Origin of the sequence: Pseudobutyrivibrio sp. ACV-2 (assembly GCF_900107545.1) — a bacterium.
Lineage (GTDB): Bacteria > Bacillota > Clostridia > Lachnospirales > Lachnospiraceae > Pseudobutyrivibrio.
Genome location: NZ_FNQZ01000008.1, coordinates 1 through 57,671 on the forward strand (window position 1 = coordinate 1; position 57,671 = coordinate 57,671).

Below are 57,671 nucleotides of genomic sequence, written 5' to 3' on the forward strand. Positions count from 1 at the left end.
CTGGTCTGTTGGGATAGAGAAAATTCGTTGAATTATAAGTGCCCAAAGTAAGGCTTGTAAAGGGTATTTACGGGTTCGCCCCGTTGATGCATAGAAATGATTTCTAAATGAAATCGGAATAATTTCATCAATGTCGATATAGGTCTCTAATAGAGAAAGAAAAGCAGGTTTGTCATTTTCAAATTTATCTTGGCAATCTTGAAAAATATCAGCCAAAGAAAGCTGTTTGTATGGTATCATAGATGTCAGAATAACTCCTTTCTTGGGTGTGTATGATAGTTTCTTTGAACAACTCTATTATACCATATCCAATGAGGGGTTATTCTTTTTTAGTTAAGTGAAAATGCCGTATATATGCGGCTTCTGGCGTTTCGCAAACGCCTATTCGATAAAGTATTTTGGGAGGATAAAATGGAAATAATGGATATTCAGCAACAAAAAAGCGAATGGAAAAGAAAAAGATGGTCTATTCCCGAATTAAGGGGGAGCAAGCAGGAGTGGTATGAAATTGTTCGTGAACTAGTTGAAAGAATAGCAAATAATGCTGTGGATATGAATACTACACCAGATTTGAAAGTAACAAGTAGTGTATATCCTTGGAGAAATTATGCTCCATTTTTAAAGGGGATTGGAGTGGCAGCAAATAAAGCTGGTCTTTTAACCATAACTGATGCTGGGGTAAAATTTATTGAGTCTCCTAACAAAAGGTATATTGCAGATTTACTACATGACAAGTATCGCATCTTTGGTGAAATATTATATTTGCTTCAAAGTGAACCTAAAACGATTGAAGATATAGATGAGCTTCTGTGCAGAGAATATAGTCTAGATTGGGCAAATTTAAGCAATACTAGAAGACGAACTGATTGGCTGGAAGTACTAGGAATGATTGAGGCTGTTGGAAACCGTAAATGGGGGCTGACAGATGAAGGGAAAAAGGCTATTCAAGATTGGCCCCTTGTATCATCGGATGTCGTAGATCATACCGAGGAAAATAATCAGGATATACAGATTACACCTGCACCAACTGAAATTGAAGAGTTACTAAAAAAACTGGTAGATAATCCAGCGCTTCATAAGAAAAGAAATACTTACAATATTTGGATTCCTAGCCCTAATCGCATAGAGAATTTGAGAACGATTGTTCAGTATGCATCAGAAAAAGTAACAAGAAGTGATCTCTTTGAATTTATTGAAAATGAGTTTCAGTTAAAAACGAGTAGCGTTGAGTCGATGATGCCGTTTTTGAAGGCAGATGGCTTGATAGAAGAGGTTGGCAAAAGTATTTACGTCTCGACTTCAGCTGCAAAGGCGTGGTGTGAAACAGGAAATGATTTGGATTTGTTACGTATCATGCATGCAAATAAACGTTTTGTTGGTGAAATGATTCTAGCAGCAAAAGATGATACTACAAGAAATGAAGTCTATGCTGAGGGATCAAAGTATGGGATGAACACAGAGAAGTCTAGATGGGTAATGGGATTACTGATTGAGGCTGGCATTTTGGAGGAAACTCAGTACCTTCACGTAAAGGCAACAGGATTAGGAAAAGCTTTTGCCGCTTCATTGCCGATGATGTCAGCGGATAATGTGTTACCTGAAAACCCTACTACAGAAATTGAAAACAATGTAGATAATACGCCTAGTAAAAATGATGAAAAGATTCAATTGTTTGATGCATTAAGTAATTCTGCAAGGGATCCGATGGCCGAAGGGAAGGCATCGGGTGTGGCCTTTGAAGAAAATATTGCGGCGATGTTTAGACTAATGGGATTTGACGCTATACGTATTGGCGGTGCTGGAAATACAGATGTTGTAGTTAAGTGGAAAGATAATACGGGGAAGACTGTCACTGCAGTAGTCGATGGAAAATCAAAATCTGGTGGAACGGTTACACATACTGACATTAGTGATGTCGCGATTGAAACGCATAAAGAGAAAAATGGAGCTGATTATGTAGCTATAGTTGGGCCAGGTTTTGGTGGTGATACAATAAAAAATTTTGCGAGGAAAAAGGGCTTTTCGCTTGTTACTGATAAGGAATTGATTGATATTGCATTAAGTGCTAAAGAATTGGGTTTATCTTTAGATGAGATAGCGTTGTTATTCAAGGTTCCAAACGGAATTCCAGCCCTTGAAGAATTGATAAACGCTCAAAAGCGTCAATTAGAAATTATATCGCTTGTAGTTAAGACGTTTAAGCAAGAACAAGAGGCGATGGACAGTTTATCGGCAAGAGATTTGTATTTTTTATTAAGAGGAACAGAAATATCCCCTTCTCTTGAGGAGTTGATTAATGCTTTTGAGTTGTTAGCAACTGATGAAATAGGGGTATTAAACTTAATAAAGAAAGCTTCGCCTACAGAGAATACAACTTATGCAATGCAAAATGAAGTTCAGCGTGTAAATAAATTGAGAGCGATAGCCTCCGCAATTGAATGTGGGATAGAGTAAAATAAAGCATTTATATCTATATGCATATAATAAAATTTACTCACACAAGTGGCTATTATTTTATGTGGTATTTTTTAGAGGAAATAATGAGTGGGTAAGAAACACAGGAATAGAATTCAAAAAAATAAGATTAGGCAAAACTATTTGTCGTCACCAGTTCAAGTATTCTCCACGAATGAAAATGAAGATGAAATCAAGGAAGTTCAATTTGAATATATCCTTGATCTTGCCCAAGAGAAATATGATTATGAAAATCAACGTGAGTAATATGTTATAAACAAGTTAGAGGTGGATAAAATAAACTATTATTTTTCCATATCATACTATGGACCCTGCTCAGGCAATTGAAAGAATATTAGAAGCAAAAAATATGATTGTTGATGAAGAGGAGGAATTGAAACGTCAGTATGAAATATTTAAGCGAATACGTAAAGAATCATAAATTGTAAATACAGCATTTATAAGGAATTTAAGACTATGATAAAAATTTTATTCGTCTGCCACGGCAGGGTACTAACAAAGTAGTCGAGAACCTTGATTTTACAGCATTTCTCTAATAGATAGTGTTGGATTTACAACTCATTTACAACTTTTGCAGAGGCGGTTTTTGAGGCCTCAAAGAAAGTGAGAAAGGATTTCAAAATAACATGATAAAAGTACTGTTTGTCTGCTGGGGCATGGTACTAACCGTTATATTGAAATGCTTGATTTTTAAGGATTTTTGGATGAAATAATAGTGAATTTACAACTTATTTACAACTTTTGAAAAAGTCACGATGCAAGAACAACAGTACGAAGAATAATTGAGATATTTCCACTGAGATGATATAATATTTTTGCGTGGGAAACCACGTGGAAGAGTACCCATGAAACGGTAGTATTGATGTCAAGGGATAAGGAATGATGGCTGAAAAGTGCCTGTTTCAGGTTTTTTTCGCATATCTGCTGACATTCAAATCGCTCACTCGGAGTGCTGACAGCGTGCGAGAGAACATATCTTTGCATGAAAAATCCGGCTGGAAAAATTGAGTTAGTGATTTAGATGTTTTTGTAAAAAGCAGTTCAGCGCACCCAACCGTTGAGAGTATGGTGGTGTGCGGTTTAGATGTCAGGGAAAAATCCGGTAATGAAGAACGAATTAGGGATTAATAGTGAGATAGGATGGAACACAAAGGGACGAAAACAATAGAAACCGATCGATTAATATTGAGAAAATTCTGTGCTGAAGATATAAATGCCGCCTATGCGAATTGGACATCGGATGAAAAGGTAACGGAATTTTTGAGATGGCGCACACATACTTCCGTGGAAATAACAGAAACGGTTATCCGGGATTGGATCAAGGAAAGTGAGAAACCGGATTTCTATCAATGGGCAATTGTTCTGAAAAGTATAAATGAACCGATAGGAACCATCAGTGTTGTTGATAAAAACGATGATCTGAATATTCTGCATATTGGTTATTGCATTGGCAGTAAATGGTGGCACAAAGGAATTACATCAGAGGCATTTTCTGCAATTATTCCCTATCTGTTTAATGAAGTAGGCGCAAACCGAATTGAGTCACAGCATGACCCGCACAATCCACATTCTGGAAATGTAATGAAGAAATGTGGTTTAATTTATGAGGGGACATTACGACAGGCAGATTTCAGCAACAAAGGGATCGTGGATGCCTGTATGTATAGCCTCTTAAAATCGGAATGGACTATGGCCGGGAATGTATAAATCCCATATTGCATTGTGGGCTGAAAACGGAGAGAAAACATATGTTTGAGAGAATGCTTGATAAATCAATAAACCCGCAGTATTCCGATCTCGTCGGATTCTGCGGAACGCAGGGAGAAATGTTTGATCGTTTTAATGATTGGGTGAGAGAGTACTGATGATTTCTCGCTGTAAACAGGCTTGTCGCGGATATACCGCTTCAGGTCTGTTTTTTTGTATTTATCTAAGTTCCTACACGGTGTCTATGTTTTATGAGCTTTCACATTTCGAACATGATTTCCGATAGGAACTTTTAGTTTTCCTATTTTTTCCCGCGCCCTTTCTTAGGAAGCATGCTTCTGTAAACGGAAGAGTACTTTTCTACCAAAGTAGTAAAGAACTGAACTTCAGCCGGATCCATTTTATTGAAGTTCATTCCAAGCTGTTTGCTCAATGTTGTCAGAGTAGCTTTCATGGGAGAAGTGGCATTAGAATACTCCTGTACTATATCGATAACTTCATTAAGAGGATTAATCGTATCACCGGTTTCCTTGTCTTTGCTATGCTTATCTTTTATATCTTTTGCAATATTAGTAATGTCAAATCCTATTAAGCGGCTGAAATAGTCGTTTTCATTAACTTCAGAAGCTTTGAGAGTTTGGATGTAATGATCCGAGTCGGGAATCTCATTTTTTAACTGTATCTTTGTACGCATAATGGCAACAAAGGAGTTGAGGTTATCAATCTGCATTGATGCCATGCTGTCTATATAAATCTCCATATCGCTCATGAATTTCCAAAAGTCAGGATGCTTTATTATCTCACACAGAAGTCGGTTGTTAATGCTTCCGCTTTTTAAAATATCTATGGTAGCATCATCAAGATGAAGTTCAGAAAGAACAGCATCGGAATTCGTAACATTATCGGAAAGCCCAAGCAAATAATCGGTTGATATGTTGTAATACTGTGCCAACTTAATGATGTTCGGGTGTGGTATTTCTTTATAATCATTAGATTCATAGCTGCCAAGAGCTGATTTGGAAATACCCGTTTCCTGTTCCAATTGTTCAAGGTTAAGCCCTTTGGCATTTCGTAAATCTTTCAGTTTTTCAGCAATAGTCAATTTACATTTCATTACAAAATCACTCCTTAAATGTATTCAAATCATATCTTATCACATCATTCTTTCTTTCAATATAAGGATTTCCAAGAAGTTGGAAATTCTTTCTTTTTGTAAAAAAATCCTACCTTTCGGATATACGGGATGAGCCCCTTAAAAATGGAAGAATTGTTCTTGTCGGAAGACAAAGGAACAATTGAATGACCGTACAAGAGGTAACCATTTCGGGGAAGTCGGGCAATGATATGAGCCGGCCAAGATATGAGAAAACGACACAGCGCTTAAAAGAGTTGCCTGTCGGATCTTCTTGATAAAGCGGCGAATATCACACCGAACACAAACAATACTTTGCTCCCTTTGATAGCGAAGTATTTGTTGTGTTTGGTGCAGTGTCCAGAGGCACAGCCTTTGGTCAGGAATCGAAAGGGTGAAACCCTTCGGCAGGTTAAGGGCGGCAGTCCTTATCGGGTCACGGATGAAATGCCGTGTCTGGTCAAGGACGAAGTGCCTTGTCAGGTCCAGGGCAGATGCCCGGCCCAGTTAAGTGTAGCTTGCGACACTTAGTACTGGGTACTATCTGTAACAGAATTCCTTAAGCGGAGCCTTTGGCGGGCCGGAAAAGAAGAAACTCTTTTACAGATAAAAGAAAAAATCATTTAGAAGAAAGGAAGAATTAGAGCATGAAATTAACAAAACATAATGGTCGTTCAGGGAAAAACGGGGCATATAATCCCAAACATAACGACCGAGAATTTGACCTTGATAATAGTGAACATATAGATAATGAAAGAGCGCTGAATAATATTTATTGGGATCGATTTCAAGGTTACAGAGTCGGAAGCGGGGAACAACTTGAATCCCGACTGGAAGGAACGGAAGTAAAAAGTTTTGAAGAAATAGAGAAGATATTTTATCAATATTTCTACGGGCCATATCTTGAAGCACAGAATGAAAGACATGAAAAGGCAAGACATTATGACAGGATTCGTACGATGGATGATATCCTTACTAATCCTAAAACATGCCCTGAAGAAACAATTCTTCAGATTGGAAAATTGGAAGAAACAGTGTCGCCTGAGGTTTTGTTTACGATTGCAACGGAATATTTTGAAGAGTTTGAGAAACGATACGGAAGTCATGTTCATATCATAGACTGGGCACTTCATGTTGATGAAGGAACACCTCATATTCATGAGAGGCATGTGTTTGATGCACCGGATGAATACGGGCTTCTGTGTCCGAGACAGGAGAAAGCTTTAGAGGAATTGGGTTTTCAATTGCCGGAACCGGACAAGAAAAGGAGCAAAGTAAATAACCGTAAAGCTGTGTTTGACAAGGAATGTCGTGAACTTCTTTTTGCAATAACGGATAAACATAAATTGGAACTTGATAAAGATCCGGTTTATGGGGGAAGGAAATATCTTGAAAAGCAGGATTATATTATCCAAAAGCAGAATGAAATGATTGCAAGCGGCGAGGACACACTTTCTGACATCTTAAGCAAGATTGGTGATGCGCAAACTTCCCTTGATGAAAAGACAGAAAAGCTTGAAGAAATGAATCTGAAGATTTCGGATGTTGACTCATTAATTGAAGAAGTTACTGATATAGCATATGAGAAAGCTGCGGAAATCATAACTGAAGAGGTGATAGCAGATACGAGGAAGAAGGATCTTAAGTTTATAGATGAGATGCGTAATGATTATGCTAAATCTTCTAAAATTTCGGAGAGCACCAAGTCATTTGCAAAGAAACTTCTTGATTCGCTTGAGACAAGGATGAAGAAAGCCTTCGGAATGGTTGTTGATTCTGTTAAGAAGGTAATTACAGCACCGGAAACGAAGCAACGCGTAAAGCAAGCGGTTAAGGAGGAAACGCGTACCAGCATTATGGCTCGAATGGCCGAAGCCCAGAGGCGTGTTCAGGCAGATGATGAAAAACGAAGAGGCAACAGAATAATAAACAGAGGAGTCGAAAGATAAGGAGGAATTGAATATTGGTAGATTTTAGAGCAATTAAGGAAGCTGTCACCACTAAGGAGGCGGCTTCTTTTTATGGAATTAAGGTGGGCAGAAACGGAATGTGTCGATGCCCGTTTCATGATGATCATACACCAAGCATGAAGGTGGATAAGCGTTTTATTTGCTTTGGATGTCAGGAAAAAGGTGACGTTATTGATTTTGTGGCAAAATTATTTGGCTTGGATGCAAAAGAAGCAGCTGAAAAGATAGCAGTGGATTTTGGCATAGCGGCGGATATTTCCGATATGGAGAAATACCGACAATCGCAGTATGCAATGCAACAAAAGAAATCCGAACAGCAGATTTTTTATGAGAGAAAACGTGAACTGATAAAGGTAATCGGAAATCTAATGAATGATATCCGGGAGATCAAATCGGAGTATGCACCGGAAACACCGATGTTGGATATGTGTGATCAATTGTTTGTCATGGCTTGTCATGATTTTGAATATGTCTGTTATCTGTACGATTACATCGTGTTTGATGTAACGGATGATGTACTTAAGACAGAAATTGAATTTTTGGAGAAGGAGGTTAATAAGATAAATGCAAGATACAGAAGTGAAAGAAATCAGAAAAACAATAAAAGAGTCTCTTAGTAAAAATGAGAGAAACTTACCGTGCACTACCATTAATAATGCTCTTATTATTCTTAAAAATGATCCTCTGTTTGCTGATAATATTCGAGAAAATACTTTTAGAAATCGAATAGAACTTTTGGGTGAAATGCCATGGAGCAGAAAAAGTATAGATATCACTGACAAGGACGACATTCATATCATTTATCATTTTGAAAAGAATTATGCTTACAGAAGTGATAAGGCATTGAAACAGGCTATGGTAATTGTAGCCGCAGAGAGCGAATATCATCCGGTTCGTGAATATCTTGATTCACTCGTATGGGATAAAGTTCCGAGGATAAGAGGTGCCCTTCATCATTTTCTTGGAGCCGATGAGAGTGATTACACATATGAGTGCTTAAAGTTGTTTATGCTCGGAGCAATCAGCAGAATATTTGACCCGGGATGTAAGTTTGAGTATATGCTTTGCCTCGTGGGTGGTCAGGGAGCCGGTAAATCAACGTTTGTAAGATTTATGGCTACATTTGATCAATGGTTTACGGATGATATAAAGAAGCTTGATGATGATAAGGTTTATGAGCACCTTGAAGGCCATTGGATATGTGAAATAGCAGAAATGTATGCCGTTATAAATACGCGTTATAACGAAGCAACAAAGGCGTTTTTGAGCAAACAGTATGATAACTATAGAATACCGTATGCCTTAAGAGCCGAAGATATACCAAGGCAGTGCGTGTTTGTCGGAACTTCCAATACAACGAATTTCTTGCCGCTTGATAGGTCAGGCAATAGAAGATTTCTTCCTGTTATGTGTCATGCAGATGAGGCACAAACCCATATTTTGGAAGATGAGGATGCATCTCGTGCGTATATTGAGCAGATGTGGGCTGAAGCTATGGAGATTTATAAAGCCGGAAATATTAAGCTTAAGCTTCCGAAGGAAATAGAAAAGAATCTTGTGGAATATCAAAGTCCGTTTATGCAGGAAGATACATGGATGGGACTTATTACGGAATGGCTTGAAAACTATACCGGCAATCTTGTATGTTCCAGAATGCTTTATAACGAAGCACTTGAGATGCTTGGAAATCCGAAGAACTCGGAATCGCGTCAGATTGGTGAAATCATGAATATGCTACCGGGCTGGAGAGCATTTCAGAATCCCAGACGAATATCGGCTGCTTATGGAAAACAGCGTGGTTGGGAACGTCTGGAAACAAACTCCGGCAACAAAGGGACAGAAAGTGATTTTGTGGAAGCGGTTCAAGAGGAGATACCTCCGGAATGGCTTAAATAAGGGATTCTATAAGGAGAATAGTAATTATGAATGATGAAATAAAAGTTTTAAGACGTTTGTTGCCATACTTTGTTGCCGGCAAACGAAAAACTGGAAGGAAGGAAGTGAAGCGGGTGGTAAACGAAAAGAAATATAAGATTCCGTTATGGAAGAAGTACTCGCTTAGTGTATATGAAGCTGCAGAGTATTTTGGCATTGGTGAAAGAAAACTCAGACAAATAGCCGAGGACAATGCCGGAGCAGAATTTCTTCTTGAGATAGGAAGTCATATACGCTTCAAAAGAGAACTGTTTTCGAGATATCTTGATGAGGTATCCGTAATATAACAAATTGACCTAAAACTTATGGTAGAAAAGGCCGCGATTATGATATTATTTGAATATCGTATCGTGGCTTTTTTCATAAGTTGATTATGAAAGGAGACATTTTAAGATGAGTGAGAAACGTAGAGATAATAAGAATCGTATTCTTCACAATGGAGAAAGCCAGCGAAAAGATGGACGATATATGTTCAAATATGTTGATGAGAACGGAAAAGCAAAGTATTTTTACAGCTGGAGATTGGATAAAAATGATGTAATGCCAAGAGGTAAAAAAAGTGAACCGTCATTAAGGGAAAAGGAAAAAGAATTGGAACAGAATCTATTTAACGGATTGGTTTCCGATGGAGCAAATATGACGGTGCTTGAACTTGTAGAAAAGTATCTTTCCTTGAAAACCGGAGTAAGGCATAATACTGAAGCTAATTACAAATTTGTTGTCAACATTATAAAAAAAGAAGCATTTGGCAAAAAGAGAATTGATAAGGTTAAGGAATCGGATGCAAAGGGATGGCTTATTAAGCTTCAGGACGATGGAAGAGGATATAGCACCATCCATACGGTGAGAGGTGTTGTAAGACCTGCATTTCAAATGGCAGTTAAAGATGATTTGATTCGCAAAAATCCTTTTGAGTTTCAACTTGCAACTGTCGTAGTTAATGATTCTGTTACCAGAGAAGCTGTATCAAGAGCAGATGAGCGCAGATTCCTCAATTTTGTTAAGGAAGATCCGCACTATTGCAGATATTATGAAGGAATGTTCATTCTGTTTAATACAGGGCTTCGTATTTCTGAATTTGTTGGACTTACTATGTCAGATATAGATTTCGAAAACATGAAAATCAATGTTACGCATCAGTTACAGAGAAAGCGTGATATGGAATATATCATTGAAGATACAAAGACTGCATGCGGAACCAGACAGGTACCTATGACAGAGGAAGTTGCAGAATGCTTTAGAAGAATAATTGCTAATCGTCCACATTATAAAGTTGAGCCTATTATAGACGGATATGCAGGTTTCTTATACCTGGATAAAGATAATAATCCTATGGTAGCTCTTCATTGGGAAAAGTATTTTCAGCATGCTTTAGAGAAGTTTAACAGTATATATAAGGATGAACTTCCTAAAATAACGCCCCATGTATGCAGGCATACATTTTGTTCTAATATGGCAAAAGCCGGAATGAATCCGAAGACTTTGCAGTATATTATGGGTCATGCTGATATAGGTGTTACGCTTAACACTTATACACATCTTTCCTTTGATGATGCCAAGGAAGAAATGGATAGGCTTGTCGTAAATGAGTAAATAAAAATAGTGAGTTGTACGGGATTCAAATTTACAACTTTTTTTACAACTTTTGCTGATACTTTTATGCAAGATTATGACAGAATACGCCATTTTATGTATTTATTCATCTGTTGTAAAGGAGTTGTAAATTCCCGAAAAACAAGGAAATAGAGGATGTTTTTACGATGATTCGAGTGCTTTTCATCTGCCACGGCAGCATATGTCGCTCGCCTATGGCTAAATATGTTTTACAGGATATGGTGGAAAAAAGAGGAATAGCACAGGAGTTTTACATTGACTGTGCAGCCATGACCTACGAGGAAATAGGCAATCCTGTGTATCCACCAGTGCGTCAGTTGTTAAATGAAAAAGGCATTGATTGCAGTGGCTATGGTGCTCGTCATGTCAGAAGAGATGAGTATAGAGATTTTGATTATATCATTGGCATGGATGCAGAAAATATGCATGACTTATCCCATGAATTTGGGCCAGACCCTGATAATAAAATCTTTAGACTTTTAGATTTTACAGACAGACCTCGTGATATAGATGATCCTTGGTATACTCGTAAGTTTGATATTTGCTATAATGATGTCCTAAGGGGCTGCGAAGGATTATTGAAGCACTTAGGATACTAAAAGATTTAAAGAGAAGGAGAGAACCACTATGAAATTGGGAATGGTTGGAAATGGTATGATAGTTCAGGAAATTCTGGGCTTTATTGATGAAGTAGGCTTTGAAGAAATTCGTATATGCGGTAGAAAATCAAGCGAAGAAAAACTTAATAGCTTGGCAGAAAAATATCATTTAAGTAACGTATATACGGATTATGATGAGTTGCTGAAATCGGATGTAGATGTGGTTTACATCGGCATTCTAAATGATTTGCATTTTGAATATGCCAAGGCTGCCATTGAGGCTAAAAAGCATGTTATCTGCGAAAAGCCTATTACTATTAATATCACACAGCTTGAAGACTTAAATGAACTTGCTTCAAAGAATAATGTGTTCTTATTTGAAGCCATGAGCATCTACCACATGCCAGCATATAAGCAGCTTCAAAAGGATGTAAAGTTGGTAGGCGATATCAAAATCTGCAATTTCAACTATAGCCAGATGTCCAGCCGTTACAAAAACTTCAAGGAAGGAAAAACACTTCCGGGAGTTTTTGATCCAAAGCACTACGGTGGCGCTCTTAGAGACTTGAATATCTACAACATCTCAGCCATGGTTGGCCTGTTTGGAATGCCGAAAAAGGTTAGCTACAATGCTAATATGGAAAAAGATATTGATACCAGCGGTATTTTAATTGCTGATTACGGTAGCTTTAAATGTATCTGCACAGGAGCCAAGGATTGCTCTACACCAGGTCCTAGCACCATTCAGGGTGTGGATGGTACAGTGTGCATCTATCCACATGTCAATGGCATGACAGAATACGACGTGTTGTTTAATGACAAGGAAACTGACACTAAAGAGGTAGATTTGTCAGATGGAAGCCATCGACTTTACTTTGAATTTGTGGAGTTTAAACGCATCATTGAAGAGCATGACACGGAGGCTGCAAAGCAGCTAATGCAATACAGCACATGGGCAATTCAGGTAATTGATGAAGCAATATAATAATGTTATTCAAAGGACGGATTCAAAATGATATTCGTCCTTTTTTAGTTGTTTTGGACTAAACCCAGAAAACTTTTTTGGCAATATTAACAGTGAAATACAATTCCAAGACACCCGATATAATAAACGAAGACTATATACAGGGAAGTAGAAAGTCTTGTTTTGGCCATGGAGTTACAAGGAGGTATAGGCTATGGTAGGTATAAATGGATTTAGCAGCTTGTACAATCAGTATGATGCTGGAAAGCTGAAAAAAGATAAAACAGCTGAAAGAACAGAGGCTGTTCAGGTAAAAAAAACAGAGACAAAAAAACCGGAAAGTACAGAAAATAAATTAACGGATAAGGGTAAGGATTATCTCAAATCCTTGCGTGAGAAATATGGAAACTACGATTTTATCATTGCAGATACAAAAGAGGATCAGGATGCACTTGCAGCAGCCAGTGACAAAGAAGTCTCAGTAATGATTTCCAGTGCAGAGCTAGAAAAGATGGCCGAGGACGAAGAGTATGGTAACAATAGACTTAAACAGATGGAAGAAGCCATCGAAATGAGCAAAAAGGTTACGGAAGAGCTGGCAAATGACCCTGATAGAGCCGATGATGTGGGGCTTAATAAAATAACAATAGAGCTTGCCGATGATGGTTCAGTAAAACTGTTTGCAGAGCTTGAAAAATCTTCTGCAAAGCAGAGAGAGCGTATCGAAGCAAATAAAGAAAAGGCAAAAGAAGAAAAGAAGGTTGAAGACAAGAAAGAAAAGATTGATAAATATGGAAAGAATGAGGAGCAAAGACAACGTACCACAGTAGAGGCATCTTCGGCAGAAGAGCTCCTTGAAAAGATTCGTGGTATAGACTGGTCTAGTGTTCCATATGACGAAATAAAAACAGGTGAGCGTATCGATTTTGCGGTATAAAGCTTCAGCGCAAAACTGAATATGGTTCACTGAAAATTCATTGGAAATGAAATATCCCCTGCCTTATCATAAAGTTGATGATAGGTAGGGGATTGTTTTATGGGAGGTGAAAGCGTGAAGAAAACGCTGGTCATTGTTATCGACCTTGTGATAATGGGATTGATACTCTTCTTCATAATTCAGTATGCCAATACCAAAATGCGCGAAAGCAATGAGAGCGTTATTGAGGCTTTCGAGAAAATGACTGTCTCTGCAGAGCAGATTATCACCAACTATCTTGAGGACGAGCAGCATCTTTGTGATATATGGTCAAACTACATAAACCGTTCTGCTGAGGCGGGTACACCGATGACTGCAGAGGAAGCTATATCCTTTATAAGAAAGGCTAAAATATCGCCTATTATCTATGGCCATTTAATTTTATTGGATGAATCGTCAAAAAGTGGTATTTCTACACACCCAAGCTTGTCAAATCCAGACGATTATTCGGTCTCATATCGAAAGGTTCAGCTGTTTGACAGTCTTGATGAAATCAGTAAAAAAGATGGTGTGGTAAACCTTACCAGAGCATATACCAACCCTCAAAACGGAATACAGTCCATTGCATTTATGAATATCGTAAATATTCTGGACGAGAATACTGGAGAGCTTAAAGAGGCATTGCTGATGCGAGTTGAACCAGTAAGTGCTCTTGAGGACAAACTTGTTTTTTTGAATGGTGAATATGAAAGTGTAGAGATTTCACTTATTAACAAGGATGGTGATTATCTGGTTCATGGCAAGTCCATGAAGAATTCCAATTTTTTTGAATACTATAAGTCCTATAACAAAGTAAATATTGATGATTACAATAGAATGACAAGTCAGCTTACATCAGAATCCGGTACCATGAGGATGTCTAACTCAAAAGGTGAAGAATGCGTTATTTCCTACACTCCTTTAAAATCCATGGATACCTGGTTCCTTTTGGCTTATATTCCTGCATGGGAGCTTGCCAACAATACAGTAGTGGACTGGTTGCTACTTGGAATGGTTACTATAGGCTTGTTGTCCCTTCTCGTATTTAATTATCTTGTTCTTATGCTTTACAACAGGAAGCTGGCAGAAGCTGCACAAATGGCTACCCAGGCGAATGAAGCCAAGTCCCATTTTTTGTCTACTATGTCCCATGATATTCGTACACCTATGAATGCGATATTAGGGCTTAACGAAATGGTACTTAGAGATAGCCACGAAGAGGAAATTGTTGCTTATTCAGAAAGTATAAGAACTGCAGGGAAAACCTTGCTTGGAATCATTAATGATATCCTTGATTTTTCAAAAATTGAGGCAGGTAAAATGGATATCATTAATGTAGATTATAGCTTTATATCAATGCTTAATGACCTTGTGAATATGGTTCAGGGAAAGGCCGAGGATAAGGGTCTTGCATTTAATCTGGATGTGGATAGAAATATTCCAACTATATTGCATGGTGATGAAATCCGCATCAAGCAGATTATCATAAATATTCTTTCGAATGCTGTGAAATACACTAAAAAAGGTTCCATAACCTTTAAAGCTTATTTTGCAAAGGAAACAGCTGATTCCATCAGGCTAATTATAAGTGTCACTGACACAGGGATTGGTATTAAACCTGAAGATATGGATCGTCTCTTTACGGCCTTTGAGCGCATTGACGAAAACAAAAACAGAAATATCGAAGGAACTGGCCTTGGAATGAGCATTGCTCAGAGCTTTCTAAATATGATGGGTAGTCATATAGAGGTGGAAAGCAAGTATGGTGAGGGCTCCACATTTTCCTTTGAACTTGTTCAGAGGGTAAAAGACTGGATGCCGATAGGAGATTATGAAGAACGTTTCAAACGCTCCGTATTAGAAAGAGTACGATATCGGGAAAGCTTTTGTGCGCCAAATGCAAGGCTGCTTGTTGTTGACGATTCAACAGTTAATCTTTCTGTATTTAAGAGCCTGCTTAAGCGCACCAGGGTGCAGATAGATGCTGCAACCAGTGGAGATGAAGGTATTTCGCTTTTTAAGAAAAATCATTATGACGTGATTTTTCTTGATCATATGATGCCAGATAAGGATGGTATCGAGACATTAAAGGAAATGAAGGGGCTTACAGATACTTTAAATGACAACACGCCTATAGTATGTCTTACAGCCAATGCCATTTCAGGTATGCGTGAAATGTATATAAATGCAGGATTTGATGATTATGTGACAAAGCCTATAGATCCGGAGCGTCTTGAGATGCTGTTGCTTCATTATCTTCCTAAAGAAAAACTTGTGGCTATATCTGAAGGCGACGATGCTGATGATAGCACCATTCCGGACTTTATCTGTAAAATAGAGGACATCGATGTGAACGCAGGCTTAATTCATTGCGGTAGCAACGAAGCTTATATAGACACTCTAATGAACTATCTGGATTCAGCCGAAACTAATGCAGATGAAATAGAAAAATACTGGCAAGCACGAGATTTAAAAAATACAGCCATAAAAATCCATGCTCTAAAAAGCACATCCCGTGTAATAGGTGCAGAAAAATTAGGGGATTTTGCCGCAAAGCTGGAGAAAGCATCAGAAGCTGGTGATTTAAACACTCTTGAAAGCCAGATAGAGCAGCTTTTGGCAGATTATAGGACATTAGCGGGAGCGCTTTCACCGCTTAAGGAAACAAAAGATGACTATGATGATAATAGCCTTCCGCTTATTTCTGAACAGGATATGAAGGCTGCATATGCTTCACTTGCTGAATGCTGTGAATCCTTTGACTATGATAGTTTGGCAATCATCATAGAAAGTTTTGAAAAATACAGCTTTCCGGAAAATGAGAAATCACGAGTCAAGGCTTTAAAAAAGGCTATTGATAATTTTGATTACGATTTAATACCGCAAATTCTAACGGGGGGACAGGATTATGAGGTTTAAATTAGAGAGAACAGTAACAGGGGAATTATTAAAAAAGTTTTGTGTGGCAATAGCTGCTACCACAATGGTACTTACTATGACCTCATGTGGACAAGATGAGAATAATAATGCTGAATTCAAGCCCGCTTTATCCTTTGAAACTGAGTGTCAGCTCAAAGTGGCAGGTAGCTACTCAAATTTTGAATCACTTGAAAGTGAATTTGAGCGTTTTTATGAATACTATCCAAATGTAAATCTCAACTATGTTTGCCTGGATGATTATGACAACACAATCGCCAGCGCTTTGATTAGTGATGAGGCTCCAGATATTTACGTCACGGCATCATGGATGTTGGACGAGGATAGAATGGCTCCTGTACTTGAACATGCAGAAGTGCTTTCAAACCCTGATTTGAATATAAACCTGGATTGCATACGAAAGGGCGCCAGATGGAGCCTGGATAATGGAGATGTTATCATGCTTCCAATATTTACAAGGTCCTATGGAATGCTTGTGAATATGGATATTTTTGAAAAAAATGAACTTGAGGTTCCTGAAAATTATTCAGAACTAATAGATGTTTGTGAAAAGCTTGAGGCAGCAGGTTATGAAGCACCTATCATGGGAGCAAATGGCACTACAGTTGCAGGAATGTATTATGCTTTGGCCTTTCCATTTTTCTGTGATGATGTTATCAAAAATCCTGACTCTGTGGCAGCACTTAATTCCATGGATAAATCAGCAGGAGAAATAATGCGACCTACTCTTGAAAGACTTGGGGATTTTGTGGATAGCGGACATTTGAATCCAAATCTTTGTGGAGAAGAGATTGCAGATGACTACGATGCTGTCATCATGCGATTTTTTGAGGGTGATGTTCCGATGATGCTGGGAAGTGGAGATATGGTTTCCGGCACTCTGAAGCGAGAAAGCAAATCGGAAGCTTTTATAGCTAATCCATTTAAATATCAATTTTATGTAGTTCCTTTTGGGGATGAGGGCGGCTATTTCTTAGATGCGGTAAATCTGTTTTTCAGTGTAAATAAAAATAGTGCAAATTTGGATATGACCAATGAATTCATCCGATTTTTAATGAGAGAAAAAGAACTTGGCAACATGGCTGCAATCAAGAGATTGATTACTCCTACCAATGATTTTTCCGTGGATGAGGTTTATTCCTCACTTGAAGGTTTTCCAGATGAACGAGCCTTCAGTTATCAGGAAACAGGACTTAATGATGCGGTAAATAAAGAATTTCGTGCAGCAGCCTACAAGGTTGCAAATGGCATCATGACTGTTGATGAAGCGGTGAATGCATACGGAAGCTTGTGGGATGAATAATCTCCCATAGAAAGGATAGTTAATGGAAGAGCGTGTAGTGGTTGTAGATGATGACGCAATCATATTGAAAAATGCTAACAGGGTTCTTTCTGAGGCCGGCTTTAAGGTTACATGCCTTAAAAGCGGTCGGCTTTTGTTGGATTACGTGGTGAAAAATACGATTGATATGCTACTTTTAGATATCAAAATGCCAGAGCTTGACGGCTTTGAGACCATGAAGCTTTTAAGAAAGTGGGAAAATGAAAATGGCAAGAAGCAAACACCAGTCATTTTCTTTACTGCTAATGATGATTGCGAATCGGAAACTGCCGGGCTGTCTTTGGGAGCCATGGATTTTATCAGAAAGCCATTTATAGCAGAGGTTTTGACACTTCGAGTCAGCCATTTGCTTGAACTTATCAGGCTGCAGAATGATTTACATGCGGAGGTCGAGCGCAAGACCAAAGAGGTAGAGGGGCTGTCTCTTCATGTAGTGCATACATTGGCAGATGCTATCGATGCAAAAGACGCCTACACAAAAGGCCATTCAGGAAGGGTGGCGGAGTATTCCAAAGAAATAGCAAGAAGAGCAGGTTTTCCAATAGCATATCAGGAAGAAATATACATGATGGGACTGCTTCACGATGTAGGAAAAATCGGTGTTCCGGATGCTGTGATTAATAAGCCGGGAAAGCTTACAGATGAAGAGTTCGAAAAAATAAAAACACATCCCGGAAGGGGTGCAAAAATCCTTGAAAATATCGAGGAAATGCCACAACTTGCCATCGGCGCCAGATGGCACCACGAGCGTTTTGATGGCAGGGGATATCCTGATGGATTAGCAGGATTGGACATTCCGGAAGAGGCAAGAATTATTGCAGTCGCCGATGCCTACGATGCCATGACAAGCAACCGAAGCTACCGAGGACTTATTCCACAAGACGTGGTGAAGCAGGAGTTAGAAAAAGGATCAGGAACTCAGTTTGACCCAAGGTTTGCAGCAATAATGCTGGAAATAATAAAGGAAGATGTAGATTATAAGCTCCATGAACATTGAACGATAACTTTAGATTGTCAATCTAATTTAATATTGAACATTACATAGAGTAGTTATCGAAAGATAGCTGCTCTTTTTTTGTGAAGAGTTTTGTGGGTTCAGGCAGTGCTAGAAGCAAAAATGAATGTAGCACTGCCCAAAAGAAGAGAAGCGGGCAGTGCAAAAGAAAAAAATGCTGCCAGCACAGCCCGAAACTAAAAAACACCCAGGGTAGAGAAATAAATAGAAATGTGGTAATATACAAAAGGCTATGACCAAAAGTGTCATAAATATTGAAAACACAGTAAAATCAATACTTTTAGAAGGAGATAAATAAAATATGAAGTTAGGAATCGTAGGTTTACCAAACGTTGGCAAATCAACTTTATTTAATTCACTTACAAAGGCAGGAGCACTCGCTGCCAATTATCCATTTGCAACAATCGACCCTAACGTAGGTGTCGTATCTGTACCAGATAAGCGTCTTGATGCACTTACAAAGATGTACAACTCTAAGAAAACTGTTCCTGCAACTATCGAGTTCGTTGATATCGCAGGTCTTGTAAAGGGTGCTTCAAAGGGTGAGGGACTTGGAAACCAGTTCCTTGCAAACATCCGTGAGGTAGATGCTATCGTACACGTTGTACGTTGCTTCGAGGATGCAAACGTAGTTCACGTTGATGGTAGCATAGATTCTTTAAGAGATATCGAGACAATCAACCTTGAGCTTCTTTTCTCTGATATGGAAGTTATGGAGCGTCGTTACTCTAAGACAGAGCGCAGCGCTCGTATGGACAAGACACTTCAGAAGGAAGCTGCTATGCAGAAGCGCCTTCTTGAGCATATGGAAGCTGGCAACATGGCCAAGACTTTTGAGCTTAACGATGAGGACGAGGAAGCTTACTTCAAGGAGTACAATCTTCTTACTGCAAAGCCAGTTATCTACGCTGCAAATGTAGAGGATGAAGACCTTGCAGATGATGGTGCAAACAATAAAAACGTTCAGGCTGTTCGTGAGTACGCTGCTAAGGAAGGCTCAGAGGTATTCGTTATTTCAGCCCAGATTGAGCAGGAGATTTCTGAGCTTGAGTCAGATGAGGAAAAGCAGGAGTTCTTAGAGGCTATGGGTCTTGAGGAATCAGGTCTTGATAAGCTCATCACTGCATCATATAGATTACTTGGTCTTATTTCATATCTTACATCTGGTGAGGATGAGACCCGTGCATGGACAATCAAGAAGGGGACAAAGGCTCCACAGGCTGCTGGAAAGATTCATACTGATTTCGAGCGTGGATTTATCAAGGCAGAGGTTGTAAGCTATGATGACCTTATGGCAAATGGCTCTATGACAGCTGCAAAGGAAAAGGGCCTTGTACGTATGGAAGGTAAGGAATACGTCGTTGCTGATGGCGACGTTATTACATTCAGATTTAATGTTTAATTAAAAGCGTTAATTATTAATAATTCACACTTTTTCTTTGGAAATGTATTATTATATCCTTATAAGCAGATATATTTTTTGTCCGTTGAAGGAGGTATATATGAAAATCACTAACATTAAAGACACAGATGCTTTTTTTAAGGTAATTGATAGTTGTGAAGGCACAGTTGAGTTAATCACAAGCGAAGGTGACAGATTAAATCTTAAGTCAAAGCTTTCACAGTTTGTTTCACTTGCTAGTATTTTCCAGGCAGATTCAAGCATCATTCCCGAGCTTGAAATCATCGCCTATGAGCCGGAAGACTCAAAGAAGTTATTAGATTTTATGATTAATCAATAAGAGAAGACGGGAGGACCCCGCTTGCGGGAGTTGCCCGGCTTCCACAACCCAGTCCATTGGGCAAAGCCCAATCATAAATGGCTGGGTTTTCCCGAAAAGAAGACCGGGAGGGCATATGGCCTATAATTAAAAGATTTTCAATATTGAAAAGTATTATACAGGGCTCTCCTAGAGCCCTATTTTTATGGAGAACTAAAGATGCGTGCATACGAAAGATTATTAAATTATGTAAAAGTATTTACAACAAGTGATGAGGACAGCACAACAGTTCCATCTACAGCCCGTCAGTTTGACTTGGCTCACAAGCTTGTTGAGGAAATGAAAGAAATCGGAATAGCTGATGCTCATGTAAATGATATGTGCTATGTTTACGGTACTATTCCAGCTACACCAGGCTATGAAGATAAAAAATCAGTTGGCTTTATTGCTCACATGGATACCGCTCCAGATTTCTGCGGTGAAAACGTAAATCCGATAATTGAGGAAAACTATAACGGTGAAGATGTAGTCCTTGGCACAAGTGGCCGTACAATCAAAGTTGCAGATTTCCCACATTTAAAGACGCTAAAGGGTCGTACATTGATTCATACAGATGGCACAACACTTCTTGGTGCAGACGACAAATCTGGTATTGCAGAGATTATGACATTTGCTGAAGAAATCATCGGAAGCGACGAGCCTCACGGCAAGATTTGTATAGCCTTCACACCTGATGAGGAAATCGGTGCAGGTGCAGATCATTTTGATGTGGAGCATTTTGGAGCTCAATTCGCATATACGGTAGACGGTGGCGAAGAAAACGCTGTAGAATACGAAAACTTCAATGCAGCAGGTGCTGAAGTAAAGTTTAATGGTGTAAATATCCACCCAGGTGATGCCAAGGATATTATGGTAAATGCAGCGCTTGTGGCTATGGAATTCAATGCTATGCTTCCACCAACACAGACACCTAGCCAGACCAGTGGATATGAGGGCTTTTTCCATCTTACAGATATGAAGGGTGATGTTGCATCAGCAGAGCTTTCATATATCATTCGTGACCATGATGCTGATAAATTTGCAGACAAGAAAAAAGTTATGGAGCATGCTGCAAATATCATTAATCGGAAGTACGGCGAGGGTACCTGCGAGCTTACTATCAAGGATCAATATCAGAACATGCTTGAGATGATCAAGCCACACATGTTCCTTATAGATTTTGCATTCAAGGCGTTAGAGGATGCTGGTGAAAATCCAAAGGCTGTTGCTATCAGAGGCGGCACAGATGGCGCCAGACTTTCATTTATGGGATTGCCATGTCCAAACCTTGGAACAGGTGGATACAATTTCCACGGTCCAATGGAGCACATCACAGCAGAGGGTATGGATACTGTAGTGCGCGTGCTACACGGTATAACAAAACGTTTTGCAGAATAGTTAGATGAGCAAACAGGGGAAATTATGTCAGCTGAAAAAAGAAAAGATTTACTAATCGATATTTTAATGGATGCATTGTCGGGCTTGTGTATTGGTATTGCTCTTTATAATTTTGCGGCAGATGCCAAGTTCCCTTTGACAGGCCTTACCGGTATTGCTATGATTTTTTATCAGTACTGGGGATGGAAAATCGGTCTTGTGACAATCATCATGAACATTCCGCTTATTGTCTGGGCTTACAAGGTTCTTGGAAGAAAATTTTTGTTGCGTTCCTTTAAGACTATGGCAATTGGCACTGTGATGATGGATTTTGTGGCACCTTTTGTTCCACGAATCGACATAGGAAATACACTTTTAAATGCTATAGTTGTAGGTGTGTTTACAGGACTAGGCTACGCCCTAGTATATATGCGCAATTCATCCACAGGCGGTGCAGATTTTATAATGATGATTATAAAAGCAAAGCACCCACATATGTCTCTTGGAAGAATATTTTTCATTGTGGATGTTGTGATTATAGTCATCGACACTATTGCCTATGCGCATTCATTTGAAGCGCTTTGCTATGGTTTTGTAATCAGCTATATAGGTTCACTTGTAGTTGACAAGGTTATGATTTCTGCTGATTCAGGTATGATGTGCATGATCGTAACCAACAAAGCCGAAGCCATTGCAGATGCTATCGACAAAGCAGTAGAGCGAGGCACTACCATTTTTACAGCAAAGGGCGGCTACAAGGGCGATGAAAGACAGGTCCTTATGTGCGCCTGCTCAGACAAGCAGATGTATCAGGTCAATCGTGTTGCAAAAAAGATTGACGTTGATGCGTTTATAGTCATCATGGAATCAAAGGCAGTGTATGGCGAGGGGTTCAAACGTTTTAAGGGTTAACAGGTAGTAGGGGCATTTGGGTTGACCTTAGAAAGATTTTAAGAGGTAAAGATATGTCAGAAAAAATTTGTGTACTTGGAGTTGCAGGCGGCTCTGCGTCAGGCAAAACTACAATTATCAATAAGCTACAGGATTATTTTGGTGCAGATATTGCGGTTATCAGCCATGATTCTTATTATAAGGCTCATCCGGAAATGAGCTTTGAGGAACGCAGCCAGTTGAACTACGACCATCCGGATTCATTTGAGTCTGACAGAATGGCAGAGGATGTTAGAAAGCTTATCAAAGGTCATCCAATTGATATGCCAGTCTATGATTATGTTATCCATAACCGTTCAGACGAGACTATTCGTATCGAGCCAAAGACTGTTATCGTCATGGAAGGAATCCTTATCCTTGAAAATAAAGAGCTTCGTGATTTGATGGATATCAAGATTTTTGTTGATACAGATGCAGATGAGCGTCTCATGCGCCGTATCAAACGTGACATGATTGAGCGTGGACGAAGCATTGAATCTATCATTGATCAGTATGCAAAGACAGTAAAGCCTATGCACGAAGAGTTCGTTGAGCCATCTAAAAAGCATGCAGATATTATCATCCCACGTGGTGGTGAGAATGAAGCAGGCCTTGAAATGCTTATCACATACATGAACAAAAAGCTTCACGCAGAAGAATAAAACACCTCATTGAAAGTAAAGTGTGGCAATAATCTTCTGGCGTTTGTACAATACGCATTTTGAATCACAACCTTTTTTAGCCACTATTACCAAAAAAGGTTGTGGTTATTTTTTTGCCTTTTTTACCATATGTGTGGGTGTTATAATTAATATTGCTATTTGGATGGTAGTTGTCTTTATAGCAAAAGGGATATGTAATACAGGGAGAATTATTTGTAATGGAAAAGAAACCTATAGTTTTGGCTGTTGCCGGAAAGGGTGGAGTTGGCAAAACTTCCCTTGCTGCGGTGATGGTTAAATTGTTAGTGGAAGCTTATCCTGATAAAAAAATCTTGGCAATTGATGCAGATCCGGCAGTTGGACTATCCACAGCACTTGGAGTGGAGCCTGAGCTTACTTTGGATGACATTCGCAAGGAAGCTGTAGAGGCTGCTGAAAGGGGCGATGCAGGCGCTACAGTTGAGGTGCTTGGCGAAGCCAGATATCGTATTTTTGATTGCATGATTGAGACAGGTGGCTTTTCTTTTATTGCAATTGGACGTCCAGAAGCGGCTGGCTGTTATTGCAAAATCAATACTTATCTCAAAGAAGTAATCGCTTCAATTTCCGACAATTTTGATTACATTGTTATAGACGGAGAGGCTGGCATTGAACAGATTAATCGTCGTGTCATGGAAAAGGTCACACATCTTGTCCTTGTTACAGATTCCAGCAAAAAGGGGTGTGACGTAATAAAGACTATTAAAAAAGTTGCTGACGATTTGGTTATGTATGAGCAAATTGGAGTGGTAGTAAATCGTGTTCCATCTGAGGATGTTTTGTCATATATGGATTTGGGAAGCATCCCATTTTTAGGCGCCATAGGAGTTGATGCCAATTTGACAGAATGTGACTTAAAGGGCAAATCAGTCCTTGAAATAGTCGATGATACTGCCATCGTAACTGGAATGAAAAAAGCTCTCGCAAAATTAGAGATTATTTAATAAATGACCTTGAGTCATACGAGGAGAATATAAAATGAAATATTTTGGTGGATGTGATTCAGGCTCCACATATACAAAGTGCGTGATTATTGATGAAACTGGTAAGATGGTTGCAAATGTCACTTTGAAGAGTCGTATAAATGCTGTGCTATCCTGCCAGGATGCTCTTGATCAGGCAGTAGCCCAGGTGACAGATTTAAATAGCGCAGAAGATTTAACATATCTTGTAGGTACAGGTTATGGACGTAACAAGGTTCCTTTTGCAGATGAAAATATTTCTGAAATTAGCTGTCACGCCATGGGGGTACACGTTGCTGACCCTACCGTAAAGGCGATAATAGATATTGGTGGACAGGATGTAAAGGGAATCGCAGTTGATAGTGATGGCACAGTTTTAAATTTTGCCATGAACGATAAATGTGCTGCCGGCACAGGCCGATTTTTTGAAGCCATGGCCAGAGCTTTTGAGATGGATTTAGATGAATTTTCAGACCTGTCTCTCAAAGCCAAAAATGTCATTCCAATCACTGCACAGTGTACCGTATTTGCGGAATCAGAAGTTATATCACTTGTGGGAGAAGGCAAGCCGATGGATGAAATTGCGGCGGGAATCCAGCTTTCGGTTGCCAAGCGCTGTTTCGTAATGTCTAAAAAAGCCGGCGCCACTGACAAAATCACGCTCACAGGCGGCTGCGCTAAAAATGCAGGTCTAAAGGCCGCCATCGAAAAAGTTCTAAAGCTAAAAGTAATCGATTTACCAATCGATCCTCAGCTAATGGGTGCACTAGGCGCCGCCGAATTCGCCCGTAAAAAGTGTAATGTTCAGGTTGTTTAGTGAGCGGCTCATAACCTTGGCCTGCGGGAGCACGAAACACTTGGAGCCGCTTAGTAGGGAGATGTATTTATGATAAAGATTTTATTAATTATCGCCATAGTGCTTGTGAGCTTATTTATACTTTCACTGATTGTATATTTCTTCAACCTGGATATGAAGCTCACCAGCGCAATCCAGCCACTTTTGGCAAAGCACTACGATAAGATTAAGCGAGACAGAAAAATCTAATGAAGCTGTATGACGAAAGCATCAAGGAGTTGCTTGGTACCATAGATCTTTCAAAAGCCTGCAGGCTTGATACCGTAAATGCGAATTGGGAGGATGTGGGAGACCACAATCTTATCCTAAGGGCAGATATGGCATTTGAGCTTGGTGGTGGAACTATGCCTGCTGTAAGTATCATGGGAGTCACTGCAAGCAAAGTGTTAGTTCCTTCAGATGAAGTATATTTGATTGGTCCTGACTTAAAGGATATTAAAGAAGACCAGCCCTATGCCAGAATAGCACTTGTGCGTGTGGCGGAAGATAGCCTTGGAGATGGTAATGCACTCTATAATGCTATTAGAAAAATAGAATATGTCAGGTATCATATTAATCCAAAGGGGTACATGACTCGTATCTCAGCAAGAAACAACAGAGAGCCGGTTCGAGTCGCAGCCCAGGCCATAGAGGAGGGCCTAGGATTTGCCCAGGTAGGAAGGCTGTTTTTAGATACCTACCATGAAAATAAAAATATTGAAGCTGTAAAGCTCATATTTATAACTGCAAAAGACATTAATTATAAGGGGATGTCTGAGCATGCAAAGCATTTTGAAGATATCACTGGTGCAATAGACCATATCTTCAAAAATGTGATGATGGATTGTAAAAGCTGCTCACTACAAAAGGTCTGCGACGAAGTCGAAGGCCTGCGGGAGCTGCATTTTTCAGTTCATTAAGTGGGTAAAAGTCTTTTTATTAAAGTAGAAGAAAGTTTTGGCAAGCGCGAGGAGGAAGGCCCTATACCGAATGAGGGGCTACCGCACCGCAATGAGAGTATGGGAGGTGGCCTCCGGGAGCATGAAAACCTAAGAGCTACTTTGATTAAATGCGGCCTAAAGGCTATTTAAAAGAAAAGGAGTATAAGTAATGCATGAATTAGGTATTGTGTTTCATGTAGCAAAACAAGTAGAGGAAGTGGCTGACAAAAATAAAGCAGACCACATTTTAGAGGTGGTATTGTCGATAGGTGAGGTATCTACAGTTATCCCTGACTATCTCATTGATTGCTGGGCCTGGAATGCCAAAAAGTTTCCACGTCTTGAAGGTAGTAAACTAACTTGTGAAACTATCAAGGCTGTGACCTTCTGTGAGGACTGCAAACAGGAATATGAGACAGTTGCCCATGGTAAAACCTGCCCACATTGTGGTAGTGAAAATACCTATCTTGTGACTGGAAATGAAGTCATTTTAAAAGAAGTTATAGCAGATTAATCTAAATCCCACGGCTTAAATGCCTGTGGGATTTTTGCATTATAATTCACATTCTGGGACAAATATCTACATAGAAAAGTCACTATTGTTGTTGGTATCCGTGATAAAATCAAGTTTAGGGCATTGTAATTTAATCTGGGGAGAAATTACACTGTTAACAGTTTGATTTTGAATGGAGGTTAATATGCGAAGAAAAGGGGTATTTTCTAGTGTGAAGGCAAAACTCATCCTGACAATGGTGGTGTTGGCTGCATTGCCACTTATAGCAGCTACAGCAATTAACTATTATAGAACCACCACAACTTCAAAGGCAGAAGCAAAGATTACTCTTGCATGGTCTGCATGGTTTTTAGAGTCAGAGATTAATAAGATTTTTGCAGATACAGAGATTTCGCTTCAAACAATGGCTGCGTCGCCAAATACGATAGAGTTTATTAAAACTGGTGACAGCGGTCCTCAGACGCTGAAGCAGATGCAGGTTATCAATGATTACTTTAATGACGGTAATTCAATTGTTCTCTCCAATGCTGCGGGAAGGATGATTCTTAGAAGTGATGACGGTAACCTTTCAGATGTGTCAGAAAGAGATTATTGGAAAGGCGCTATGACGGGAAAGACAACAGCATCGAAAGTTACAGTGAGTGCCTCCACCAATTCTCGTATTTTATGTTTAGCAGTGCCTGTTTATGATTATGATGGACAAACTATCATTGGTGTTATACACAGAAGCTATGACTTAAGTCAGTTTAGAGCAATCTTGGGTGAAGATGGAGAGGAAGCATTCCTTGTTGATTATGAGGGTACGCTGGCTTGCCATGCATTTTATGATATTGCACCGAATGATGAGCCTGTAAGCTTCGCATCATCACCATATATCACCGACAATTTGGAAAGCGATACCTATAGCAGTAATGCAAGCGGTACTCCAACATATCTTTCATATGTACGAGAGCCTATTACAGGATATATCATCTGTGATGCCATTGCTATTTCTGCAGTTACAAGAAGCGCTCGATTATCAGCTTTGACAACTTTAGTTGTGGGATTAGTTCTTCTTGTTATCGCAGGCATTCTTGCTTACCTTCAGGCAGTAAGCTTTACACTTCCTATTTTGGCAGTTAATAAAACTATTGCAGAACTAGCTGATGGATATTTTACCAAGGTTGATAAATATACTAATCGAAACGATGAATTTGGAGAGATGGTCAATAATACCAACAAATTGATTGATAAGCTTTCTACCATCGTTGGCCATATTAAAAATTCATCAAACACAGTTGCAATTTCATCAGATGAATTGTCGGATATGGCGAGTCAAATTGCAGACACTACAGAAACGGTCGCTACTTCTGTTCAACATATTGCGAGTGGGGCAGTACAGCAGTCTGAAGATATTCAATCTGCAGCTGAAGGAACCACTAGAATCACAGATGCTGTAGGTGGTGTCAAGGATTCTACTATTGAGATGGCAGAATTGGCAAAGAGAATGAAGCAGGCTTCAGAAACATCTACATCTTCACTTGATATCCTCCAGAATTCAAGTAGTGACATGACGACCAAAATTGAAGAGATTTCATCGAGAATTTCTTCTACACAGAATGCAGTTTCAAATATTAATGAACGCGTTGAAGGTATTTCAGGAATTGCATCACAGACTAATTTACTTTCCTTGAATGCTTCTATTGAGGCAGCAAGAGCTGGTGAAATGGGTAAAGGTTTTGCTGTTGTTGCGGAGGAAATTAGAAAGCTTGCAGACGATTCAGATACACTTGCATCGGAAATCAGATCAGAGATGGATGCACTTCTTCAGGAAGCTGAACTGGCTGTAAGTGCTGCATCTCAGGTAATGGAAGGAAATGCTCAACAACAAAAAGCAATTTCTTCTACCTTTGAATCTGTTCAGGGAATGCTTCAGGATATTGATGATACAGTTAAAGGTGTTACAAGGATTTCTTCAGAAGCGGAGACCTGCGTAAATTCAAATTATGCTGTATCAAATGCCATGCATTCACTATCAGCAATTTCTGAAGAGAATGCTGCAGCTTCAGAAACTACCGGGGCATCAGTAGAAGAGCTTTCAGCTACTGTAAGCACATTGGCGGATGCAGCAGCAAATCTAAAGGATATTGCTCTTAAACTAAACGAGGAAATGCAGTTCTTTAAATAAAATATTGACTACTATAAGGCGCCCTTAAATCATCTAAGGGTGCCTTATTTTGCCCAAGATTATAAAGAAATTTCTATTATTCATTAGAACTATAAATCAAATCTTAAACTTTTCTTAAATACAAATCCAAACTGTTGACGGTGGCGCTTTTAAAGTATATTCTCTCTCTATCAAAAGCAATTTGGAGGGGAGCCATGAACAATTTCAGATATAAAATGGCACAGTTTTTTTCAGGTCGAACAGGAATAGATGCCCTTGGACGTACAGTCACTTGGGTAGCATTAATACTTATGCTTCTCACCATGTTCACCCATTCAAACGCCATATATCTTTTAGCAATGGCTTGCCTGGCATACAGCATTTGGAGAATGCTTTCTAAAAACTATCAGAAGCGATATAACGAGAATCAGTTATTCCTTCAAAAGACAGTTAAGATACGAGCTTTTTTTTCAAAGCTTGTTCCAAATGTCAAAACCAAATTTGCCAAGATACAATATGATTTTAATCAAAGAAAAACCTACGCGATATTTAAATGTCCTTCCTGCAAGCAGAAACTTAGAGCACCAAGAGGTAGAGGAAAGATAGAGGTTACCTGCAGTAAATGTCACACAGTGTTTGTGAAGAGGGTGTAGCATTTGTTTGGATACATTAATGTAAATCGGGAGCAACTCTCCGAAGAAGACAAAACAAAATATCAGAGCTTTTATTGTGGCCTTTGCAGACAGCTTGGTAAAAATGCCGGTCTCAAGGCGCAGATGCTTTTAAATTTTGACCTTTGCTTTTTAGGCATACTTCTCCAAAGCTTGTATGAACCCGACATTAATTCCGAAGATTTCAGATGTGTGATACATCCTATCAAAACAAAACATGGTTATTCCAGTGAGGCCATCTCTTACGCAGCCGATATGGATATTATTCTTTCATATCACAGCTTGATGGATCACTATACAGATGAAAATTCAAAGCTTTCAGGCATGGCGGCCAACTCCATTAAAAAGGACTATGACCGAATCGCACAAAAGTATCCAAGACAGGCAAAGGCTGTTGAGGAATACATTAAAAAGCTTTCATATGCAGAAGCATCAAAAGAGACAAATATCGAAAAGGTATCCTGCTACACTGGCGAAATGCTAGGTGAAATATTTAACTGGAAGCAGGATGCATGGGGACAGACCCTTCATTGTATGGGTTATTACATGGGCAAATTCATCTACCTGATGGATGCCTATGATGACATAAAAAAAGACGAAAAAAGAGGTAATTACAATCCTCTTCTTTATTTGAAAAAGGAATCACCAAAGGAGTTCGAGTGTTTTGTGAAGATAAATCTCACATCGCTCATGGCAGAATGTGCCAAATCCTTCGAGAGATTACCTATAGTTGAAAATGCAGATATTCTTAGAAATATTATTTACTCAGGTGTTTGGACCAGATACGAGTATCTGCAGCTTAAAAACAAAAAGGATTTAAAGGAAAAGTGTAATGACAGATCCCTATAGGGTACTTGGTATTTCAAGAGATGCCTCAGAGGACGATATAAAAAAGGCCTACAGAGCACTCAGCAGGAAATACCATCCTGATGCCAATATAAACAATCCAAATAAAGATGCCGCCGAGGAGAAATTCAAAGAAATCCAGGCAGCGTATAATCGAATTATGGATGAACGCCAAAATGGAGGCCCATCCTTCGGCAGTTATGGTAATAGCTATGGAAATAGTTCCTACAGCTATTCAGGTGGATATCAGGATTACTCAAATTCCCAGGCCTCTATGGAAATGCAGGCAGCTGCAAATTACATAAATGCCAGACAGTTTGCTCAGGCAATGAATGTACTTCATTCTATTGATGAGTCACTTAGAAACGGCCAGTGGTATTTTTTCGCCGCTGTAGCTTCGCAGGGAATGGGACACATTAACGATGCCAGAGAATACATCAGAAGAGCAATAGCTCTAGAGCCTGGCAACTTTAGATACAGACAGTTTCAACAGAGCATCGACTGGAGTAACAACTGGTATGAATACAGAGGTCGCTCATATGGCTACACAAGGCCATACACGGGAGTTGTTCGTTGGTGTGCAAGCATGATTTTACTTAATTTGCTGTGCAATATATGCTGTTTCATTTAATTAGTTTATATCTGGGTCATTCGGACCATTCATATATTTTCTCCCTATATCTGCATGTTCTCGCGAATATGCAAAAAGAATCCTCGGGCTTCAGCCACCCGAGGATATTTTTTGAGAAAGGCTGAAGTAAAGCTATTGATTATTATGTATAGTTAGAGTAAACTAACCATAGTTAATTCGGTTGCACAGAAGTTGGAAATGTGATACCCTTTAATAGGTGAGTTGCGTGCAACCAATCTCACCGGTTCCAAATGTAGGAGGTTGTATTTTGAGAACATTTGTAAACGAATCTTCAGAAAATTATCTAGAGACAATATTATTACTTAGTAAGAAATTACCAGTTGTTCGTTCCGTAGATATTGCCAACGAACTAAACTTTAAAAAATCATCAGTCAGCATAGCTATGAAGAATCTTCGTGAGAAGAACCACATCACAGTTACGGATGCTGGATATATCTATCTTACAGACGAAGGCAAGGAAATCGCTGAAATGATTTACGAGCGCCACGAGCTCATCACTGAAATTCTCGTGAAACTTGGCGTAGATGAGGAAATTGCTTCAGAGGATGCATGCCGCATCGAGCACGTCATCAGCAAGGAAAGCTTCAAGGCAGTTCGCGACTATGCAAAAGACAAAATTTTAAAATAGAAATTAAAAAGATTATTCATCCCAGCCCAGACCTATGGGCTGGATTTTATGTTATGCCTTCCCCTTGAGGGAAGAGATGATGCTTTAGCATTATCTGCCACCCCGGCGAGGGGGAAGGTGCCCGAAGGGCGGATGAGGTGTTAAACCTAGAAAATTGAGGTAGTATTAGGAGATACAATTATGGATTTAGCAGTTAACAACCTAGAGCAAAGAGATATGATAGTACAGCAGCTTCGCGAGGCAGGCTGTCGTATCACAAAGCAGCGTTTAACAGTTTTAGATATCATACTTAATTCCGACCCATCATGCGTAAAAGAAATCTACCGCGAGGCAGTAAAAGTAGACAAAAACATCGGTAGTGCGACAGTATATCGTATGGTAAACACCCTAGAGGAAATCGGGGTCATAAACCGTAAAAATATGTATCAGGTAGATTGCTCAATCTGTGAGAACCACTGTCCAGACGAAGACTGTGACACCTCATGTCCGGGAGGCAGCTGCCTAGCCTGCGAGACCAACGTAGTAGTCACCCTCGACGACGACTCCAAAATCGTCCTCAACCGCGACGAACTCAAAAACCTTCTTTACGAAGGCCTAAAGGCTACCGGCCGCATCGGCGACCACTCCATAAAGCGTTTGGCGATGTAGCCCCGCGTTGTCATCGTAGAGTTTATGACACACATTTTTTGATAAGTACCACAGGCCAATGAGCCAAGCCGAACTGTAATGTAGCACTAGTTTTCATGAGTATAGCGAAAGCGATATGAAAACTAGTGCTACATTATGGTTTGGCTTGGCGGACCTGGAAAAATGATGCTTTTCATGAGTATAGCGAAAGCAATATGAAAAATGGTGATTCTATACGGTTAGTCTCGGCGGACTAGGGTGTATGACATATTTGGGATATTGATAATTTAAAGGTCTTGATGTATTATTAAAGGGCTGTTTAGCATTAGCTAAACAGCCCTATGTTGTTTTAGAAAAGAGGAGATAAACATGACTCAGTCACGTACACACAACTGTAACGAGCTCCGTCTTTCAGACGCAGGCAAGCAGGTTACATTAGTTGGTTGGTTCGAAAACATTAGAAAGGTGTCAAAGAATCTCGGATTCGTTATCCTTCGTGATTTCTATGGCACTACCCAGATAGTAGTGGAGACAGAAGAGATGATGGCTGTTATCGATTCTGTTAATAAGGAGTCTACAATCTCTGTAACTGGTGAGGTTCGTGAGCGTTCTTCTAAGAACACTGAGCTTCCAACAGGCGAAATCGAGGTTGTTCCTACATCAATTGAAGTTCTTGGTAAGTGTACTCACAACGAGCTCCCATTTGAGATTAATCGTTCAAAGGAAGCTGATGAGAACACTCGTCTCAAATATCGTTATCTTGACCTTCGTAATCCAGAGGTTAAGAGCAAAATTATCCTTCGTAGCAAAATCGTTGCAGAGCTTCGTAGCGCAATGATTGCTCACGATTTCATGGAGATTACCACTCCAATCCTTACATGCTCATCACCTGAGGGAGCACGTGATTACCTTGTTCCAGCACGTAATCACCCAGGCAAATTCTATGCCCTTCCACAGGCACCACAGCAGTTCAAGCAGATTCTTATGGCATCTGGTTTTGATAGATATTTCCAGATTGCACCATGTTTCCGTGATGAGGATGCCAGAGCTGACCGTTCTCCAGGAGAGTTCTACCAGCTTGATATGGAGATGGCATTTGCTTCACAGGAAGATATCTTTGCAGTAGTTGAAGATGTACTTCCACCTATCTTTGCAAAATACGGCGTTTATAATACAGCTTCTACAGCTCCATTTGTACGCATCCCATATCTTGAGGCTATGGACAAATACGGTTCTGACAAGCCAGACCTTCGTATTGATTTAGTTCTTCAGGATGCTACAGAAGTTATGGCTGATTGCGGCTTTGGCCCATTCGAGGGCAATGTAGTTAAGGCTATCGTTGTTGATAATCTTACAGCTACACGTAAGCAGATTGATGCTATGATTGCTGAAGTAGAGGTTGCTACAGCTCAAAAGACATACTGGTTCAAGCTCGATGAGAACGGCGAAATCGTTGGTGGTATCGCTAAGTTCCTTCAGGAGAGAAAGCAGGCTGTTATTGATGCACTTTCACTTAAGCCAGGTGATTTTGTAGGTCTTGCTGCAGGTCCACTTCTTGTTGCTCAGAAGACTGCTGGTGTATTCAGAAAGCTTCTTGGTGCAGCAGCTGAGGGGCACATGAGAAAGGATACATATGAGTTCTGCTGGATTGTAGATTTCCCTATGTACGAAATCGGCGAGGAGTCAGGCGAGCTTGAGTTCTGCCACAACCCATTCTCTATGCCACAGGGTGGAATGGACGCTCTTAAGAAACAGGAGCCTCTTGATATCTTAGCTTACCAGTACGACTTAGTATGTAACGGTGTTGAGCTTTCATCAGGTGCTATCCGTAACCACGACCCTGAAATCATGATTGAGGCATTCAAGCTTGTAGGTCTTGGTGAGGACGATGTTAAGGCTAAATTCCCAGCTATGTACAACGCATTCACATATGGTGCACCACCACACGGCGGTATCGCTCCTGGTGTTGATAGAATGATCATGCTTATCGCTGGTGAGGAATCAATCCGTGAGATTATTCCATTCCCAATGAATAAGAACGCTCAGGATATCATGATGGATGCTCCAGCTACAGTAGATCAGAAGCAGCTTGACGATGTTCATATCGCAATCGTTATGCCAAAAGAAGAAAACTAATATAATTTTTCTTGCCCCTTGTGTTAAAAGCAAGGGGCTTTTGTTATTATAGAGGTAGAAACTGTTGGTATGCACCCAGGAGAAGTCTATGGATGTTAAAGATATACACTCCTTTATGGAGTGCTACGAAACACGAAGCATAAACAAAGCGGCAAAATCCCTATACATCAGCCCACAAGGCTTAGGAAAGCTATTAGACAGGCTTGAGCATGAGCTTAGAGCACCGCTGTTTGATCGTACAAAGCAAGGCCTAATTCCCACAGAGGCGGGAGTATTCTTATATGACAAAAGCCAAAAGCTTCTTACAGATATGCAGGAAATTGAGCAGGGATTAGAGCTTATCCGAAACAAGAAAAAGACTTTTCATATAGGGTATTCCTGTGGCTTGATACGCATGCTGCCCATGAAAAAAATGGAAGCCTTCCAGGCCGCCTTCACAGGAAATGACATCATTTGGGATGAAGGCTCCAATCAGGATGTAAAGGACAGGCTGGTAAAAGGACAGCTTGATATAGCGCTTGTAATCGGACGAGTCGCAGCCACGGACTTTGTGGAAAAAGAGGTCTCTAGCAAGCAGATGTGCGCAGTCGTCCCAAGTAACCATCCTCTTTATGACAAAGATTCTATTCAAATTAGGGATTTAAAGGATGAGCAGCTCATCACCTTAAACGAAAAATACCAATCCTACACCAACCTCTTAAATACCTGTGAAAGAGAGGGCTTTTATCCAAATATCAGGGCAAAAACAATGGAAGCGGCCATGATTTATGAATTTGTGAGTGAAGGGCTTGGAATAGGAATAGATGTAGATATTCATAGTAAAGACAGCTTGTCGGACAGATTTAAGCTTATCCCTATAGCAGATGGAATACCATGGTCTGTATATGTGGCCTATAATAATAACAATCAAAATAATCCATTAATTAAGTGTTTTTTGGATATGTTTATAGAGTAATTCTAGAAGGTGCAAACTATTGGTTTGCACCTTCTATTTTTTTGTTGATAGAAGGGTGACTTCATAGGGTGTTAAAATATTCACAAGTAAAAACGTTATATTTTTAACAATGTACGGGTAAAAGGAGGAAGTTTAAATGGTTAGAAAGTATCCACATCTTACCAGCCCAATCACTATTGCAGGCGTTACATTTAGAAACAGAATGTTCTCAGCACCTATGGGTGGAACAGATATCACAAATGATGGCTGTATCGGCCCTAAGTCTACAGCATTTTATGAGCTTCGCTCAAAGGGTGGCGCAGCAGCAGTTACAGTATCAGAGTGCATGGTTCATGAATCTGATGGAAGTCATGCTTATAGACTTAACCCAGCTATCTTAAATTCACTTGCATGTGCAACATACACAGCAGACGCAATCAGACGTCATGGCGGAATGCCTTCACTTGAGCTTTCACATTCAGGAATGTTTGCCGGTACATACATGACTGACAAGTCAAAGCAGAAGAGCCTAAAGCAGTGGGGTCCGATGGACACAGTTAGACCTGACGGCGTAGAAGTTCAGGGCATGACAAAAGAAATGATTGATGAAATCGTAAAGTCATATGGTGATGTGGCTGCCATGGCAAAACGTGCTGGCTTTGAGATGATTATGATTCATGGTGGACACGGTTGGTTAATCAATCAGTTCCTTTCACCACTTTTCAACCAGAGAACTGATGAGTACGGCGGAAGTCTTGAAAATCGTTGTAGACTTGCAAAAGAAATTCTTGCATCCGTACGTGAAGCAGTTGGCCCACGTTTCCCAATCGAGTTTAGAATGTCAGGCTCTGAATTCTGCGAAGGTGGCTATGGACTTGAAGAGGGTATCGAAATTGCAAAGCAGCTTGAGTCTTATGTAGATATTCTTCATGTATCAGCTGGAACCTATCAGAAGACATTTGGCATTACACATCCATCTATGTTTGAGGAACACGGACGAAATGTTTTCCTTGCAGCAGAGATTAAAAAGCATGTGTCAGTTCCAGTAGCAACACTTGGTGGTCTAAATGACCCGGCACAGATGGAAGAAATCATTGCAACTGGCAAGGCTGATATCGTATACATGGGACGTGCCCTTCTTGCAGATCCATATCTTCCACAGAAGGTTACAGAAAATCGTGATGATGAAATTGTTCGCTGCCTGAGATGCTTTACATGTATGGCAGAAAGAGCTGCTACATCAACTAGACGTTGTACTGTAAATCCTCTTATCGGACGTGAGATTGAAGGTGATGAGGTTGCATTAGCTCCTGTTAAAAAGAAAGTGATTGTAGCAGGTGGTGGTCCAGGTGGACTTTACGCTGCATATACAGCTGCTCGTCGCGGTCATCAGGTTATCCTTTGTGAAAAGGAAGCAGAGCTTGGCGGAATCCTTAAGAGTGAGCAGGCTATTTCTTTTAAATATGAGATGTACCAGCTTACAGCCACATATGAGAAGCTTGCCAGAAAGGCAGGGGTTGAGATTCGTCTTAACACAGAGGTAACAAAGGAATATGTTGAGAAAGAAAATGCAGATGCTCTTATAATCGCAGTTGGTTCTACTCCACTTGTTCCACCAATTCCAGGTCTTGATGGAGACAATGTAGTTGTTGTAAATAATTACTACAAGGAAAAAGAAAAGGTTGGCGATAATGTAGTTGTTATGGGTGGCGGCCTTGCAGGTTGTGAGTGTGCTGTTCACCTTGGACAGGAAGGCAAGAAGGTTTCTATCATCGAAATGAGAGATGCTCTTGCTCCAGATGCAAATGTAAGACATCGTCCACTTCTCCTTAAGGAAATTGATAAGTATGTAGATGTTCACACAGGACTTAAGGCTGTAAAGGTTACAGCTGATGGTGTTCTTTGCGAGGATAAAGACGGAAATGAAGTTATGGTTGAAGGCGCAAGCGTAATCTGTGCATTAGGACAGCGTTCACGCACTGATGTTGTGGAAAAGCTTTTAGATGCAGCTCCATTTGTTCGTGTAATCGGAGATGCTGCAAAGGTTTCTACAATCACCAATGCAGTTTACTGGGGATATCACGCTGCGTTGGATATCTAGATAATATAGGCTGTGTTCATCTTGTTACGGTAACAATCTTGATATTGCTACAGTCGGCTAGGGATGCCTCCTTTAAGCAATATCAAGATTGATACCTATGTTTGCAATATTCGACAAGTATTGCGCAACGTAAAAAAATGAAATTTTCGCTTACGTGGATAAAATGATATCTATATACTTTAAGTGAGCGGCGGTAGTACGCTATTGATAGCGCACGTAAGCACCGCGGACTATATTATTCAAAGGAGAAAATATGAATTTAGACAAGAAAAGATGGATTATTCTATGTGCCGGATGTTTTATTAATCTGTGCCTCGGCTCTATCTATGCATGGAGCGTTTTCTCTGCTGCTATGGCTGAGTACTTCAACACTTCACTTGGAATGAATGTAACTCCAGGTGATCTTGCCATCGTATATACGATAGCAAATTCAGTTGGTCCTATCACCATGATTTCTGGTGGCTGGTTCAACGACAAAATTGGTCCAAAGAAGGTTATCCTTGTGGGGGGTATCATGTGGGGACTTGGAATGTTCCTTTCAGGTTTTGCCATAAGCGTAGGCTTCCTTATTTTCACATACGGTATTATTGGTGGTCTTGGACTTGGTATGGCTTACGGTAGCACAATTTCAACCTGCGTTAAGTTCTTCCCAGATAAGAGAGGTCTTATCGGTGGTGTAACAACAGCTGTTTATGGTATGAGTTCTGTAATTCTTCCTCCTATCGTAACAAAGGTTGTAGCAGCAACAGATGCCACATTCGCATTCAAGGCTGTAGGTATCGTATTCCTTGTACTTATTGCAGTCTCATGCTTATTCCTTGAGCAGTGTCCAGAGGGCTACAAGCCAGCTGGATGGCAGCCAGCAGTAGTTGCAGGCGGCGCAGCACCAAAGAACATGGATTGGAAGGAAATGCTTAAGACTCCAGTGTTCTATGTAATGCTGCTTCTTCTTACATGTGGTGCATTCTCAGGAATGATGGTTATTTCTCAGGCTAAGTCAGTAGCTTCATTTATGATTGGCGAAGCTACAGCAGCACTTGCTGTTTCAGTCCTTGCACTTTTCAATGCACTTGGTCGTATTGCAGCAGGTACTCTTTCAGATAAAATAGGTCGAATCAATACACTTGCACTTGCTTGTGTACTTGGAGCTGTTGGACTTATCTTACTTTACTTCACAGGCGAAGGCGCAGTAGCACAGTTCTACGTAGGACTTTCAGTAGTAGGTATCAGCTTTGGTTCCTTCATGGGTGTTTACCCAGGCTTCACAGCTGACCAGTTTGGACCAAAGAACAACTCAGTAAACTACGGTATCATGTTCATCGGCTTTGCCCTTGCAGGATACTTTGGACCACAAATCATGAGAAACACATTTGCATCAACAGGTGCTTATGCAAATGCATTCCTTATTGCATGTGCATTCTCTGTAGTTGGTGTTGTATTCACATTTATTTATAGAGCATTAGCAAAGAAAAACTAATATAATTAAACAAATGGCTGGTCGATTTTGACCAGCCTATTTTTTTGCTCAAAACAGAGAATTTATTAAGTTTAGGTTTACATTTATGATTTAGTATGATAAAGTGATAAAGAAATAAAGTATAGCAAATTATCAAAGAAAATAGAGGAGAGTTGAATATGAAGAAAAGAATATTAGCAGGATTATTAACAGCTGTTATGTCTATGTCACTTGTTGCTTGTGGTTCATCAGCTAGCAACACAGCAGCATCTGATAGCGCATCTAGCGATACTGCAGCCTCTGCAGCAGAGGAGTCGGCAGACAGCGATGTGGCATACATTCAGGACAAGGGCACACTTATCGTTGGTATTACAGATTTTGCTCCAATGGATTACAAAGACGACAATGGGGAGTGGATCGGATTTGATGCTGATGTTGCGCGTAAAGTGGCAGAGTCTTTGGATGTAGATGTAGAGTTTGTTGAGATTGACTGGGACAATAAAATCCTTGAGCTTGAAAACAAATCAATCGATGTAGTATGGAACGGTATGACACTTACACCTGAGGTTACAAGTGCAATGGAAACTACAAATGCTTATTGCAACAACGCACAGGTTGTAGTAGTAAATGCAGATGTTGCTGACGACTATCAGGATGTTGACTCATTAGCAGACCTTAGTGTTGCAGTAGAGTCTGGTTCGGCAGGTGAGGCAGCAGCAAATGAGAACGGATTAAATGCTATTGCTGTAAAGTCTCAGTCTGATGCAGTTATGGAAGTGGCAGCAGGTACATCTGATGCATGTATCATCGACCTTCTCATGGCAGGCGCTATGGTTGGCGAGGGCACAAGCTATCCAGATCTTACACACACAGTTGAGCTTACTACAGAGGAATACGGCATTGGTTGCCGCAAGGGCTCTGATTTAGCAGCTTATATCAATGAACAGCTTAAGGCTTTATATGATGATGGCACTTTGGAAGAAATCGGTACAGAATACGGCGTACAGGATGCCATAGTAGCACAGTAGGATGGTATAAAAATGTTTTCAACAGTAACGATGTCACTATTTGAGGGTTTCTTAGGAACCCTCAAATTGTTTTCTCTAACCTTGCTTTTTGCACTTCCACTTGGTCTTGTAATCAGCTTTGGTTCAATGAACAAAAATATTATTCTGAGAGGCCCTATCAGGTTTTTAATATGGATTGTCCGTGGCACACCTTTGATGCTGCAGCTTCTTATTATATTTTACGGGCCTGGTATTTTCCTTGGTGTAAATGTATGGGGCTCAGGAGATGCGGGCAGATTCACAGCAGCTCTAGTTGCATTTGTGATTAACTACGCCTGCTATTTCAGTGAGATTTTCCGAGGCGGCATTCAGTCTATTCCAAAGGGACAGTACGATGCAGCAGCGGTCCTTGGTCTCACTAAAAGCCAGACCTTCTTTAAGATAGTGCTTTTACAGGTGATAAAGCGTATCGTTCCACCTATCTCAAATGAAATCATCACTCTTGTAAAGGATACTTCCCTTGCCAGAGTTATAGCTTTCTATGAGATTATCTGGGAAGGTGAGCGCTTCATAAAGAGTGCAGGTATCATTTGGCCATTATTCTATACAGGTGTTTTCTACCTGATATTCAGCGGTCTTTTGACACTATTATTTGGCTACATCGAAAAGAAACTAGATTATTTTAAATAAACCAAGCCATCCGTATTTACGAATCAGGATGGAGGCCTAATTAGGCCGGATGAGGATCCACATGGCAATTTTAGAAGTTAATAACATTAAAAAGAAATTTGATAATACAGAAATCCTAAAGGGAATTTCCTTTTCCATGGAAAAAGGCCAGACACTTTCCATTTTAGGAAGCTCAGGCTCGGGCAAGACAACACTACTTCGTTGTCTGAACTTCCTTGAGACTCCAGATGAAGGCACCATTACAGTAAATGGAAATCTTTTATACGATGGGAAAGAAGGCCTAAAAAGGGGAGAGGATTTAAGAGAAAAACGACTTCACTTTGGAATGGTTTTTCAGCAGTTTAATCTGTTTCCTCAGTACACAGCCTTAGAAAATGTTATCCTTGCACCAAAGCTTGAGGCAAATGGGAAAAGCACTGAGGAAATAATAGAAAACGGTAAAATGCTACTTGAAAAAATGGGACTTGCTGACAGGATGAACAATTATCCACATCAGCTGTCAGGCGGACAGCAGCAGCGAGTTGCCATAGCAAGAGCTTTGGCATTGCATCCAGATATTCTTTGCTTTGATGAGCCTACCTCAGCCCTTGATCCAGAGCTGACAGGGGAAGTTCTAAAGGTCATCAAGGAACTTGCAAGCCAACACACCACCATGATTATTGTTACCCATGAAATAGGCTTTGCAAAGGATGTTTCCGATGAAATAATATTTATGGATGGGGGAGTAATAGCAGAGCAGGGTACTCCGGCTCAGGTTATTGACAACCCAACAAACGAACGCACGCGACAATTTTTATCAAACTATAACAAATAATTTATCAACAGAAGGGAGAGATAATGAACACAGTTTGTATTGTAATTGCAATTCTGGTTTACCTGGCAGCCCTCCTAATCATGGGAGTCAGCTTTGCAAAGGAAAACAACACCGTAGATGATTATTATCTGGGTGGCAGAAAGCTGGGACCTTTTGTAACAGCCATGAGTGCCGAGGCATCTGATATGTCATCATGGCTTCTTATGGGACTTCCTGGTATTGCCTATGCGGCAGGAATATGTGACGTATTCTGGACAGCACTTGGACTTGGAATAGGCACATATTTGAACTGGCTTTTAGTAGCCAAGAGACTTCGTAAGTACTCAGAAAAAAATAATTCTGTTACAGTGCCGGATTTCTTCGAACATCGATTCAGAGACAAGAGCCATGCTCTTATGGTGATTTCATCAGTAATCATCGTAGTATTTTTCATTCCATATGTAGGTTCAGGCTTTGCAGCTTGCGGAAAGCTTTTCTCATCATTGTTTGGACTTGATTACACTGTAGCAATGCTTGCATCTGCAGCTGTCATCGTAGGCTATACTGCCACAGGTGGTTTCCTTGCAGCATCTACCACAGACTTTGTACAGTCCATCATTATGACCATCGCACTTGTAGCAGTAGTTGGCTTTGGACTTCACACAGTAGGCGGTATTGAAACTGTTAGCATCTATAGTATGTCATTAGATGGCTATATTGATCTTCTTGGTTTCCATGATTTCGCCACAGGTAGCCGCGTTTCTTACGGTGGAATTATCACTATTATTTCTACAATGGCTTGGGGACTTGGATATTTTGGAATGCCACATATCCTTCTTAGATTTATGGCTATTGAGGACCCTGAGAAAATTAAGCTTAGCCGTAGAGTTTCTACAATCTGGGTATTCATCGCAATGGGAGTTGCAATCTTCATTGGTGTTATGACACGTACAATGGTACATGCTGGTGTCATTGGAGAACTTGCAGATTCAGAGAGAGCTATTATTTCAATAGCACAGACACTTTCAGAGACAGGTATTCCACAGGCACTTTTAGCTGGTGTCATCCTAGCAGGAATTTTGGCCTGCACCATGTCTACATGTGACTCTCAGATGCTTGCAGCTTCATCATCAGTATCTGAAAATATCATCCATGAAACGCTTGGAGTTCAGCTTTCTGAGCACATGCAGATGGTTCTTGCCAGAGTGGTACTTATCGTGATTTCAGCAATTGGAATCTTTATTGCAAGAGACCCAAACAGCTCTGTATTCATGATTGTTTCATTCGCTTGGGCTGGTTTCGGTGCAGCTTTCGGTCCTGTTATGCTTTTAGCATTATTCTGGAAGAGAGCAAACCGCTTTGGAGCAATCGCAGGAATGCTTGGCGGCGGTGCCATGGTATTCCTTTGGAAATTTGTAATCAAGCCAATGGGCGGTATATTTGGAATCTACGAGCTTCTTCCAGGATTTATCGTTGGACTAGTCCTTTGTGTGGTAGTAAGCTTGCTTACAGAAGCACCATCAAAGGAAATTGTTGAGGAATTTGAATCAATATAATAGTCCAATCAAAATTGATACAAAGTATGCAGAATTAATAATTACATAGTTTTTTATTGAGCAGATAAAGGTTTTCTCTTTTATCTGCTCTTTTTTAAATGTGTTTATATTTTTTTGAACAGGGATAAGAGACAGTAAAAATACCAGGCTAAGTGGGCTCAACATTCTAAAAATAACCATGAGTACTACAGAAATGTAGCAACCATAATAGAGACCTGCGAAAAGCTTTACTGCAGCTTTTTGTCCGATGTAGTGTACAAGAGTAAGCCTGTGGACTGCCTCGTCCTTTTTTAAATCACAGGTATTGTTGGCAAGCATTATGTTTGCTGTGGTAAATGTCATGACCAGTGAAAACAGGAAAAAGCTTATTAGAGGTACCACCTGAAGTGAAAGACTGATGGTCTTTAAAGACAGGGTGAGTGTCAGATAGTAATCAGGATTATTGATGTAAAGCATCAAAAATGGAATAAACATTCCATATGCAATCCCCGAGAAAAGCTCTCCAAGAGGAATCCTAGAAATAGGGATAGGTCCAAAGGTATAAAATATTCCAAGCATAAAGCAGAAAGCTCCAAGTAGCAGCACCACGATGCCAGTTTTGTAAGCAAGGTACAGCCCCAGTATGGTGCTGATGCAAAGCATACTGATGATAGCCACAAATGCTTTGGACCTTGGAATAGGCAGCATTTCAGGATAGTCCTTGCTATCTATGTAGTTGTTTATGCCTGTTGTGGTCAGGTCAAAAATAAACATAGACAGGAAGAAAACTATCATAAGAGGGGCATTTATAGGCTGTCGGGTAAAGATAATAAATGCCAGTGTGTTACAAAATGCATATAAACTTGTTATTTTTGTCTGAATTTCTACAAATTTTAAGAATCGTCCAACCATAGTCAATCTCCTTGATTAATTCTAATCCCAAAAACTGAAAAAAGTGTGAAAAACTGTTAATATTCATTGAAAAAAACCTAATTGATGATAAATTAATAACATAAAATGTTGTGAAGTGCAACCAATCGTGCTATAATACAGACTCCAATTCTGGTTGTATAAAATACACTTTAACACAATGAATTGATAAACAATTTAAAGAAAGAAATTTAGAAGGAAAGGGATTACAATGACAAAGATTGTCGTAATTGGAGCAGGTTACGCAGGCGTACTTGCTACCAAGAAGTTGGAAAAGAAGCTTCGTAAAAAGAAGCTCGCTGACTCTACTCAGATTACCATTATTGATAAGCATCCTTATCACACAATGCTTACTGAGTTACATGAGGTTGCAGCCTGCCGTGTGGGCGAAGAAAGCGTAAAGATGAATTTGAACCAGATATTTGCTGGTAGAAAGGTCAATGTAGTACTTGATACAGTTACAAAAGTTGATTTTTCAAGCAATAAGGTTCAGGGAAAGAATGGTCAGTATGATTATGATTATCTTGTAGTTGCTGCAGGATCTAAGCCAACCTATTTTGGAGTTGAGGGGGCAGAGGAAAACAGCTACACTCTTTGGTCATATGATGATGCTGTAAAGCTCAGAGATAGAATTCACGATTGCTTCAGATTGGCTGCTGACGAGACAGATCCTAGAAAGAAAAAGGAACTGCTTAGCTTCTACGTAGTAGGTGCAGGTTTTACTGGTGTAGAAATGGTCGGCGAATTGGCAGAGTACACTCCAATTCTTTGCAAGCGATTCGGTATTAAAAGAGAGGATGTCACCATCGTTGATGTAGATGGTCTTTCACGTCCAGTGCCTATTTTGCCAGAGAAGCTTTCTAACAAGGTAGACAAGCGTCTTAAGAAGATGGGCGTTGATGTAGTAATGAACGCCAGCGTTGTTGGTGTAGGCAAGAACTTCATCAAGCTTAAGAAAAACGATAAGGTTACAGAGCACGTTGCCGGAACCGTTATTTGGACAGCAGGTATTGAAAGCTCAGAAATCACATCTGAGATTGCAAAGGAAGTAACAAGCGGTGGAAGAGGACGTATTCAGGTAGATGAGAATCTTCGCTCAGTAGAACACGATAACGTATATGTAATCGGCGATAATATGCTCTACACTGCACCAGGTGAGGAGCGTCCAGTTCCACAGATGGTTGAAAATGCAGAGCATTCTGCTGCTACAGTTGCAAAAAATATTGTGGCAACCATTACAAGATCAGGTGAGATGGAAGCCTACAATCCTAAGTTCCACGGTGTCATGGTTTGCGTTGGTGGACGATATGGTGTTGCAAGAGGTGGTCTTGCAAAGCATCAGATTAACTTTGCTTCATTCTTTGCTATGTTTGCAAAGCACTTTATCAATATTATTTACTTCATCCAGGTTATGGGATGGGCAAAGGTATTCTCATACTTAAAGCATGAGTTCTTCACTATCAGAAATAGAAGAAGCTTCCTCGGTGGTCATTTTTCAAATAGAACTCCAAGTTTTATGCTTGTGCCACTTCGCCTGTGGTTAGGCGCAGTATGGGTATACGAAGGTGTAATGAAGATTGTTGAGGGCTGGCTCACAAAGCCTATGCTTTCAGGTTTCTTCGGTGGTGCTAATTCATGGTTTGATTCTCTTCTTGGAAGAGTCGATCCTGCAGCAGCAGACGCAGTTGCATCAGCATCAACAGAGGTTGCAGAAGCAGCAGATGCAGTAGCTTCAGCTTCCACAGCAGTAGCAGATGCAGCCGTACAGACAGGTACAGTTATTTTTGATTGGAACTTTAAGCTTTTCGAAACAATCCTTGTTTCAGGTAAGGCACTTGCAGAGTCTACAATTTCAGACATTGCATTCAAGATTCAGGTTCCATTTGTAGATTGGTTTGTAGAGAACGTTGTTCTTGGCACAGATACTATGACAATGTTCATGCAGATTTTCATTGTAGTGCTTCAGATTCTCATTGGTCTTGGACTTATGGGTGGTTGCTTCACTTTCCTTTCAGCAATCGTATCTCTAGTACTTCAGGTAATGTTCGTAACAACAACAGGTTTGTATTTGAATACGTTCTGGATGATTTTTGCCGGACTAGCTTTAGTGTTTGGTGGCGGATATACACTTGGAATCGATTACTACTTAATGCCATTCCTAAAGAAACAGTGGCAAAAGGTCAAGTGGGCGAGAAAGTGGTATTTATACAATGACTAAAAACAAAATGGATTTTGAGACTGCGTCCCTAGAGGTTCAAAAAGAGGCGTCCCGTATAATTACATCTGGCCCTAGTCTTATAAATTCATATGTTTCCTACCTCACTGATGCTACGGGCAAGATGATGCGTGCCAAAGCTGTTCTGGCTTGTGCCATGGATAGCGAAGGCATGGTGGATCCTGATGCGGTCAAATTTGCCGCAGCTATTGAGGTGCTTCATCTGGCGACACTTGTGCATGATGATATCATGGACGATGCAGACACCAGGCGAGGCCAGATTACCTTGCAGAAAAAATCCGGCAAGAGAAATGCCGTTATCTGCGGTGATTTCCTTCTTGCCGCTGCAATTAGGGAGCTACTTGATGTGGCCGAAAAAGATACCTACAAAAACTTTGATTTTTCAAAATACGTTCAGGATATCGCCCTTGGTGAGCTTAGACAAAATCTTCATAACAAAGATTTTAGACTTAAGACCTTTAGGTATTTATCCATTATCGATGGAAAAACAGCTGCCCTTTTCGAGGCATCCTATCATGCAGGTTCTCTCGTTTTGGATTGTGATAAAAAGACACAAAAACTTTACAGGAGACTTGGCAGATATACAGGCATTATTTTCCAGCTGACAGATGATTGTATTGACTATGAAAATACAAAGGACAGTGCCCTTAAGCCTGTCCAGTCAGATTTTGAAAATGGTGTAGTGACCATGCCTTTAATACATGCTTTTGAGTGCGAACCAGCTTTGATTGAAAAAGCAGAAAGTGGAACACTATTAAAGGAAGAGGTATTTGAGGCAGTAAAAAAATATGATGGTGTGGGATACACCCATAGCGTTGCAGAAAGCTATTATGAGCGGGCTTTAGCCATAATAGAAGAGCTTCAGATGGGAAAAGCCAAAAAGCTAATCCTCACCAAGCTATTAAACAGGGCCTATAATGGCCTCTCGAAATGATATTGATAGTGAATAAGCACTATTGATATATAAAAATTAATTCAACTAAAGAAAGGAATTAAAGTATGAAAAAGAATTTAGTTGCTCTTATGTGTGTTGCAGCATTATCTGCAACAGCATTCGTAGGCTGTGGTTCAGAGGAAACTGTTGAAACAACACCAGCTCCAGCACCAGCTACTACAGAGTCTACACCAGCACCAGCTCCTGAGAGCTCATCAAATGCAGTAGCTGCAGAAGGTGAGCTTCTTACAGGTATCGGTACATCAGTATCAATCGCTGACTCAGCAGATGCTTCTTCAGAAGGAGATGGAACAGCTCAGTGTGATGCTACAATCGCAGCTGTAACTGTAGATTCTAATGGAGCAATCGTTGAGTGTGTAATCGATATTGCACAGACAAAGATTGGTGTTAGCTCAAGTGGAAAGATTACATCAGACCTTAATGCTGAGTATCCTTCAAAGAGAGAACTTGGCGATAGCTACGGCATGAAGAAGGCTTCTGTTATCGGCAAGGAATGGTACGAGCAGGCTGATGGCTTTGCAGAGTGGGCAGTAGGTAAGACAAAGTCTGATATCAGTGGTATGGCTATTTCAGAAGGTCTTGCAGGCGATGCTGATCTTGCAGCTTCAGTTTCTATCCACGTAACTGGTTTCCAGGCAGCAGTTCTTGAGGCTATGGATAATGCAGTTGCCGGTGGTGCACAGGCTGGCGACAAGCTTGGTCTTGGTGTATCTACAAACATCGCAAAGTCTGTTGATGCTACAGCAGATGAAGATGGTACAGCAGAAGCTTACACAACAATCTCTGTTCTTACAGTAAACGGTGATGGAGTTATAACAAGCTCAATCCTCGATGCAGTTCAGGCAAAGATTACATTTGATGCAAATGGTGTAATCACAGCTGACAAGAATGCAGAAGTTTTAAGTAAGGATGAGCTCGGCGATGCTTATGGTATGAAGGTTGCTTCAGCTATTGGCAAGGAGTGGAATGAGCAGGCTGCTTCATATGCTGAGTACACAGTTGGAAAGACTGTTGATGAAGTTCAGGGAACAGCTGTTGAAGAAGGTCGTGCAGCAGATGCTGATCTTGCAGCTTCAGTTTCAGTTCACATCACAGACTTTAACGCAGTAATTGCAAAGGCAGTTGCAAACGCTAAGTAATTAGTTTAAACTAACATGGTGATAAAGGGAGTGTGCCTTTTGCGCGCTCCCTAAATTTTTTGAAGGGGATTAGTTCCTATGAAATATTTGAAGGCAGCATCGGTTTTACTGATTATTTTATTGATTTTTTTTATTGTGGCAGTACAGGGAGGATTTTTAGGAAAAGATGAGCCGGCTGTCACTACCGAAAAGACGAAATATACAGCTACATTTTTGGATATATTTGATACCCGTACCGAGATTTTAGGTTACGGAACCACTGAAGAGGAATTTACTGAACAAGCGGAGTTGATGAAGGAACGCTTAGTTTTTTATAATAATTTATACGATATTTATAACGATTACGAAGGCATCAACAATATCAAAACTATCAATGATAACGCAGGTGTTAAACCAGTAGAGGTTGACCCTGAAATAATAGAGCTACTGAAATTCAGCAAGGATATGTATGACTACACCGATGGTCGTGTAAATGTTGCCATGGGTGCAGTACTTTCCATCTGGCACGAATATCGTGAATACGGTAGCAACAATCCTGAGAGAGCTAAATTGCCAGAGCTTTCAGAGCTTCAGGCTGCAAGTGAGCACACAGATATCAATGATATGATTATTGATGAGAAAAATAATACTGTGTACCTGTCAGATCCTGAAATGTCACTTGATGTGGGTAGCACTGCAAAGGGCTTTGCCTGTCAGCGAGTAATGGATTATTGCAGGGAAAATGGCATGGACCATATCCTGCTTTCCCTTGGGGGAAACATTTCAGGACTTGGCACCAGAATAGATGGGACCAGCTTTAGAATTGCTATTCAGAATCCTGATTTGGACAGTCCTGAAGAGTTTATAGAAAAGGTGGATATTACAGACGGACAGTGTGTGGTATCATCCGGTGACTATCAGAGATTTTATGTGGTAGATGGCAAGGTGTACTGTCATATCATTAATCCTGATACATTGTTCCCGGCAGAGACTTTTGCCGCGGTTTCAGTTTTGACAGATGACTCTGGAAAGGCAGATGCGTTGTCTACAGCTCTATACAACATGTCTTTGGAAGAGGGCATGGAGTTTGTAGATAGCCATGACAATCTTGAGGCCATGTGGGTATACCACGATGGTACAAAGATTTATTCAAAGCATTTTGAAGAAAGTATTCCTAAATAAATCATGAAGAAAAATGACATTATATTAATTATTTCAATATTGGTGATAACTTTGGTTGCAGTACTTGGGCTAAACATATGGCAGCGCCAAAATACCAATGACAGTGCTATGGCAGTGGTCATTATAGATGGAGAAGAATATGCTTCATATTCCCTAAGTGTAAATCGTACAGAGACCATAGAGCTTCCAGATGGCTCCTACAATGTGTTAAAGATTTCTGATGGCTACGCAGAGGTTACAGAGGCCAGTTGTCGTGACCAGATTTGTGTAAATCATTTTCACATCCATTATTCCGGTGAGACCATTGTCTGCCTTCCAAACAAGGTGGTAGTGGAGATTGTTGGGGGCGAGGAAGACGATGTTGATGGTTTCACTAACTAGCAAAGGGGAGACTTTATGAAATCAAGAAAAATAGCATTCCTGGGATTGTTGATAGCTTTGGCTTTTGTGCTTTCCTATGTGGAAATGTTGCTTCCAATAAATATAGGCATACCTGGCGCTAAGGTGGGCCTGGCCAATCTGGTAATCATGGTTGCGCTTTATGCAATTGGTGAAAAAAATGCTTTTATTTTATCCGTGGTTAGAGTAGTGCTTGTGGGTCTTACCTTTGGTAATTTGGCAATGATGATATATTCTTTGGCAGGGGCTATGCTTTCTTTTGCTGCCATGTTTATAGCAAAAAGGATAAAGCTGTTTTCGGTAACAGGAGTCAGTGTGATTGGTGGTGTATTCCACAATCTTGGACAGATAATAGTGGCCATCATAGTGCTGGATACTGCAAGTCTCATCTATTACTTCCCATTTTTAGTGGTGGTTGGTACTGTTTCAGGAATTGTGATAGGTATTATTTCTGGAATGATAATAGAACGATTTAAGAAAAATAATTTTGGATTTTGATTGAAAAGCCCCATGGCAGTGATGCTGTGGGGCTTTGACTTTTGTTAGTGTAAGGATTTATAATAAAACAGTAATAAACAGTAATAAGAAAATTTAAACAGTAATAAATAGTAATAGAGGTGACTGTGATGACAAATCCATTTAGATTAGACTTTGGAGCAAAACCTAAATTGTATATACCCAGAAAATCAGAGGAAGAAACAATTCTTGAAACATTTTTATCCGAAGAGCCATCAACCCATTTATACATGATAATTGGCGCTAGAGGAATGGGAAAGACTGTTCTTATGACTTCAATTTCTCAGAAGATAGAAGAACATAATGGCTGGTTACATATAGATTTATCATCTGATAATGCAATGGTTGATTTTATATCAGAATTGGAAGATAAATGTAAAAACAAGTTGCCAAAACTCAGTGTTTCTATTGATGCAAAAGTGTTTGAAATAGGATTATCTGGTCAAGATGCACAGTATAGTACTATTAAAGTCGAGTTAAATAAAATGCTTGAAAAAATAAAAAGGAATGGCACTAAAGTTCTCATTACCATTGATGAAGCCATTAATTCAAAAGCAATGAGAGAATTTGCAGTATATTACCAGCAATGCTTGCGAAAAGAATATCCTGTATATGTTATTATGACAGGTCTGTATAAAAACATTAGAGCACTGGAAAATAACAAATCCTTAACTTTTTTAAGAAGAGCGGAAAGGGTAAATCTAGAGCCTCTGGATTCTTACATAATAGCATCTGAGTATAAAGATGTTTTAGGAATGAAGTTTGATGACGCGGTGAAGGCATCAGATTTGATTGAAGGATATTCATATGCATTCCAAATGCTTGGATATTTACTTTATAAAAACAAGAAAATACAGTTGGATGAAGATATCATTAGTGAGCTAAAATATGCGCTAAATGAGAAATCATATGAAAAAATATGGGAGGAACTGTCTGTAAATGAACAAAAAATTTGTTTAGAAATTGGGAAGGCAAATGGGGATGCTTTAGCCAGCAAAATAAAAGCCGCCTTGGAAATGGATGATAATAACTTCTCCACCTATCGCATGACTTTGATCAAGAGTGGAATAATATCAAGTAATACCACAAGAGGTAAGTTAAGCTTTGTTCTTCCATTTTTTAAGGATTTTGTTATAAGTCTGGGATAATTAAAACAATGGTAATACAAAAAAGATTTACTATTATACTAGAAGCTTTAAAACTATAAGCCCCATGGCCAAAAACCATGGGGCTAAAATTTTATCTCAATTCAGAGTATCCAAAGGAATTTACGATGGCATCAATTGGAATACCTTGCTTGCAAAGTGGGCAATCATGAAGAGGGTATGATTGATAATTTGGAATATCTTCATCGTGGAATACAGCTGTGATATCAATATCTCCGACCTTTCTTACAGCGGAGAAAATAGCGCAGGCGGCACTTATCTTTGCACCGTAATATTTAACGCATTCAGCCAGGCTTTCCACAGTACGACCAGTACTTAGTGAACCAAACAGAAGCAATACATGCTTATCGCGAACAGCCATCTGCATATTATCGCGGAAAATATTCTGGCCTGTAGATGTAAGCTCTGGTGATGTAACATAAATCGTTTTGTGCTGATTGTAGTTTGCAACACCAGCTTTTGTAAGCTCCTGCGCCAAAAATGTTCCAATAACCTCCATATCATCTGCACATACGATTGTATCTACAGGAGTCTGGACTGAGTAGTGCATAGCAAGTAGCTGTGCAACACCCTGAGCCTCATTACAACGAGTCTTCATAGTTCCGATTTCCATGTAGTTTGTAATATGCGAATGATTTGTAGCGAAGTGGCCTGGAATAATTTTCAGTGCCACCTCAGAATTAAGTGGTGCAGGAATTTTTGTATAATCTTTTAGCATAGTAACCCCCTTGGAATTAATCCCCAAAATTAAATTTCAGTTCAACTACAAACAGTATAACATATATTTACAGAATATGTGCCATTATATATTTAAACTGCGTGATAATATAACAAAATGTCTGAATATGATGGTTTGCTGAATCTCTTCCGGTTGCAACACACATATACACAAAATACATTTGGAAATACGTCTTGCTCCCCATAGCTTGATAGCCCGGTCGATTTTGGAATGAGCTTAGTGAAATGGAAAATCAGCTTTGAGAATTTGGGCAGACCGAGCCATGGACGGCGAGGTCAAGGAGATGCTGAGCATGGATGCGAATATCGACTGGTGCCCAAATTCACAAAGGTTATTTTCCAATTTCACTTAGCGAATGGAGTATGAGACTGGGTTATCAAGCTATGGGGCGCAAGAAGTATTCACAGCCTAAAATCGTGTATATGTGTGTTGCAACCTAGTGCTCTGCCTGTTTGAAATATAATTGGACACTTTTATCGAGAGTGTTTGTTAAGTCCCGAGAAGTATAGATTGCGGAAAAGATATGTGATATTTTGTGTGAAGTTAAAAATGAAAACACACAAGGGAGGATTTATGAAGAAATTTTATCCACTTACGGCTGCTCAGAAGATGCATGACACCTGGATCAAGGAATATGGCACTGAGCAGGTTGCAGGACTTAGCATTGTTGCATCGTTAAAGGCGGACATTGATTTTGCACTTTTGAAGAAGGCTATTCTTCTTGAGTTTGAAAGATATGGTTGTATGAGAGTTCAGTTTACAGCCAGAGATAAGGATGGTGAGGTCAAGCAGTACATCACCAAGGATGAGTTAAGGGAGATTGAAATAAGAGATCTGACAGATATGACCCTTGAGGAAGCAGATAATACCATGCAGCAATGGGCCTACGAAACATTTGTAGGCGATGATATCCCGATGTGCATCGTATATATGGTAAAGCTTCCAGAGGGCTATAATGGCTACTTCCTTCACATGGATCACAGACTTATTGATTCCTGCGGAGTGGTTGTTATGACAAATGACATTATGTCTCTTTACACACATTATCGTTTTGGCTCAGCTTACCCGGCAGACCTTGCTGATTTTGAAGAAGTTCTTCAAAAGGATTTAAGTAAGGCCAGCAACGAAAAACGATTTGCCAAGGATAAAAAATTCTGGGATGACCAGTTGGATGAATTGGGAGAACCATTTTATTCTGATATTCAGGGACCAAGGGTCCTAGATAGAGCAAGACAAAAGCATGGCAATCCAAATCTTAGAGCGGCAGATATTGAGCGAAAAGAGCTTTTTGTTACAGTAAAGGATTACAAGCTTGACCCATATTCTACAAAAGATTTATTAGATTTTTGCATGAATCACAATTTGTCAGTGACTAATCTGCTGTTGCTTGGTCTACGTACCTATCTGTCAAAACAGAATAATGGACAGAAGGATATTACAATAGAAAACTTTATATCTAGACGTTCCACCAAAGATGAATGGACTTCAGGTGGCAGCCGAACCATCATGTTCCCTTGCAGGACAGTGATTGAGCCGGATACAGATTTTATTTCAGCAGCTTACGAGATTCAAAATATCCAAAACAAGATTTACATGCATAGCAACTACGACCCGGCATTGATTTACGATGAGATTCGTACCAGATACAAAACACCTGCGGATACCACTTACGTTAGCTGCTATCTGACCTATCAGCCTATGCCTGTGAAAATGGAAAATCCATTTCTCAAGGATATCCCGATGCATTCTAAATGGTTTGCAAATGGCGCGGCTACTAAAAAGATGTATCTTACAGTTTCCCACACCGAGGATGGGGGCATGAATTTCTCATATCACTATCAGACGGTGGAGCTCAATGAAAAGGATATAGAGCTATTAAATTATTATTTGATGCGAATCATTTTCAAGGGTATTGAAAACCCAGAATTGACAGTTGGAAAAATTATTCAGGATGTTTAAAAGGAGGACGAGTTATGACTAACAGAGAAAAATTTAAATTAATAGTTTCACAGTATTGCGACAGAAAGCCTGCAGAAATCGCTGGAAGCGATAGATTTAGAGAGGACTTGGGCTTTAGCTCACTTGATTTCATGTCATTTTTAGGTGAGCTTGAGGATGAGTTTGATACAGAGCTTGATACAGATAAAATAGTTTCAATCAAGACCATTGAGGAGGCCTTTTCACTTCTTGACGAGCAGGCCTTGGCATAGGAAAAAGGAGAATATGGTTATGAAAACATTAAAAGGTATCTGGAATACAACTATAGACAAATATGGCGATTTGACAGCTGTTAAATGGCTTGAAAAAAAGGAGATAAAGGAAATCACCTATGCTGGAGTAAATGAACTGGTGAAGGCCACAAGAAATGGTCTAGCAAATGATGGTTTCCATCATGTCCACATTGCACTTATCGGTACCAGCTCAGTATGGTGGATATCTAGCTTTCTTGGAATAGTCACAGGGGATAACACCGCTGTGCCACTCGATGCAGGGCTCCCTACAGAGGAGCTTATAGATTTGCTGAACAGGTCAGACTCTGAGGCAGTATTTTTGGATGAAAAGCATCAGTCCATGACAGACACTATCAAAAAGGAATGTCCTTTGATTAGAAAAATATATATTCTGGGAGAGCGAAAATTCAATATAACTATTCCAGTTGAAATCAAATCTCCGCAGCCTACTGATATTGCAACCATCATCTACACATCAGGCACCACTGGAAAAAGCAAGGGCGTCATGTTGACTCAGGAAAACATGGCTGAAAACGTAAATGCGGTAGAGTATGAAGCCACTCCTGGCTGTCAGGTCATGAGTGTCCTTCCTATTCATCATGCATATTGCCTTGTAATGGATTGGCTGAAAACTATGTCCTTGGGATGCACTATATCTATCAATGATTCCTTCATGCATATGGTAAGAAATATGGGGATTTTTAAACCAGAGGTTATGCTGATGGTTCCTCTTATGATTGAGACAATTTACAAAAAGGTAAGGGTGGCAGAAGAGACAGCATTATTAGACAAATTCGGTACCACAGATGTTTCCGAGATGGTAAAGGATGCTGTTAGAAAATCACTTCATGAAAAAGTATTTGGTGGAAAATTAAGAACAATATTTACTGGTGGAGCTCACCTTGAACCATATTATATTGATAAATTTGCAGAGTATGGAGTAGGCATCTACGAAGGCTATGGAATGAGCGAATGCTCTCCGGTAATTTCAAATAACACGCTTGATGATAACAAGCCAGGCTCTATTGGAAAGCCTCTGAAAAATATTGAAATCAAATTTGAAGATGGAGAAATTCTGGTTCGAGGTAGTAGTGTAATGCAGGGCTACTATAAGATGCCAGAGGAAACTGCAAAGGTATTGACGGATGGCTGGCTTCACACTGGGGACAAGGGTTATATCGATGAGGACGGATACCTGTTCATCAACGGACGAGTTAAAAATCTCATCATCATGTCAAATGGTGAAAATGTATCTCCGGAGGAAATTGAAAATAAACTTGCTCTTAATACACTGATTCAGGAAATTATCATAACCGGTGAAAACAATGGACTTGTAGCAAGAATTTTCCCTGACGAGGATGCCACCAAGGATATGTCAAAAGTGGAAATTGAAAGCAAACTTCAGCAGGTAATTGATGATTACAACAGTAATCAGCCTAGCTATAAGCATATTACAGGCCTTGTAATCAGAAGTACTCCATTCATCAGAAATGCCACTGGCAAAATCAAAAGACAGGAAGCGACCTTAGAAAACGAAGCTGTTTAGCATAGATATGGCATGATTCCAGACAAAAACAGATTTGTCAAAATGTCAGCCACTTCATCTGCAGAGGATATAAAATCCTCTGCAATCCATTTGTGTAAAATACCGATGGTGGCTCCGATAGAGCCTGCAATAAGAAATGATGCAGATTTTTTGTTGTCATCATTTGCCGGCAATACATCCAGAGTTTTTGAAACATATTCATGAAACATCATAATGGCTTTCTCAAAAAAGCTGTCCCCTCTGGCGCTTTCCAAAAGGTCAGTAAGAAATGGGTTGCTTCTGGTATAGTTACATATTGCAATAAAAAAGGATTTACAGATATCCTTATCATTGTGGGGATGGAAGCTTTCCATCATGGTGAAAATATCATTTATAGTTTTTGCCTCAGCGGCTACAATCAAAGCAGGAATGTTTTCGTAGTGATTATAAAATGTACTACGGACAACACCTGCTTTTTTTGTCACATCAGCAACAGTTACTTTATCTAAGCCTTTTTCCTTTACCAAAATAAAGAAGGCATCAAAAATTGCTTCATCAGCAACACTATATCTTTCATCTAATTCGTTCATAACTTGATCCCCTATGTCAACTTAAAAATATTGCTCAAATTATACCACAAGCAAAAAATATTGTGTATGTCATTAACATGGTTCACCAATATGATTTTTTTGAAACAGATTTGATAACCTGATTTTTTAATTATTACTATAATAAATCCATAACATAGAAAAAATCATAGTTAAGGGGACAGATATGTATAAGAATATTAATCCTGGAAAATACGAATTTTTAGATGATAAGGGTAGCTTTGTCATTGGTAGACCTGAGGATACTAGCTATCTTTATTTTCCTATAGCAGGTGAAAAGGGCCTTAAAAGCTCGGTGACACCTAATCTTGCTGGAGATTCCATGGTGAATCAGGAGACCTTTGTGCTAGAGCCTGTCAGCGTGGAAAATCTTCATAATAATAAAAATGGCCGCAACTTCTGGCTGTACATGGACAATGGTTCCGTATGGTCAGCTGTTGGTTCTTCTGCAGAGCAGGAGAGTAAGAAATTTACAATGGAGCAGGATGAAAGCTACGTTTCTGCAGGCTTTATGTGGCACAAGGTTACGAGAGTAAGTTCTACCTATGGAGTGATGGCAGAAATCACATCTTTTGTGCCTGTAGATGCAAATGTTGAGGTTATGTCAGTGACACTCAAAAATACCTCAAAGGAAACTAAGGTAATAACCCCTATCGCAGCCATCCCTATTTTTGGAAGGTCTGCTGATAACCTTAGAGACCACAGAAACGTAACATCCATGCTCCATCGTATTTCTACTATAGATGAAGGAGTGCTTGTAAAGCCAACCATGTCCTTTGATGAAAAGGGACACAGATTAAATCATAAGACCTATTTTGTGGTAGGCTTTGATGAAAAGGGCGGATGTCCTGAAAGCTTTTTCCCAACTGTTGAATCCTTCATCGGTGAAGGCGGCAGCTTCTTCAAACCAAGAAGTGTATATCGACAGGAGTCAGGTGTAGGTGCAGGAGAGCATTTCGATGGCATGGAGGCTGTAGGTGGTCTCAAATTTGCCAAAGTTGATTTGGCACCTGGTCAGGAAGTGACTTATAATGTGCTGATTGGTGTTGCAGAGGAAGAATCTGAAATCTCTTCAGTAATTGCCAGATTAAATACGCCTGAATCTATTTCTAAAGCTCTTGAGGAAACTAAAAACTACTGGAATGACAAAGTGAATGTAGCATTCCATACAGGAAATAA

Annotated in this window: 53 protein-coding genes and 1 pseudogene (1 of these 54 running past the window's edge); 49 read left to right on the forward strand and 5 right to left on the reverse strand. The window is 39.9% G+C overall.

Translation table 11 applies throughout. The features are described from left to right. A pseudogene (locus BLV53_RS09625) lies at positions 1–240 on the reverse strand (ISNCY family transposase); the annotation flags it as partial. Between the two features lie 171 nt (positions 241–411). Here BLV53_RS09625 and BLV53_RS09630 point away from each other — a divergent pair. From BLV53_RS09630 to BLV53_RS09640, 3 genes are all read left to right on the forward strand, one after another. Continuing rightward, positions 412–2,454 (forward strand): restriction endonuclease, encoded by a 2,043-nt coding sequence (locus BLV53_RS09630; RefSeq protein ID WP_090300291.1) that lies wholly within the window; start codon positions 412–414, stop codon positions 2,452–2,454. Positions 2,455–2,544: 90 nt separating this feature from the next. Then, positions 2,545–2,721, forward strand: coding sequence for a hypothetical protein (locus tag BLV53_RS17045; RefSeq protein ID WP_170830815.1), 177 nt, complete (start codon positions 2,545–2,547; stop codon positions 2,719–2,721). An 894-nt stretch (positions 2,722–3,615) separates the two neighbouring features. Beyond that, positions 3,616–4,182 carry a GNAT family N-acetyltransferase gene (locus BLV53_RS09640; protein WP_090300293.1) on the forward strand — a complete coding sequence of 189 codons (567 nt, stop codon included), beginning with the start codon at positions 3,616–3,618 and terminating at the stop codon, positions 4,180–4,182. 301 nt (positions 4,183–4,483) lie between these two features. Here the strand turns inward: BLV53_RS09640 and BLV53_RS09645 are convergent, their stop codons facing one another. Next, complete coding sequence (locus BLV53_RS09645) at positions 4,484–5,296, reverse strand: helix-turn-helix domain-containing protein (protein ID WP_090300295.1); 813 nt, start codon at positions 5,294–5,296, stop codon at positions 4,484–4,486. A 665-nt stretch (positions 5,297–5,961) separates the two neighbouring features. Between BLV53_RS09645 and BLV53_RS09650 the strand changes: the two genes are divergently transcribed. From BLV53_RS09650 to BLV53_RS09815, 35 genes are all read left to right on the forward strand, one after another. Further along, positions 5,962–7,263 (forward strand): hypothetical protein, encoded by a 1,302-nt coding sequence (locus BLV53_RS09650; protein WP_090300297.1) that lies wholly within the window; start codon positions 5,962–5,964, stop codon positions 7,261–7,263. A gap of 14 nt (positions 7,264–7,277) precedes the next feature. Next, positions 7,278–7,901 (forward strand): CHC2 zinc finger domain-containing protein, encoded by a 624-nt coding sequence (locus BLV53_RS09655; RefSeq protein WP_090300299.1) that lies wholly within the window; start codon positions 7,278–7,280, stop codon positions 7,899–7,901. Then, complete coding sequence (locus tag BLV53_RS09660; RefSeq protein ID WP_090300301.1) at positions 7,849–9,180, forward strand: virulence-associated E family protein; 1,332 nt, start codon at positions 7,849–7,851, stop codon at positions 9,178–9,180. Before BLV53_RS09655 ends, BLV53_RS09660 begins: the two co-directional genes overlap by 53 nt. A 26-nt stretch (positions 9,181–9,206) precedes the next feature. Then, the gene (locus tag BLV53_RS09665; RefSeq protein WP_278335389.1) at positions 9,207–9,506 is read left to right on the forward strand and encodes an excisionase; all 300 of its coding nucleotides are present in this window, start codon (positions 9,207–9,209) and stop codon (positions 9,504–9,506) included. A gap of 106 nt (positions 9,507–9,612) precedes the next feature. Continuing rightward, positions 9,613–10,812 (forward strand): tyrosine-type recombinase/integrase, encoded by a 1,200-nt coding sequence (locus tag BLV53_RS09670; RefSeq protein ID WP_090300303.1) that lies wholly within the window; start codon positions 9,613–9,615, stop codon positions 10,810–10,812. Positions 10,813–10,979: 167 nt separating this feature from the next. Then, positions 10,980–11,432 carry a low molecular weight protein-tyrosine-phosphatase gene (locus tag BLV53_RS09675; RefSeq protein WP_090300305.1) on the forward strand — a complete coding sequence of 151 codons (453 nt, stop codon included), beginning with the start codon at positions 10,980–10,982 and terminating at the stop codon, positions 11,430–11,432. A gap of 28 nt (positions 11,433–11,460) precedes the next feature. Then, positions 11,461–12,417 (forward strand): Gfo/Idh/MocA family protein, encoded by a 957-nt coding sequence (locus BLV53_RS09680; RefSeq protein ID WP_090300306.1) that lies wholly within the window; start codon positions 11,461–11,463, stop codon positions 12,415–12,417. 193 nt (positions 12,418–12,610) lie between these two features. Beyond that, entirely contained in the window at positions 12,611–13,333 is a 723-nt protein-coding gene (locus tag BLV53_RS09685; RefSeq protein WP_090300308.1) for a DUF6033 family protein, read from the forward strand. A gap of 114 nt (positions 13,334–13,447) precedes the next feature. Next, the gene (locus BLV53_RS09690) at positions 13,448–16,270 is read left to right on the forward strand and encodes an ATP-binding protein (protein ID WP_170830816.1); all 2,823 of its coding nucleotides are present in this window, start codon (positions 13,448–13,450) and stop codon (positions 16,268–16,270) included. After that, entirely contained in the window at positions 16,260–17,591 is a 1,332-nt protein-coding gene (locus BLV53_RS09695) for an ABC transporter substrate-binding protein (protein WP_090300312.1), read from the forward strand. Before BLV53_RS09690 ends, BLV53_RS09695 begins: the two co-directional genes overlap by 11 nt. Before the next feature lie 22 nt (positions 17,592–17,613). Continuing rightward, entirely contained in the window at positions 17,614–18,627 is a 1,014-nt protein-coding gene (locus BLV53_RS09700) for an HD domain-containing phosphohydrolase (RefSeq protein WP_090300314.1), read from the forward strand. A gap of 319 nt (positions 18,628–18,946) precedes the next feature. Continuing rightward, the gene (gene ychF, locus BLV53_RS09705; protein ID WP_090300316.1) at positions 18,947–20,047 is read left to right on the forward strand and encodes a redox-regulated ATPase YchF; all 1,101 of its coding nucleotides are present in this window, start codon (positions 18,947–18,949) and stop codon (positions 20,045–20,047) included. Between the two features lie 100 nt (positions 20,048–20,147). Further along, positions 20,148–20,387: a polya polymerase gene (locus BLV53_RS09710; RefSeq protein WP_090300320.1), complete on the forward strand. Its 240-nt coding sequence runs from the start codon at positions 20,148–20,150 to the stop codon at positions 20,385–20,387. Positions 20,388–20,585: 198 nt separating this feature from the next. Continuing rightward, entirely contained in the window at positions 20,586–21,803 is a 1,218-nt protein-coding gene (pepT, locus tag BLV53_RS09715; protein ID WP_090300322.1) for a peptidase T, read from the forward strand. A gap of 24 nt (positions 21,804–21,827) precedes the next feature. Beyond that, positions 21,828–22,694 (forward strand): YitT family protein, encoded by an 867-nt coding sequence (locus tag BLV53_RS09720; RefSeq protein ID WP_090300324.1) that lies wholly within the window; start codon positions 21,828–21,830, stop codon positions 22,692–22,694. A 53-nt stretch (positions 22,695–22,747) separates the two neighbouring features. After that, positions 22,748–23,374 carry a uridine kinase gene (gene udk / locus BLV53_RS09725; RefSeq protein ID WP_090300326.1) on the forward strand — a complete coding sequence of 209 codons (627 nt, stop codon included), beginning with the start codon at positions 22,748–22,750 and terminating at the stop codon, positions 23,372–23,374. Positions 23,375–23,592: 218 nt separating this feature from the next. Continuing rightward, the gene (locus tag BLV53_RS09730) at positions 23,593–24,357 is read left to right on the forward strand and encodes an ATP-binding protein (RefSeq protein WP_090300328.1); all 765 of its coding nucleotides are present in this window, start codon (positions 23,593–23,595) and stop codon (positions 24,355–24,357) included. Positions 24,358–24,391: 34 nt separating this feature from the next. Further along, positions 24,392–25,192 carry an acyl-CoA dehydratase activase gene (locus BLV53_RS09735; protein ID WP_090300330.1) on the forward strand — a complete coding sequence of 267 codons (801 nt, stop codon included), beginning with the start codon at positions 24,392–24,394 and terminating at the stop codon, positions 25,190–25,192. A gap of 69 nt (positions 25,193–25,261) precedes the next feature. Further along, positions 25,262–25,420 (forward strand): hypothetical protein, encoded by a 159-nt coding sequence (locus BLV53_RS17050; protein ID WP_170830817.1) that lies wholly within the window; start codon positions 25,262–25,264, stop codon positions 25,418–25,420. Beyond that, positions 25,420–26,130 (forward strand): carbon monoxide dehydrogenase, encoded by a 711-nt coding sequence (locus tag BLV53_RS09740; protein ID WP_090300332.1) that lies wholly within the window; start codon positions 25,420–25,422, stop codon positions 26,128–26,130. Before BLV53_RS17050 ends, BLV53_RS09740 begins: the two co-directional genes overlap by 1 nt. A gap of 190 nt (positions 26,131–26,320) precedes the next feature. Continuing rightward, positions 26,321–26,665 (forward strand): hydrogenase maturation nickel metallochaperone HypA, encoded by a 345-nt coding sequence (locus BLV53_RS09745; protein WP_090300333.1) that lies wholly within the window; start codon positions 26,321–26,323, stop codon positions 26,663–26,665. Between the two features lie 184 nt (positions 26,666–26,849). Continuing rightward, positions 26,850–28,832, forward strand: coding sequence for a methyl-accepting chemotaxis protein (locus BLV53_RS09750; RefSeq protein ID WP_242879076.1), 1,983 nt, complete (start codon positions 26,850–26,852; stop codon positions 28,830–28,832). Between the two features lie 194 nt (positions 28,833–29,026). Then, positions 29,027–29,464 carry a zf-TFIIB domain-containing protein gene (locus BLV53_RS09755; protein ID WP_242879077.1) on the forward strand — a complete coding sequence of 146 codons (438 nt, stop codon included), beginning with the start codon at positions 29,027–29,029 and terminating at the stop codon, positions 29,462–29,464. 3 nt (positions 29,465–29,467) lie between these two features. Beyond that, complete coding sequence (locus BLV53_RS09760) at positions 29,468–30,331, forward strand: DUF5685 family protein (protein ID WP_090300337.1); 864 nt, start codon at positions 29,468–29,470, stop codon at positions 30,329–30,331. After that, complete coding sequence (locus tag BLV53_RS17740) at positions 30,315–30,959, forward strand: DnaJ domain-containing protein (RefSeq protein WP_090300339.1); 645 nt, start codon at positions 30,315–30,317, stop codon at positions 30,957–30,959. The genes BLV53_RS09760 and BLV53_RS17740 overlap by 17 nt, the downstream gene beginning before the upstream one ends. Positions 30,960–31,227: 268 nt before the next feature. Then, positions 31,228–31,608 carry a metal-dependent transcriptional regulator gene (locus BLV53_RS09770; protein ID WP_090300341.1) on the forward strand — a complete coding sequence of 127 codons (381 nt, stop codon included), beginning with the start codon at positions 31,228–31,230 and terminating at the stop codon, positions 31,606–31,608. A 180-nt stretch (positions 31,609–31,788) separates the two neighbouring features. Continuing rightward, positions 31,789–32,256, forward strand: a complete 468-nt coding sequence (locus BLV53_RS09775; RefSeq protein WP_090300343.1) for a Fur family transcriptional regulator — start codon at positions 31,789–31,791, stop codon at positions 32,254–32,256. Between the two features lie 348 nt (positions 32,257–32,604). Further along, complete coding sequence (aspS, locus tag BLV53_RS09780; protein WP_090300345.1) at positions 32,605–34,371, forward strand: aspartate--tRNA ligase; 1,767 nt, start codon at positions 32,605–32,607, stop codon at positions 34,369–34,371. A gap of 88 nt (positions 34,372–34,459) precedes the next feature. Beyond that, positions 34,460–35,326, forward strand: coding sequence for a LysR family transcriptional regulator (locus BLV53_RS09785; protein WP_090300347.1), 867 nt, complete (start codon positions 34,460–34,462; stop codon positions 35,324–35,326). A 136-nt stretch (positions 35,327–35,462) separates the two neighbouring features. Continuing rightward, positions 35,463–37,406 (forward strand): oxidoreductase, encoded by a 1,944-nt coding sequence (locus BLV53_RS09790; protein ID WP_090300349.1) that lies wholly within the window; start codon positions 35,463–35,465, stop codon positions 37,404–37,406. Between the two features lie 253 nt (positions 37,407–37,659). Then, positions 37,660–38,883, forward strand: coding sequence for an L-lactate MFS transporter (locus BLV53_RS09795; RefSeq protein ID WP_090300351.1), 1,224 nt, complete (start codon positions 37,660–37,662; stop codon positions 38,881–38,883). Between the two features lie 158 nt (positions 38,884–39,041). Next, the gene (locus tag BLV53_RS09800; RefSeq protein WP_090300353.1) at positions 39,042–39,890 is read left to right on the forward strand and encodes a transporter substrate-binding domain-containing protein; all 849 of its coding nucleotides are present in this window, start codon (positions 39,042–39,044) and stop codon (positions 39,888–39,890) included. Between the two features lie 12 nt (positions 39,891–39,902). Then, positions 39,903–40,559, forward strand: a complete 657-nt coding sequence (locus tag BLV53_RS09805; RefSeq protein WP_090300355.1) for an amino acid ABC transporter permease — start codon at positions 39,903–39,905, stop codon at positions 40,557–40,559. 61 nt (positions 40,560–40,620) lie between these two features. Next, positions 40,621–41,373 (forward strand): amino acid ABC transporter ATP-binding protein, encoded by a 753-nt coding sequence (locus BLV53_RS09810; protein WP_090300357.1) that lies wholly within the window; start codon positions 40,621–40,623, stop codon positions 41,371–41,373. 23 nt (positions 41,374–41,396) lie between these two features. Beyond that, positions 41,397–42,908, forward strand: a complete 1,512-nt coding sequence (locus tag BLV53_RS09815; RefSeq protein ID WP_090300359.1) for a sodium/proline symporter — start codon at positions 41,397–41,399, stop codon at positions 42,906–42,908. On the opposite strand, the gene BLV53_RS09820 is transcribed toward BLV53_RS09815, so the two are convergent. Further along, on the reverse strand, positions 42,900–43,799 hold the full coding sequence (locus tag BLV53_RS09820) for a UbiA family prenyltransferase (RefSeq protein ID WP_090300361.1): 900 nt from the start codon (positions 43,797–43,799) through the stop codon (positions 42,900–42,902). The genes BLV53_RS09815 and BLV53_RS09820 overlap by 9 nt on opposite strands. A gap of 229 nt (positions 43,800–44,028) precedes the next feature. Between BLV53_RS09820 and BLV53_RS09825 the strand changes: the two genes are divergently transcribed. From BLV53_RS09825 to BLV53_RS09855, 7 genes are all read left to right on the forward strand, one after another. Then, positions 44,029–46,035, forward strand: a complete 2,007-nt coding sequence (locus tag BLV53_RS09825; protein WP_090300363.1) for an FAD-dependent oxidoreductase — start codon at positions 44,029–44,031, stop codon at positions 46,033–46,035. Then, on the forward strand, positions 46,028–46,987 hold the full coding sequence (locus BLV53_RS09830) for a polyprenyl synthetase family protein (RefSeq protein WP_090300366.1): 960 nt from the start codon (positions 46,028–46,030) through the stop codon (positions 46,985–46,987). The genes BLV53_RS09825 and BLV53_RS09830 overlap by 8 nt, the downstream gene beginning before the upstream one ends. A 65-nt stretch (positions 46,988–47,052) precedes the next feature. Next, positions 47,053–48,147 carry a hypothetical protein gene (locus BLV53_RS09835; protein ID WP_090300368.1) on the forward strand — a complete coding sequence of 365 codons (1,095 nt, stop codon included), beginning with the start codon at positions 47,053–47,055 and terminating at the stop codon, positions 48,145–48,147. Between the two features lie 78 nt (positions 48,148–48,225). Then, the gene (locus BLV53_RS09840) at positions 48,226–49,308 is read left to right on the forward strand and encodes an FAD:protein FMN transferase (RefSeq protein WP_090300370.1); all 1,083 of its coding nucleotides are present in this window, start codon (positions 48,226–48,228) and stop codon (positions 49,306–49,308) included. 3 nt (positions 49,309–49,311) lie between these two features. Further along, positions 49,312–49,689, forward strand: a complete 378-nt coding sequence (locus tag BLV53_RS09845) for a NusG domain II-containing protein (RefSeq protein WP_090300371.1) — start codon at positions 49,312–49,314, stop codon at positions 49,687–49,689. A gap of 15 nt (positions 49,690–49,704) precedes the next feature. Then, on the forward strand, positions 49,705–50,205 hold the full coding sequence (locus BLV53_RS09850; RefSeq protein ID WP_090300373.1) for a Gx transporter family protein: 501 nt from the start codon (positions 49,705–49,707) through the stop codon (positions 50,203–50,205). Positions 50,206–50,333: 128 nt separating this feature from the next. Continuing rightward, positions 50,334–51,371 (forward strand): AAA family ATPase, encoded by a 1,038-nt coding sequence (locus BLV53_RS09855; protein WP_090300375.1) that lies wholly within the window; start codon positions 50,334–50,336, stop codon positions 51,369–51,371. A 91-nt stretch (positions 51,372–51,462) separates the two neighbouring features. On the opposite strand, the gene BLV53_RS09860 is transcribed toward BLV53_RS09855, so the two are convergent. Further along, complete coding sequence (locus BLV53_RS09860) at positions 51,463–52,107, reverse strand: type I phosphoribosyltransferase (RefSeq protein ID WP_090300377.1); 645 nt, start codon at positions 52,105–52,107, stop codon at positions 51,463–51,465. Between the two features lie 594 nt (positions 52,108–52,701). Here BLV53_RS09860 and BLV53_RS09865 point away from each other — a divergent pair. The 3 genes from BLV53_RS09865 to BLV53_RS09875 are packed head-to-tail and all read left to right on the forward strand — an operon-like array spanning position 52,702 to position 55,905. Next, positions 52,702–54,087, forward strand: coding sequence for a condensation domain-containing protein (locus BLV53_RS09865; protein ID WP_090300379.1), 1,386 nt, complete (start codon positions 52,702–52,704; stop codon positions 54,085–54,087). A gap of 14 nt (positions 54,088–54,101) precedes the next feature. Then, positions 54,102–54,338: an acyl carrier protein gene (locus BLV53_RS09870; RefSeq protein WP_090300382.1), complete on the forward strand. Its 237-nt coding sequence runs from the start codon at positions 54,102–54,104 to the stop codon at positions 54,336–54,338. A gap of 19 nt (positions 54,339–54,357) precedes the next feature. Continuing rightward, positions 54,358–55,905: an AMP-binding protein gene (locus tag BLV53_RS09875; RefSeq protein ID WP_090300384.1), complete on the forward strand. Its 1,548-nt coding sequence runs from the start codon at positions 54,358–54,360 to the stop codon at positions 55,903–55,905. On the opposite strand, the gene BLV53_RS09880 is transcribed toward BLV53_RS09875, so the two are convergent. After that, positions 55,902–56,474, reverse strand: a complete 573-nt coding sequence (locus tag BLV53_RS09880) for a TetR/AcrR family transcriptional regulator (RefSeq protein ID WP_090300386.1) — start codon at positions 56,472–56,474, stop codon at positions 55,902–55,904. The genes BLV53_RS09875 and BLV53_RS09880 overlap by 4 nt on opposite strands. 184 nt (positions 56,475–56,658) lie before the next feature. On the opposite strand from BLV53_RS09880, the gene BLV53_RS09885 reads away from it, so the two are divergent. Next, positions 56,659–57,671 carry the 5' end (the start) of a GH36-type glycosyl hydrolase domain-containing protein gene (locus BLV53_RS09885; protein WP_090300387.1) on the forward strand. The gene runs 1,702 nt beyond the window's last position, so 1,013 of the gene's 2,715 nt are visible here — the first part of the coding sequence; it begins with the start codon at positions 56,659–56,661; its stop codon lies off the right edge, out of view.

Excerpts from the sequence above, each read along its gene's own strand:
- BLV53_RS09630 (WP_090300291.1), top strand. The coding sequence starts at position 412 with ATGGAAATAATGGATATTCAGCAACAAAAAAGCGAATGGAAAAGAAAA.
- BLV53_RS09640 (WP_090300293.1), top strand. The coding sequence starts at position 3,616 with ATGGAACACAAAGGGACGAAAACAATAGAAACCGATCGATTAATATTG.
- BLV53_RS09645 (WP_090300295.1), bottom strand. The coding sequence starts at position 5,296 with ATGAAATGTAAATTGACTATTGCTGAAAAACTGAAAGATTTACGAAAT.
- BLV53_RS09650 (WP_090300297.1), top strand. The coding sequence starts at position 5,962 with ATGAAATTAACAAAACATAATGGTCGTTCAGGGAAAAACGGGGCATAT.
- BLV53_RS09660 (WP_090300301.1), top strand. The coding sequence starts at position 7,849 with ATGCAAGATACAGAAGTGAAAGAAATCAGAAAAACAATAAAAGAGTCT.
- BLV53_RS09665 (WP_278335389.1), top strand. The coding sequence starts at position 9,207 with ATGAATGATGAAATAAAAGTTTTAAGACGTTTGTTGCCATACTTTGTT.
- BLV53_RS09670 (WP_090300303.1), top strand. The coding sequence starts at position 9,613 with ATGAGTGAGAAACGTAGAGATAATAAGAATCGTATTCTTCACAATGGA.
- BLV53_RS09675 (WP_090300305.1), top strand. The coding sequence starts at position 10,980 with ATGATTCGAGTGCTTTTCATCTGCCACGGCAGCATATGTCGCTCGCCT.
- BLV53_RS09680 (WP_090300306.1), top strand. The coding sequence starts at position 11,461 with ATGAAATTGGGAATGGTTGGAAATGGTATGATAGTTCAGGAAATTCTG.
- BLV53_RS09685 (WP_090300308.1), top strand. The coding sequence starts at position 12,611 with ATGGTAGGTATAAATGGATTTAGCAGCTTGTACAATCAGTATGATGCT.
- BLV53_RS09695 (WP_090300312.1), top strand. The coding sequence starts at position 16,260 with ATGAGGTTTAAATTAGAGAGAACAGTAACAGGGGAATTATTAAAAAAG.
- BLV53_RS09700 (WP_090300314.1), top strand. The coding sequence starts at position 17,614 with ATGGAAGAGCGTGTAGTGGTTGTAGATGATGACGCAATCATATTGAAA.
- ychF (WP_090300316.1), top strand. The coding sequence starts at position 18,947 with ATGAAGTTAGGAATCGTAGGTTTACCAAACGTTGGCAAATCAACTTTA.
- BLV53_RS09710 (WP_090300320.1), top strand. The coding sequence starts at position 20,148 with ATGAAAATCACTAACATTAAAGACACAGATGCTTTTTTTAAGGTAATT.
- pepT (WP_090300322.1), top strand. The coding sequence starts at position 20,586 with ATGCGTGCATACGAAAGATTATTAAATTATGTAAAAGTATTTACAACA.
- BLV53_RS09720 (WP_090300324.1), top strand. The coding sequence starts at position 21,828 with ATGTCAGCTGAAAAAAGAAAAGATTTACTAATCGATATTTTAATGGAT.
- udk (WP_090300326.1), top strand. The coding sequence starts at position 22,748 with ATGTCAGAAAAAATTTGTGTACTTGGAGTTGCAGGCGGCTCTGCGTCA.
- BLV53_RS09730 (WP_090300328.1), top strand. The coding sequence starts at position 23,593 with ATGGAAAAGAAACCTATAGTTTTGGCTGTTGCCGGAAAGGGTGGAGTT.
- BLV53_RS09735 (WP_090300330.1), top strand. The coding sequence starts at position 24,392 with ATGAAATATTTTGGTGGATGTGATTCAGGCTCCACATATACAAAGTGC.
- BLV53_RS17050 (WP_170830817.1), top strand. The coding sequence starts at position 25,262 with ATGATAAAGATTTTATTAATTATCGCCATAGTGCTTGTGAGCTTATTT.
- BLV53_RS09740 (WP_090300332.1), top strand. The coding sequence starts at position 25,420 with ATGAAGCTGTATGACGAAAGCATCAAGGAGTTGCTTGGTACCATAGAT.
- BLV53_RS09745 (WP_090300333.1), top strand. The coding sequence starts at position 26,321 with ATGCATGAATTAGGTATTGTGTTTCATGTAGCAAAACAAGTAGAGGAA.
- BLV53_RS09750 (WP_242879076.1), top strand. The coding sequence starts at position 26,850 with ATGCGAAGAAAAGGGGTATTTTCTAGTGTGAAGGCAAAACTCATCCTG.
- BLV53_RS09755 (WP_242879077.1), top strand. The coding sequence starts at position 29,027 with ATGAACAATTTCAGATATAAAATGGCACAGTTTTTTTCAGGTCGAACA.
- BLV53_RS17740 (WP_090300339.1), top strand. The coding sequence starts at position 30,315 with ATGACAGATCCCTATAGGGTACTTGGTATTTCAAGAGATGCCTCAGAG.
- BLV53_RS09775 (WP_090300343.1), top strand. The coding sequence starts at position 31,789 with ATGGATTTAGCAGTTAACAACCTAGAGCAAAGAGATATGATAGTACAG.
- aspS (WP_090300345.1), top strand. The coding sequence starts at position 32,605 with ATGACTCAGTCACGTACACACAACTGTAACGAGCTCCGTCTTTCAGAC.
- BLV53_RS09785 (WP_090300347.1), top strand. The coding sequence starts at position 34,460 with ATGGATGTTAAAGATATACACTCCTTTATGGAGTGCTACGAAACACGA.
- BLV53_RS09790 (WP_090300349.1), top strand. The coding sequence starts at position 35,463 with ATGGTTAGAAAGTATCCACATCTTACCAGCCCAATCACTATTGCAGGC.
- BLV53_RS09795 (WP_090300351.1), top strand. The coding sequence starts at position 37,660 with ATGAATTTAGACAAGAAAAGATGGATTATTCTATGTGCCGGATGTTTT.
- BLV53_RS09800 (WP_090300353.1), top strand. The coding sequence starts at position 39,042 with ATGAAGAAAAGAATATTAGCAGGATTATTAACAGCTGTTATGTCTATG.
- BLV53_RS09805 (WP_090300355.1), top strand. The coding sequence starts at position 39,903 with ATGTTTTCAACAGTAACGATGTCACTATTTGAGGGTTTCTTAGGAACC.
- BLV53_RS09810 (WP_090300357.1), top strand. The coding sequence starts at position 40,621 with ATGGCAATTTTAGAAGTTAATAACATTAAAAAGAAATTTGATAATACA.
- BLV53_RS09815 (WP_090300359.1), top strand. The coding sequence starts at position 41,397 with ATGAACACAGTTTGTATTGTAATTGCAATTCTGGTTTACCTGGCAGCC.
- BLV53_RS09820 (WP_090300361.1), bottom strand. The coding sequence starts at position 43,799 with ATGGTTGGACGATTCTTAAAATTTGTAGAAATTCAGACAAAAATAACA.
- BLV53_RS09825 (WP_090300363.1), top strand. The coding sequence starts at position 44,029 with ATGACAAAGATTGTCGTAATTGGAGCAGGTTACGCAGGCGTACTTGCT.
- BLV53_RS09830 (WP_090300366.1), top strand. The coding sequence starts at position 46,028 with ATGACTAAAAACAAAATGGATTTTGAGACTGCGTCCCTAGAGGTTCAA.
- BLV53_RS09835 (WP_090300368.1), top strand. The coding sequence starts at position 47,053 with ATGAAAAAGAATTTAGTTGCTCTTATGTGTGTTGCAGCATTATCTGCA.
- BLV53_RS09840 (WP_090300370.1), top strand. The coding sequence starts at position 48,226 with ATGAAATATTTGAAGGCAGCATCGGTTTTACTGATTATTTTATTGATT.
- BLV53_RS09845 (WP_090300371.1), top strand. The coding sequence starts at position 49,312 with ATGAAGAAAAATGACATTATATTAATTATTTCAATATTGGTGATAACT.
- BLV53_RS09850 (WP_090300373.1), top strand. The coding sequence starts at position 49,705 with ATGAAATCAAGAAAAATAGCATTCCTGGGATTGTTGATAGCTTTGGCT.
- BLV53_RS09855 (WP_090300375.1), top strand. The coding sequence starts at position 50,334 with ATGACAAATCCATTTAGATTAGACTTTGGAGCAAAACCTAAATTGTAT.
- BLV53_RS09860 (WP_090300377.1), bottom strand. The coding sequence starts at position 52,107 with ATGCTAAAAGATTATACAAAAATTCCTGCACCACTTAATTCTGAGGTG.
- BLV53_RS09865 (WP_090300379.1), top strand. The coding sequence starts at position 52,702 with ATGAAGAAATTTTATCCACTTACGGCTGCTCAGAAGATGCATGACACC.
- BLV53_RS09870 (WP_090300382.1), top strand. The coding sequence starts at position 54,102 with ATGACTAACAGAGAAAAATTTAAATTAATAGTTTCACAGTATTGCGAC.
- BLV53_RS09875 (WP_090300384.1), top strand. The coding sequence starts at position 54,358 with ATGAAAACATTAAAAGGTATCTGGAATACAACTATAGACAAATATGGC.
- BLV53_RS09880 (WP_090300386.1), bottom strand. The coding sequence starts at position 56,474 with ATGAACGAATTAGATGAAAGATATAGTGTTGCTGATGAAGCAATTTTT.